The organism is Brevundimonas sp., assembly GCF_030704825.1.
Lineage (GTDB): Bacteria > Pseudomonadota > Alphaproteobacteria > Caulobacterales > Caulobacteraceae > Brevundimonas.
Genome location: NZ_JAUYNX010000015.1, coordinates 1 through 54,598, shown reverse-complemented (window position 1 = coordinate 54,598; position 54,598 = coordinate 1). Strand labels below are relative to the sequence as shown.

56 protein-coding genes (1 of these 56 cut by a window edge) are annotated in these 54,598 nt (G+C 69.4%); 33 read left to right on the top strand and 23 right to left on the bottom strand.

What is annotated here, in order from left to right:
* From Q8Q71_RS08100 to Q8Q71_RS08090, 3 genes are all read left to right on the top strand, one after another.
* A protein-coding gene (locus Q8Q71_RS08100) for a HAMP domain-containing sensor histidine kinase (protein WP_305759075.1) crosses the window boundary here: on the top strand, positions 1-811 show its 3' portion. It extends 638 nt beyond the left edge of the window; only the last 811 of its 1,449 coding nucleotides appear in the window; the start codon falls outside the window, past its left edge; the stop codon is at positions 809-811.
* Positions 812-837: 26 nt separating this feature from the next.
* The gene (locus Q8Q71_RS08095; RefSeq protein WP_305759074.1) at positions 838-2,169 is read left to right on the top strand and encodes a trypsin-like peptidase domain-containing protein; all 1,332 of its coding nucleotides are present in this window, start codon (positions 838-840) and stop codon (positions 2,167-2,169) included.
* Positions 2,170-2,520: 351 nt separating this feature from the next.
* A complete protein-coding gene (locus tag Q8Q71_RS08090; RefSeq protein ID WP_305759073.1) occupies positions 2,521-2,853 on the top strand; it encodes a DUF2794 domain-containing protein in 333 nt (110 codons plus the stop codon).
* Between the two features lie 102 nt (positions 2,854-2,955).
* Here the strand turns inward: Q8Q71_RS08090 and Q8Q71_RS08085 are convergent, their stop codons facing one another.
* Complete coding sequence (locus tag Q8Q71_RS08085) at positions 2,956-3,711, bottom strand: Bax inhibitor-1/YccA family protein (protein ID WP_305759072.1); 756 nt, start codon at positions 3,709-3,711, stop codon at positions 2,956-2,958.
* Positions 3,712-3,835: 124 nt separating this feature from the next.
* Here Q8Q71_RS08085 and thpR point away from each other — a divergent pair, with 124 nt between their 5' ends.
* The 5 genes from thpR (at position 3,836) to Q8Q71_RS08060 (ending at position 7,692) form a co-directional block, all read left to right on the top strand.
* Complete coding sequence (gene thpR, locus Q8Q71_RS08080; RefSeq protein ID WP_305759071.1) at positions 3,836-4,375, top strand: RNA 2',3'-cyclic phosphodiesterase; 540 nt, start codon at positions 3,836-3,838, stop codon at positions 4,373-4,375.
* On the top strand, positions 4,372-4,911 hold the full coding sequence (locus Q8Q71_RS08075) for a GNAT family N-acetyltransferase (protein ID WP_305759070.1): 540 nt from the start codon (positions 4,372-4,374) through the stop codon (positions 4,909-4,911). The genes thpR and Q8Q71_RS08075 overlap by 4 nt, the downstream gene beginning before the upstream one ends.
* A gap of 94 nt (positions 4,912-5,005) precedes the next feature.
* Complete coding sequence (locus Q8Q71_RS08070; protein ID WP_305759069.1) at positions 5,006-6,241, top strand: NAD-dependent epimerase/dehydratase family protein; 1,236 nt, start codon at positions 5,006-5,008, stop codon at positions 6,239-6,241.
* A 9-nt stretch (positions 6,242-6,250) separates the two neighbouring features.
* Positions 6,251-7,129, top strand: coding sequence for an NAD-dependent epimerase/dehydratase family protein (locus Q8Q71_RS08065; protein ID WP_305759068.1), 879 nt, complete (start codon positions 6,251-6,253; stop codon positions 7,127-7,129).
* Positions 7,130-7,323: 194 nt separating this feature from the next.
* Complete coding sequence (locus Q8Q71_RS08060; RefSeq protein WP_305759067.1) at positions 7,324-7,692, top strand: bleomycin resistance protein; 369 nt, start codon at positions 7,324-7,326, stop codon at positions 7,690-7,692.
* 152 nt (positions 7,693-7,844) lie between these two features.
* On the opposite strand, the gene Q8Q71_RS08055 is transcribed toward Q8Q71_RS08060, so the two are convergent.
* Positions 7,845-8,459, bottom strand: coding sequence for an EipA family protein (locus Q8Q71_RS08055; RefSeq protein ID WP_305759066.1), 615 nt, complete (start codon positions 8,457-8,459; stop codon positions 7,845-7,847).
* A 170-nt stretch (positions 8,460-8,629) separates the two neighbouring features.
* Here Q8Q71_RS08055 and Q8Q71_RS08050 point away from each other — a divergent pair, with 170 nt between their 5' ends.
* Positions 8,630-8,926 (top strand): autorepressor SdpR family transcription factor, encoded by a 297-nt coding sequence (locus Q8Q71_RS08050; RefSeq protein WP_305759065.1) that lies wholly within the window; start codon positions 8,630-8,632, stop codon positions 8,924-8,926.
* A complete protein-coding gene (locus tag Q8Q71_RS08045; RefSeq protein ID WP_305759064.1) occupies positions 8,923-9,297 on the top strand; it encodes an ammonium transporter in 375 nt (124 codons plus the stop codon). The genes Q8Q71_RS08050 and Q8Q71_RS08045 overlap by 4 nt, the downstream gene beginning before the upstream one ends.
* A gap of 40 nt (positions 9,298-9,337) precedes the next feature.
* Here Q8Q71_RS08045 and Q8Q71_RS08040 read toward each other — a convergent pair whose 3' ends face one another.
* The 4 genes from Q8Q71_RS08040 to pheS all read right to left on the bottom strand — a co-directional run bounded on the left by Q8Q71_RS08040 (position 9,338) and on the right by pheS (position 13,596).
* A complete protein-coding gene (locus Q8Q71_RS08040) occupies positions 9,338-9,604 on the bottom strand; it encodes a hypothetical protein (protein WP_305759063.1) in 267 nt (88 codons plus the stop codon).
* A gap of 83 nt (positions 9,605-9,687) precedes the next feature.
* Positions 9,688-12,111: a phenylalanine--tRNA ligase subunit beta gene (pheT, locus tag Q8Q71_RS08035; RefSeq protein ID WP_305759062.1), complete on the bottom strand. Its 2,424-nt coding sequence runs from the start codon at positions 12,109-12,111 to the stop codon at positions 9,688-9,690.
* The gene (locus Q8Q71_RS08030) at positions 12,108-12,500 is read right to left on the bottom strand and encodes a hypothetical protein (protein ID WP_305759061.1); all 393 of its coding nucleotides are present in this window, start codon (positions 12,498-12,500) and stop codon (positions 12,108-12,110) included. The genes pheT and Q8Q71_RS08030 overlap by 4 nt, the downstream gene beginning before the upstream one ends.
* A gap of 7 nt (positions 12,501-12,507) precedes the next feature.
* Positions 12,508-13,596 (bottom strand): phenylalanine--tRNA ligase subunit alpha, encoded by a 1,089-nt coding sequence (gene pheS / locus Q8Q71_RS08025; RefSeq protein WP_305759060.1) that lies wholly within the window; start codon positions 13,594-13,596, stop codon positions 12,508-12,510.
* Between the two features lie 117 nt (positions 13,597-13,713).
* On the opposite strand from pheS, the gene Q8Q71_RS08020 reads away from it, so the two are divergent.
* Positions 13,714-14,115 carry a DUF805 domain-containing protein gene (locus Q8Q71_RS08020; RefSeq protein WP_305759059.1) on the top strand — a complete coding sequence of 134 codons (402 nt, stop codon included), beginning with the start codon at positions 13,714-13,716 and terminating at the stop codon, positions 14,113-14,115.
* 3 nt (positions 14,116-14,118) lie between these two features.
* On the opposite strand, the gene Q8Q71_RS08015 is transcribed toward Q8Q71_RS08020, so the two are convergent.
* The 7 genes from Q8Q71_RS08015 to Q8Q71_RS07985 form a co-directional block, all read right to left on the bottom strand.
* Positions 14,119-15,063 carry a polysaccharide deacetylase family protein gene (locus Q8Q71_RS08015; protein WP_305759058.1) on the bottom strand — a complete coding sequence of 315 codons (945 nt, stop codon included), beginning with the start codon at positions 15,061-15,063 and terminating at the stop codon, positions 14,119-14,121.
* 99 nt (positions 15,064-15,162) lie between these two features.
* Positions 15,163-15,522, bottom strand: a complete 360-nt coding sequence (gene rplT / locus Q8Q71_RS08010; protein ID WP_305759057.1) for a 50S ribosomal protein L20 — start codon at positions 15,520-15,522, stop codon at positions 15,163-15,165.
* Positions 15,523-15,576: 54 nt separating this feature from the next.
* A complete protein-coding gene (gene rpmI / locus Q8Q71_RS08005) occupies positions 15,577-15,774 on the bottom strand; it encodes a 50S ribosomal protein L35 (protein WP_003166435.1) in 198 nt (65 codons plus the stop codon).
* Positions 15,775-15,934: 160 nt separating this feature from the next.
* Positions 15,935-17,185, bottom strand: a complete 1,251-nt coding sequence (locus tag Q8Q71_RS08000; protein ID WP_305759056.1) for an MFS transporter — start codon at positions 17,183-17,185, stop codon at positions 15,935-15,937.
* An 85-nt stretch (positions 17,186-17,270) separates the two neighbouring features.
* A complete protein-coding gene (locus tag Q8Q71_RS07995; protein WP_305759055.1) occupies positions 17,271-19,277 on the bottom strand; it encodes a S9 family peptidase in 2,007 nt (668 codons plus the stop codon).
* Positions 19,278-19,406: 129 nt separating this feature from the next.
* Entirely contained in the window at positions 19,407-19,928 is a 522-nt protein-coding gene (gene infC, locus Q8Q71_RS07990; protein ID WP_305759054.1) for a translation initiation factor IF-3, read from the bottom strand.
* Positions 19,929-20,053: 125 nt separating this feature from the next.
* The gene (locus Q8Q71_RS07985; RefSeq protein WP_305759053.1) at positions 20,054-21,019 is read right to left on the bottom strand and encodes a glycosyltransferase family 9 protein; all 966 of its coding nucleotides are present in this window, start codon (positions 21,017-21,019) and stop codon (positions 20,054-20,056) included.
* Between the two features lie 71 nt (positions 21,020-21,090).
* Here Q8Q71_RS07985 and Q8Q71_RS07980 point away from each other — a divergent pair, with 71 nt between their 5' ends.
* Positions 21,091-21,846, top strand: coding sequence for an alpha/beta fold hydrolase (locus Q8Q71_RS07980; RefSeq protein ID WP_305759052.1), 756 nt, complete (start codon positions 21,091-21,093; stop codon positions 21,844-21,846).
* A gap of 24 nt (positions 21,847-21,870) precedes the next feature.
* Positions 21,871-22,098, top strand: a complete 228-nt coding sequence (locus Q8Q71_RS07975; RefSeq protein ID WP_305759051.1) for a hypothetical protein — start codon at positions 21,871-21,873, stop codon at positions 22,096-22,098.
* Positions 22,099-22,132: 34 nt separating this feature from the next.
* On the opposite strand, the gene galU is transcribed toward Q8Q71_RS07975, so the two are convergent.
* Together galU and glmS are read right to left on the bottom strand one after the other, a co-directional pair.
* The gene (gene galU / locus Q8Q71_RS07970) at positions 22,133-23,011 is read right to left on the bottom strand and encodes a UTP--glucose-1-phosphate uridylyltransferase GalU (RefSeq protein ID WP_305759050.1); all 879 of its coding nucleotides are present in this window, start codon (positions 23,009-23,011) and stop codon (positions 22,133-22,135) included.
* Positions 23,012-23,065: 54 nt separating this feature from the next.
* The gene (gene glmS, locus Q8Q71_RS07965; protein ID WP_305759049.1) at positions 23,066-24,880 is read right to left on the bottom strand and encodes a glutamine--fructose-6-phosphate transaminase (isomerizing); all 1,815 of its coding nucleotides are present in this window, start codon (positions 24,878-24,880) and stop codon (positions 23,066-23,068) included.
* Between the two features lie 164 nt (positions 24,881-25,044).
* Between glmS and glmM the strand changes: the two genes are divergently transcribed.
* Both glmM and Q8Q71_RS07955 read left to right on the top strand, forming a co-directional pair.
* Entirely contained in the window at positions 25,045-26,394 is a 1,350-nt protein-coding gene (gene glmM, locus Q8Q71_RS07960; protein WP_305759048.1) for a phosphoglucosamine mutase, read from the top strand.
* Between the two features lie 189 nt (positions 26,395-26,583).
* Entirely contained in the window at positions 26,584-27,627 is a 1,044-nt protein-coding gene (locus Q8Q71_RS07955; RefSeq protein ID WP_305759047.1) for a YeiH family protein, read from the top strand.
* A 338-nt stretch (positions 27,628-27,965) separates the two neighbouring features.
* Here the strand turns inward: Q8Q71_RS07955 and Q8Q71_RS07950 are convergent, their stop codons facing one another.
* Positions 27,966-29,465, bottom strand: coding sequence for a phosphomannomutase/phosphoglucomutase (locus Q8Q71_RS07950; RefSeq protein ID WP_305759046.1), 1,500 nt, complete (start codon positions 29,463-29,465; stop codon positions 27,966-27,968).
* Between the two features lie 159 nt (positions 29,466-29,624).
* Between Q8Q71_RS07950 and gpmA the strand changes: the two genes are divergently transcribed.
* The 4 genes from gpmA (at position 29,625) to Q8Q71_RS07930 (ending at position 33,625) form a co-directional block, all read left to right on the top strand.
* Complete coding sequence (gene gpmA / locus Q8Q71_RS07945; protein WP_305759045.1) at positions 29,625-30,350, top strand: 2,3-diphosphoglycerate-dependent phosphoglycerate mutase; 726 nt, start codon at positions 29,625-29,627, stop codon at positions 30,348-30,350.
* Entirely contained in the window at positions 30,347-30,985 is a 639-nt protein-coding gene (gene ribD, locus Q8Q71_RS07940; RefSeq protein ID WP_305759044.1) for a bifunctional diaminohydroxyphosphoribosylaminopyrimidine deaminase/5-amino-6-(5-phosphoribosylamino)uracil reductase RibD, read from the top strand. The genes gpmA and ribD overlap by 4 nt, the downstream gene beginning before the upstream one ends.
* A 133-nt stretch (positions 30,986-31,118) precedes the next feature.
* Positions 31,119-32,393 carry a pentapeptide repeat-containing protein gene (locus Q8Q71_RS07935; protein WP_305759043.1) on the top strand — a complete coding sequence of 425 codons (1,275 nt, stop codon included), beginning with the start codon at positions 31,119-31,121 and terminating at the stop codon, positions 32,391-32,393.
* Entirely contained in the window at positions 32,390-33,625 is a 1,236-nt protein-coding gene (locus Q8Q71_RS07930; protein ID WP_305759042.1) for a pentapeptide repeat-containing protein, read from the top strand. The genes Q8Q71_RS07935 and Q8Q71_RS07930 overlap by 4 nt, the downstream gene beginning before the upstream one ends.
* A gap of 62 nt (positions 33,626-33,687) precedes the next feature.
* On the opposite strand, the gene Q8Q71_RS07925 is transcribed toward Q8Q71_RS07930, so the two are convergent.
* Positions 33,688-34,167 carry an Hsp20 family protein gene (locus Q8Q71_RS07925; protein WP_305759041.1) on the bottom strand — a complete coding sequence of 160 codons (480 nt, stop codon included), beginning with the start codon at positions 34,165-34,167 and terminating at the stop codon, positions 33,688-33,690.
* 265 nt (positions 34,168-34,432) lie between these two features.
* On the opposite strand from Q8Q71_RS07925, the gene Q8Q71_RS07920 reads away from it, so the two are divergent.
* From Q8Q71_RS07920 to Q8Q71_RS07910, 3 genes are all read left to right on the top strand, one after another.
* Positions 34,433-35,260: a class I SAM-dependent methyltransferase gene (locus Q8Q71_RS07920; RefSeq protein ID WP_305759040.1), complete on the top strand. Its 828-nt coding sequence runs from the start codon at positions 34,433-34,435 to the stop codon at positions 35,258-35,260.
* 106 nt (positions 35,261-35,366) lie between these two features.
* Complete coding sequence (locus tag Q8Q71_RS07915) at positions 35,367-36,287, top strand: class I SAM-dependent methyltransferase (protein ID WP_305759039.1); 921 nt, start codon at positions 35,367-35,369, stop codon at positions 36,285-36,287.
* The gene (locus Q8Q71_RS07910; RefSeq protein ID WP_305759038.1) at positions 36,284-37,324 is read left to right on the top strand and encodes an alpha/beta hydrolase; all 1,041 of its coding nucleotides are present in this window, start codon (positions 36,284-36,286) and stop codon (positions 37,322-37,324) included. The genes Q8Q71_RS07915 and Q8Q71_RS07910 overlap by 4 nt, the downstream gene beginning before the upstream one ends.
* A 19-nt stretch (positions 37,325-37,343) precedes the next feature.
* Here the strand turns inward: Q8Q71_RS07910 and hisN are convergent, their stop codons facing one another.
* Entirely contained in the window at positions 37,344-38,129 is a 786-nt protein-coding gene (hisN, locus tag Q8Q71_RS07905; RefSeq protein WP_305759037.1) for a histidinol-phosphatase, read from the bottom strand.
* A gap of 126 nt (positions 38,130-38,255) precedes the next feature.
* The gene (locus tag Q8Q71_RS07900) at positions 38,256-38,633 is read right to left on the bottom strand and encodes a helix-turn-helix domain-containing protein (RefSeq protein WP_292063345.1); all 378 of its coding nucleotides are present in this window, start codon (positions 38,631-38,633) and stop codon (positions 38,256-38,258) included.
* A 185-nt stretch (positions 38,634-38,818) separates the two neighbouring features.
* Here Q8Q71_RS07900 and Q8Q71_RS07895 point away from each other — a divergent pair, with 185 nt between their 5' ends.
* Complete coding sequence (locus Q8Q71_RS07895) at positions 38,819-39,073, top strand: GlsB/YeaQ/YmgE family stress response membrane protein (protein ID WP_305759036.1); 255 nt, start codon at positions 38,819-38,821, stop codon at positions 39,071-39,073.
* An 81-nt stretch (positions 39,074-39,154) separates the two neighbouring features.
* On the opposite strand, the gene Q8Q71_RS07890 is transcribed toward Q8Q71_RS07895, so the two are convergent.
* The 4 genes from Q8Q71_RS07890 to Q8Q71_RS07875 form a co-directional block, all read right to left on the bottom strand.
* Positions 39,155-39,709, bottom strand: coding sequence for a superoxide dismutase (locus tag Q8Q71_RS07890; protein ID WP_305759035.1), 555 nt, complete (start codon positions 39,707-39,709; stop codon positions 39,155-39,157).
* A 179-nt stretch (positions 39,710-39,888) separates the two neighbouring features.
* Positions 39,889-41,721, bottom strand: a complete 1,833-nt coding sequence (typA, locus tag Q8Q71_RS07885) for a translational GTPase TypA (RefSeq protein WP_305759034.1) — start codon at positions 41,719-41,721, stop codon at positions 39,889-39,891.
* 154 nt (positions 41,722-41,875) lie between these two features.
* Entirely contained in the window at positions 41,876-43,366 is a 1,491-nt protein-coding gene (locus Q8Q71_RS07880) for a hypothetical protein (protein WP_305759033.1), read from the bottom strand.
* Between the two features lie 30 nt (positions 43,367-43,396).
* The gene (locus Q8Q71_RS07875) at positions 43,397-45,454 is read right to left on the bottom strand and encodes an OPT family oligopeptide transporter (protein WP_305759032.1); all 2,058 of its coding nucleotides are present in this window, start codon (positions 45,452-45,454) and stop codon (positions 43,397-43,399) included.
* Between the two features lie 235 nt (positions 45,455-45,689).
* Between Q8Q71_RS07875 and mutM the strand changes: the two genes are divergently transcribed.
* The 10 genes from mutM (at position 45,690) to recF (ending at position 54,216) form a co-directional block, all read left to right on the top strand.
* The gene (gene mutM, locus Q8Q71_RS07870) at positions 45,690-46,553 is read left to right on the top strand and encodes a bifunctional DNA-formamidopyrimidine glycosylase/DNA-(apurinic or apyrimidinic site) lyase (protein ID WP_305759031.1); all 864 of its coding nucleotides are present in this window, start codon (positions 45,690-45,692) and stop codon (positions 46,551-46,553) included.
* Between the two features lie 2 nt (positions 46,554-46,555).
* A complete protein-coding gene (locus Q8Q71_RS07865) occupies positions 46,556-47,110 on the top strand; it encodes a DUF1697 domain-containing protein (protein WP_305759030.1) in 555 nt (184 codons plus the stop codon).
* Positions 47,107-47,661, top strand: coding sequence for a DUF1697 domain-containing protein (locus Q8Q71_RS07860; protein ID WP_305759029.1), 555 nt, complete (start codon positions 47,107-47,109; stop codon positions 47,659-47,661). The genes Q8Q71_RS07865 and Q8Q71_RS07860 overlap by 4 nt, the downstream gene beginning before the upstream one ends.
* Entirely contained in the window at positions 47,658-48,107 is a 450-nt protein-coding gene (locus tag Q8Q71_RS07855; protein WP_305759028.1) for a hypothetical protein, read from the top strand. The genes Q8Q71_RS07860 and Q8Q71_RS07855 overlap by 4 nt, the downstream gene beginning before the upstream one ends.
* 55 nt (positions 48,108-48,162) lie before the next feature.
* Positions 48,163-48,951, top strand: a complete 789-nt coding sequence (locus Q8Q71_RS07850) for an enoyl-CoA hydratase-related protein (protein WP_305759027.1) — start codon at positions 48,163-48,165, stop codon at positions 48,949-48,951.
* A 106-nt stretch (positions 48,952-49,057) separates the two neighbouring features.
* A complete protein-coding gene (gene rpsT / locus Q8Q71_RS07845; RefSeq protein ID WP_305759026.1) occupies positions 49,058-49,327 on the top strand; it encodes a 30S ribosomal protein S20 in 270 nt (89 codons plus the stop codon).
* A gap of 418 nt (positions 49,328-49,745) precedes the next feature.
* Entirely contained in the window at positions 49,746-51,215 is a 1,470-nt protein-coding gene (gene dnaA, locus Q8Q71_RS07840) for a chromosomal replication initiator protein DnaA (RefSeq protein WP_371315942.1), read from the top strand.
* 197 nt (positions 51,216-51,412) lie between these two features.
* The gene (gene dnaN / locus Q8Q71_RS07835; RefSeq protein WP_305759207.1) at positions 51,413-52,531 is read left to right on the top strand and encodes a DNA polymerase III subunit beta; all 1,119 of its coding nucleotides are present in this window, start codon (positions 51,413-51,415) and stop codon (positions 52,529-52,531) included.
* Between the two features lie 3 nt (positions 52,532-52,534).
* Positions 52,535-53,032, top strand: coding sequence for an STM3941 family protein (locus Q8Q71_RS07830; RefSeq protein ID WP_305759024.1), 498 nt, complete (start codon positions 52,535-52,537; stop codon positions 53,030-53,032).
* A 53-nt stretch (positions 53,033-53,085) separates the two neighbouring features.
* Entirely contained in the window at positions 53,086-54,216 is a 1,131-nt protein-coding gene (gene recF / locus Q8Q71_RS07825; protein WP_305759023.1) for a DNA replication/repair protein RecF, read from the top strand.
* The last annotated feature ends 382 nt before the right edge of the window (positions 54,217-54,598 follow it).

Here is a 54,598-nt window from a genome sequence, read left to right as displayed (position 1 = left end):
CTTCGCCCGCCGCCGCCTGACCAGCGCCGTCGCCCAGGTCAGCCGGGCGCTGGACCGGGCCTCGGTGGGCGATTTCTCGGTGCGGGCCCCCGAGACCGCGGTCGCTCCGGAGCTCACCGAACTGACCGGCCAGGTGAACCTGACCCTCGACCGGCTGGAGGAACTGCTCAGCTGGCTGCGGGATTCCGCCGACCAGCTGGCCCACGATTTCCGCACTCCGCTGGCGCGGGCTTCGGCCCGCCTGGACCGGCTCAAGGAGGCCAGCGTCACGCCCGAGGCCCGCGCCCTGGCGGCCGAGGCCCGCGCCGACCTGACCGGCCTGACCCGCGCCATGAACGAGGCCATGGCGCTGCGCGACGGCGAGGCCTGGGTGTTCGAGACGGTCCGGCTGGATCGGCTGGCGGCGGCGGCGGCCGACCTCTACCAGCCGTTGGCCGAGGAGCGCGGGGTCGTTCTCCGGGTCGAAACCTCGCCGGTGCCGGTGCTGGGCGTTCGCTCCCTGCTGCAGAGGGCCGTGACCAATCTGGTGGACAATGCGGTCAAATTCTCGCCGGACGGCGGGACGGTCACGCTCGGCGTGCGGCTCGAGGACGGTCTGCCGGTCCTGGCCGTCGCCGACCAGGGCCCCGGCATGGACCCGGCCGTGCTGGACGACCTGGCGCGCGCCGTTTCCAGCGCCGCCGACAACGGCCGCGAGAGTCACGGGATGGGGCTGGCGTTCGTGCGCGCCATCCTCAAGCGGCACGGGGCGTCCATGACGATTGATGACGCCGGGCCGGGGGCTGTCGTCACGGCGCGTTTCTCGCGCTAGGGTCTGCGAACAACAGGGGATTGGCGATGCGTTCCACCAACCGGACCGGCGGTCTTGCCTTGCTGGCGCTTGTCGTCGCGGTCCCGCTGCTGGCGACGACCACGCCGGCGGCCGCGCAGCAGTCGCCCGTGCCGTTCGACGCCCGGCGCGGCGTCTTCACCTTCGCCACCGGACTGGAGCAGGCCCTGCCCGCCGTGGTGCAGGTCACCACCCTGGGCCAGTCCGAGGGACCCAGTTCGGGCGACAATGAGCCGCGTCCGATGTCCAGCGGCTCGGGCGCCATCATCGACGCCCGGGAGGGGATCGTCGTCACCAACAATCACGTGGTCGAGGGGGGGCGGAAATTCACCGTCGACCTGACGGACGGCCGCATCTTCGACGCCGTTCTGATCGGGACCGACAAGGCCACCGATCTGGCCGTGCTCAGGATCGAGGCGCCATCGGTGGCCAGCCTCGGCCTGTCCCAGATCGAGGTGGTCAATTCCGATTCGCTGCGGACCGGCGATCTCGCCTTCGCCGTCGGCTATCCGCTGGGCCTGGACCAGACCCTGACCATGGGGGTGATCTCCGGCCTCGGCCGTTCGGGCATGGGCGACCGGATCGAGGACTATATCCAGACCGACGCCGCGGTGAACTCGGGCAACTCCGGCGGACCGCTGCTGGACAGCCGCGGCCGTCTGATCGGCATCAACACCTCCATCCTGTCGGGCGGCGGCGGCGGCAACGACGGCATCGCCTTCGCCGTGCCCAGCCGCATCCTCATGTATGTCGCGGCCCAGCTGCGCGAGACCGGCGAGGTCAAACGCGGAACCACGGGCGCCATCTTCGGGTCGCTGAACGCGGCGCGCTCGCGCGATTTCGGCCTCGGCATCGTGCGTGGCGCCGTGGTCGAGGACGTCGCGCCCGGCTCGTCGGCCGAGGCCGCCGGCCTGAGCCGCGGGGACGTGGTGACGCGGATCCAGAATCGCCCCGTCTCCAATGCCGGCACGGTGGCCGCGACCGTCGGCATCGCCGAGCCGGGAACCCGGGTCGAGGTGGTCTATCTGCGCGACGGCCGCGAGGGCCGCGCGACGGTGGTGGTGGAGACGCCGCGCGAGCGTTCGGTCATTTCCGGTCCGGATGCGGTCATGGCGCGTGGGGCCGCGGTCCGGGCCGCGTCGGACGGCCTGCAGGTCTTCTCGGTCGAGGGCGGTTCGCCGGCCGCCGGGGCGGGATTGCAGGCCGGCGACCTGATCACCCTGGTCGACGATTCCGCCGTGGCCGGGCTGGACGCCCTGGCCACCGCGCTGGAGGGAGCCGGTCAGAAAATCCTGTCGGTGACCCGGGCCGGGGAACCGGTGGAGATCATCCTGCCCTGACCCGGAGGCCCGCCGGGCCCCGGACAGCAAAACGCCCGCTCTGCCGGAGGGGGGAGGGTGGCGGAGCGGGCGTCTCGCTTTGGAGGAAGCATCGGCCCGCTGAAGCCCATGTGGAGTGATCCAGGGGGGCTGGGGGGGCTGTTCAGGATCCGGAACCGCTCCGGGCTCCAACGAGCCGATGGATCGGGTGTCGCCCCCCAAGGGGGCGGGCGATGGGCCGAACGGAGGCTATTTCGTGTTCGGTACGATTTGTTCGCATCGCGGCGTTCCCGACACAGTGTTCGGCAGGCCGGCTGCTTGCCGGCCCCGGCAAGACTGGTGTTTCCAGACCGGCGGCGTAACCTGATGCTGATGAGCGACGCCGCCGATTTGCAGTCCCAGCCCGGCCCGGTCTTCTTCGACCGGCGCGAACTGGATCTGATCCTTCGCGTCTACGGCCGGATGGTCGCCGCGGCGGAATGGCGCGACTACGCCATGGTCGGGCACAGGGACGTGGCCGAGTTCGCGGTGTTTCGCCGCTCGGGGGACGCGCCGTTGTACCGCATCGAAAAACGCCCGGCCCTTCGCCTGAAGCAGGGGCAGTGGGCGGTGATCGGCGAGGGCGGCCTGGTGCTGCGCCGGGGCCGCGATCTGGCCCAGGTCCTGCGCGTCTTCGACAGCCGGAAATTCACCATCGTGGAATGAAGAAGGGCCCCGGTTCGCACCGGGGCCCTTCCTGCATTGTCGCGCTTGTGGAGGTTTCTCGCCGAGAACACGGGCGGCGAAACACCCGCGACACCCGTTACATCAGCGCCGGCCGCCGAACAGCATCAGCAGGAACTGGAACATGTTGATGAAGTTGATGTACAGGCTCAGCGCGCCGTAGCTGGTGGCCACGCCCATGGCGTTCCGGTCGCCGCCCAGGGCGTAGTAGGTCATCTTCAGCCGCTGGGTGTCGTAGGCCGTCAGGCCCGCGAAGATCAGCACGCCCAGAACGCTGATGATCAGCTGCATCATCGAGTTCTGAAGGAAGATGTTGACCACCGAGGCGATGATCAGGCCGATCACGCCCATGATCAGGAAGCTGCCGAAGCCGGTCAGGTCCTTTTTGGTCGTGTAGCCGAACAGGCTCAGGGCGCCGAAGGCGGCGGCGGTGATCAGGAAGGTCTGGATCACCGAGGCGCCCGTATAGACCAGCACCACCGTGCCCATCGAGGCGCCGATCAGGGCCACGATCAGCCAGTAGAGGCCGCCGGCCGTCCCGGCGGTCGGGTTCTTCATCACGAAGTTGGAGCCCAGCAGCACCACCAGCGGCGAGAAGGCCACGATCATGCCCAGCAGGGTCATGCCGGTCAGCCGGGTCACGCCGTCGGGGAAGACGGCGGTCGAGAACAGCAGATCCCGCACCGGGGGATAGGATCCGGTCACCCAGGCCAGGGCCGCCGAGACCAGCAGACCCAGGGCGACCTTGTTGTAGACGCCCAGCATGAAGCTGCGCAGGCCCGCGTCCACCGACATGTCGGCGGTGGCGGGGATGGAATGGCTGTTTCTGAAATCGCTCATGGCGAGATCGGTCCTCCGTTGGGCCGGGCGATCCCGGCCTTTGCGCAAATATCGGGGGCGTCCGCCCGTTCCGCAAGGAAAACCGGACTTGGGCGTCGGGTTTCCAACCGCTACCAAGGGTCGCATGATCCGGCTGTTCACCGCCCTGTCCGTTCCCGACGATGTGGCCGAGACGCTCGCCCGCCGTCAAACCGGCCTGCCCGGCGCGAAATGGCGCGGCGCCGAGCAGTTGCACATCACCTTGGCCTTCTACGGCGAGGTCGAGGCGCGTCGCGCCGACGATCTGGCGGTCGAACTGGAGCGGGCCGCGACGGGCGGGCCGTTCGAGATCGCCCTTGCCGGCGTCGGGGCCTTCGGCGAGGGCCATCGCACCCAGGCGCTCTGGGCGGGAGTTGAGCCGAACGAACGCCTGTCGGTACTGGCCGGACGATGCCGCTCGGCGGCCGAGCGCGCCGCCGTCGTCCTCGAACGCCGCGACTATCGGCCCCATCTGACGCTGGCCTATCTGAAGCCTCACGCCAATCCGGACCGGATCGGAGCCTGGATCGCCGGCCACAACCTGCTGCGTTCGCCGCCGATCCGCGTCGACCGCTTCGGCCTGTACTCCAGCGTCCTGACCCACGACGGCAGCCACTACGAACTCGAACGGGAGTACATCCTTTGACCGGACCGGTGCTGGAGACCGAACGCCTGATCCTGCGGCCCATCGCCCTGGAGGATTTCCCGCGCTGGGCCGGGATGATGGCCGACCCCGAGGCGGCGAAATTCCTCGGCGGCGCCCAGCCGGCCGCCGTGGCCTGGCGGGGCTTCATGACCATGGCCGGGGCCTGGAGCCTGACCGGAATCTCCATGTTCTCGCTGGTCGAGCGCGACACCGGCCTGTGGCTGGGCCGGATCGGGCCGTGGCGGCCCGAGGGCTGGCCGGGGACGGAGGTGGGCTGGGGTCTTCATCCCGACGCCCAGGGCAAGGGTTATGGCGTCGAGGCGGCGACGGCGGCGATCGACTACGCCTTCGACGTACTGGGCTGGACCGAGGTCATCCACTGCATCGATCCGGACAACGTCCCGTCGCAACGGCTGGCCGGGCGGGTCGGCTCGCGCAACCTGGGCCCGACGCGGCTGCCGCCGCCGTTCCACGAGCTGACCATCGACCGCTGGGGCCAGAGCCGCGAGGACTGGCGGGCGCGCACGCGCGGCTGAGCCCGACGGGCCCATTGGCGCGTTACAAGGTCAGGCTTTGACCCCGCGTCGCCATCCGCTACGCAAGGTCGGGGAAATCACGAGGGATGGTCGAATGCGGGTTCTTGTTCTGGGCGGCGATGGCTTCTGCGGCTGGCCCACGGCCTTGCACCTGTCCGCGCGTGGCTGGGACGTCTGCGTCGTCGACAACCTGAGCCGCCGCAACATCGACAACGAGCTGGAAGTCCAGTCCCTGACCCCGATCCGCACCATGGGCGAGCGTATCGCCGCGTGGAAGGAGATCAGCGGCCAGACCCTGGACTTCGTCAATATGACCGTGGGCAAGGAGTTCGATCGTCTCGTCGCCCTGATCCGCGACTGGAAGCCCGACAGCGTCGTTCATTTCGCCGAACAGCGCGCCGCCCCCTATTCGATGAAGTCGGCGCGGCACAAATTGTACACGGTCGACAACAACCTGAACGCCACCAACCACCTGCTGGCGGCCATCGTCGAGAGCGGGCTGGACGTGCACCTGACCCACCTGGGGACCATGGGCGTCTATGGCTACACCACCGCCGGGCTGCGCATCCCCGAGGGTTATCTGAAGGTCACGGTCGACACCGACTTCGGCCCGGCCGAGCAGGAGATCCTGTTCCCGCCGAACCCCGGCTCGATCTATCACATGACCAAGACCCAGGACGCCCTGCTGTTCCAGTTCTACGCCCGGAACGACGGGCTGCGGATCACCGACCTGCACCAGGGCATCGTCTGGGGCACCCAGACCGAGGAGACGCGCCGGGACGAGCGGCTGATCAACCGGTTCGACTACGACGGCGACTACGGCACGGTGCTGAACCGCTTCCTGATGCAGGCGGCGGTCGGCTATCCGCTGACCGTTCACGGCACCGGCGGCCAGACGCGGGCCTTCATCCATCTGCAGGATACGGTGCGCTGCGTCGAGCTGGCCCTGGCCCATCCCCCCAAGTCGGGCGAGCGGGTCAAGATCCTGAACCAGATGACCGAGAGCCGGCGGGTCCGCGACCTGGCCGCGATGATCTCCGACATGACGGGCGCCGAGGTGCACAACGTCCCGAATCCGCGCCAGGAAGCCGACGAGAATGAACTGGTCGTGGCCAACGACCAGTTCCGCGACCTCGGCCTGAAGCCGATCACCCTGGCCCAGGGGCTTCTGGACGAGGTCACCGACATCGCCCGCCGCCACGCCGGCCGCGCCGATCTGTCCAAGGTGCCCTGCGTCTCGACGTGGAACAGCAAGCGGGCGCAGGCGGTGCAGACCGAGCCGACCCTGACCGCTCCGCCCAAGGCCCCGGTTCACGCCCGGTCGGCCTGAGTCCCGGCCATGCCGGACGCGTCCGCATCCCTGCTGGTCTTCGGCGGCGGCTGGCTGGGCCGGGCGGCGGCCCGCGAGGCCGTTCGCCGGGGCGGACGCGCCGTCCTGACTAGCCGCGACCCCGGACGCCGCGCGGCCCTGGACGCGGAGGGATTCACGACCGTCGATCCGGCCGACGCGGCGGCGCTGGCCGCGGCGGTCGCCGACGCCTCCGCCATCCTGGTCACCGCGCCGCCGGAAGCGACCGGCTGTCCGGGAGTCAGGGCGTTGCTGCCCGCGATCACGGCGTCCGGGTCCTGGCCCGACTGGATCGGCTACGTCTCGTCCACGGCCGTCTATGGCGACCGCGCCGGCGGCTGGGCCTTTGAGGACAGCGAGCTGAACGCCGCCAGTCTGGAAGGCGCGCGGCGGGTCCGGGCCGAGCGCGACTGGCTCGACGCCGGACAGGGCATGGGGCTGACCGTGCAGATCTTCCGCCTGCCTGGCCTCTATGGACCCGGCCGCTCGCCCCTGGACCGGCTGCGCGACGGCACGGCGCGGCTGGTGCGCAAGCCGGGCCAGGTGTTCAACCGCGTTCACGTCGATGACGCCGTCTCCGGCCTGTTCGCCTCCATGGCCCGCCCCCGGCCCGGCGCGGCCTACATCCTGTGCGACGACGAGCCGGCCCCGGCGGACGTGGTCATGGAATCGGCCGCGCGCCGCCTCGGCCTCCCGCTCCCGCCCGAGGTCGACCTCGACGATCCCTCGGTGTCCGACGCGATGCGGCGCTTCTATCTCGACTCCAAGCGGCTCTCGAACGCCCGCGCCAAGGCCGAGCTGGGCTGGCGGCCGCTCTATCCGACCTGGCGCGAGGGGCTGGAGGCGATGATCGGCGACGCCAGTACATAGGCGACCTCGGCTCGATACATTTCGGCCAGGACGTCGTCGACATCGGCCCCGCGACAAGGCCGACATGCGGGACAAGGTCCGTTTGGCCGCCGCAGATGCCGGACAGACGCCCGCCGATGTCCGGAAACGCCCCGCCTCCGACCCCTCTCGCCGACGGTCCGGCGTGCTAGATTCGCAGCGGAAGGAGCCAGCCGATGACCGACCACGCCACCCCGAACCTGCCCTCGCGGGACTTCGAACAGACCGCGCGCTTCTACGGCAAGCTCGGCTTCGAACAGGGCTGGCGCGACGGCGGCTGGATGATCCTGATGCGCGGCGGGGTGAAGCTGGAATTCTTCCCGTATCCGGACCTCGATCCGGCGACGAGCTCCTTCAGCGCCTGCCTCCGGCTGGACGACGTCGACGCCTTCCATGCCGTCTGCAAGGCGGCTGGCGTGCCCGAGCGGTCCGGCGGCTCTCCCCGGCTCCAAGCCCCGGCGCTGGAGCATTCGGGCCTGCGGATCGGCTACCTGTTAGACCCGGACGGGACGCTGCTGCGGCTGGTGCAGAACCCGTCGGGTTGACTCCTCCCCGCCGTCATCCTCGGGCTTGACCCGAGGATCAGACGTGGGAGCGGGCTGTGCGTGTGAGACGGCCCGGCGAGCGCGGTCGTGCCCTGTCACCGAGCACCGGACGGTCTGATCCTCCGGGGTCAAGCCCGAGGATGACGAAGAGGCTAGAACGGCAGCAGGTTGCGCTGGCGGCTGTAGGCCATGGTGCCGACGTTGGCGCCGAGGCGCAGGCCGACGCCGGTGCGGATCGGGGCCAGGACGATGCCGTCGGCGCGCTGGTAGTTCACGCCCAGGCCGCCGACCAGATAGGCCGAGCCTTCCACGCCGGGATAGCGGCGGTAGAGCATGTCCGGGTGGAACAGGCCGTACACCAGGGTGAAGACCCGGCTGGCGTTGCCGCCGACGTCCCAGCCGATGGAAATGCCCTGCCAGAACACCTCCTGCGAGGCCGACAGGTCCTTCATGTGCAGGGCGCCGCGGCCATAGCGCAGGCCCACGGCGGCGGCTCCGGAGGCCTCCTCGCCGGCGATGTAGGCGGTCGGGCGGTCGCCCTGTTCGGCGAAGATGCGCTCGATGGCCGCGCCGATGGCCTCGGCGGCGATGCCCAGCTCGCGCGAGCCGGCGGCGATCAGTTCGTCGGCGGTATAGGCCTGGGCCTGCTGGTCGGAAGCGATCGGATAGGCGGGATCGGTCGCCTGGCCGCCGGTGGCGCAGGCAGACAGGCCCGAGACGCCGGCGGTGGCGGCGAGGCCGGAGAGGATCAGTTGGCGGCGGTGCATGACGATGGCTCCGATAGGCGGGACGGGCCGCCCGACTCGCGCGGGCGCTGGGTTTCACCGTCGCCGGTCTTTGAGTCAGCCTTGCGGCGGCGAGGTTAACGAGGGGTTGCCGGGCGTGATCGGGGATGGAGGCTCTTGACTCATTTCGACGATTAGCTAAACGTCACATCATGAGTCAGGTTTTCAAGGCCCTTTCCGATCCGACCCGCCGCCGGGTGCTGCAGCTGCTGCAGAACGGGCCGATGAGCGCGGGGGAACTCAGCGACCGGTTCGACGTCTCCAGGCCGACGATGTCGGCGCATTTCGCGGTGCTGAAGGAAGCCGACCTGGTGCACGCCGAAAAGGCCGGCAAGTCCGTCATCTATCACCTGAAGCTTTCAGTGCTCGAGGAAGCGCTGCTCGGCTTCGTCGATTCGTTCACGCCCGCCGCGGAGACGCCGGGGCCAAAAAAGGAGACTGCGCAATGAACAAGGATCTGATCGGAAGCCTCGCCTGGGCCGGCGGCCTCGTCGCCTTGGGGCTCGGCGCCAGTTTCGCACGGCAGCAGGGCTATATAGACTCCGAGACGACCACCCGGATCGTCCTGGGCGCGACCGGCCTCATGGTCGCCTGGTACGGCAACCGGATGCCCAAGGCCTTCGCCCCCAACGCCTACGCCCGTCAGGCCGCGCGGGTCGGAGGCTGGTCCATGGCCCTGAGCGGGCTTGTCTATGCCGGGCTGTGGGCGTTCGCCCCGACCTCGGTCGCGCTGATCGGAGGATGCGGCGCGGTGCTGGCGGGAATGGCGGTGACGCTTGGCTACTGCCTGTCCCTGCGCGCCAAGGCAAAAGCCGCCTGATAGCCGCCGGGGGTTCGCCCTCCCGGGCGATCGACGGCCGTCAGGGGTTTTCGGGAACCCGCACCGGCGGCTCCGGCAGCTCGACGCCCGCTTGCGGGTCGGGGGCGACCCGTTCCAGCCTGGCCCCGGGTCGCCCGGGCCGGGACTCTTCCGGCGCTGGAACATCTGACCCGGTCGAAGCATCTCCGGCCACGTCGACCGTCGCGCCGGGCGTGTCGGGCGACGGGACCCGCGAGGGCTTTTCCGGGGAACAGGCCACGAGCGCAAGGCCCGCGGCGAGCAGCCCGGCGATCCGGTCCGGTTTCATCGGCGGCGTCCTTCCCGTCCGCAAATGCGACCGCGCGAAGCCGGTTCCCTCGCCGGGTCGACCGCCCGTCGCCGCCCCCGGCCTCAGCCGCGCAGAACGGCCCCGGTCTTGCCAGCCGCCGCGACGACCTTCGCCGACAGGGCCTCGATCTCCGCCTCGGTCAGGGTCGCTTCGCGCGGCTGGATGACCACCTCCAGCGCCACCGACTTCATCCCTTCGGGTATGCCCGCGCCGCGATAGACGTCGAACACCGACACCCCGGCGATCAGCGCCTTGTCGGCGCCGGCGACGGCGCGGACCAGGTCGCCCGCGGCCTTGCTGTCCTCGACCACGAAGGCGAAGTCGCGGGTCAGGGGCATGAGGTTGGCCAGATGAGCCGGCCCCCGCGTTTTGGACTTCGCGCCGCGCGGCTCGGGGACCGCGTCGAGCACGATCTCGAAACCCAGCATCGGGCCGTCGGCGTCCAGCGCCTTGAGCACGCGCGGGTGCAGGGCGCCGAACTCGACCATGACGTTCTTCGGGCCCAGTTGCAGGCGCGCGGACCGTCCGGGATGCCACCAGTCGCGGTTCTGGCCCTGCGCCAGTTGCAGCGAGGCGACGGGCGCGCCCAGCGCCTCCAGCAGGGCCATCAGGTCGCCCTTGAGACCAAACAGGGCGTCCTCTGGGGCGGCGCCCCAGTGGCGGGCGGCGCTCGGCGCGACCAGGCCGGAGATCACGGTGCGCTGGCCGGTCGGGGTGTCGTCCAGATAGATCGGGCCGATCTCGAACAGGGCGGCGTCGGCGTGGCCGCGGGCGGCGTTGCGCGCCGCCGCCTCGATCAGATTGGGCAGGGCCGAGGGCCGCATGCAGTCCAGATCGGCCGCGATCGGGTTTTCGACCAGCAACCGGTCGTCGCCGCCGCCGAACAGGGCCGCCGTCGACTGTTTGGTGAAGGACCAGGTGACCGCCTCGGCGTAGCCCATGGCCGCCAGCGCCCGCCGGCCCAGCCGCACCCGCGCCTGACGCGGGTTGAGCACGCCCCGCGACGGCGCGCCGAGATGAGGCAGGGGGGTGGAGGGCAGGGCGCCGTAGCCCTCGATCCGCGCCACCTCCTCGACCAGGTCGGCGGGTCCTTCGACGTCGCCGCGCCACGACGGCGGGGTCACGGTCCACGGTGTTCCACGCGCGACCTCGAAGCCGAGCCGGGTGAGGATCTCGGCGATCCGGTCGTCGTCCAGCGACAGGCCGGTGAGCGAGGCCACGCGGGCCGGGTCGAAGGCGAAGGGCGCGGGACTGGCGGGCGCCTGCCCGGCTGCCACGACCTCGGACGGTTCGCCGCCGCACAGGTCGAGGATCAGCCGGGTCGCCAGCTCGAGGCCGGGCACGACGAAGGCCGGATCGACGCCGCGCGCGAACCGGTACTGGGCGTCGGAATTCAGCGACAGGGTCCGGCCCGTCTGGGCCGTGACCAGCGGATCAAACCAGGCGCATTCGAGGAAGACGTCCGTGGTCTCGTCCGAGCAGCCGGTGCTCTCGCCGCCCATGACGCCGCCCAGGCCGATCGGTCGCTCGCCGCTCGCATCGGCGATGACGCAGATGGCCGGATCGATGGTGTAGGTCTTGCCGTCGAGGGCGATCAGATGCTCGTGCTCGCCTCCCTCGTGGTTCGGGGTGTCCCGGGCGACCTGCCCGCCGCGCACCACGATCTCGCTCCCGACCAGCTTGGCCGCGTCGTAGACGTGGGCAGGCCGGCAGCGGTCGTAGGCGATCAGATTGGTCACATCGACCAGCCGGCTGATCGAGCGCAGGCCGATGGCCGTCAGCCGCCGCTGCAGCCACTCCGGAGAGGGGCCGTTCCTGACGCCCCGGATCAGCCGGCCGGCGAACACGGGACACATCTCCGGCGCCTCGATCCGGACCGAGATCGGGCAGGGGTACGCTCCCGGGACCGGCAGGACCGACGGCGTCTTCAGCTGGCCCAGGCTCGCCGCCGCCAGGTCGCGGGCGATGCCCGCCACGCCCAGCCAGTCGGGCCGGTTCGGCGTGACCTCGAAATCGATCACCGGCTCGGCGCCGAAGACGCCGGCGGCAGGCGTCCCGACCGTCAGGTCGTCGGCCAGTTCGAGGATGCCGTCGCTGTCGCCGGCCAGCTCCAGTTCCGAGGCCGAGCACAGCATGCCGTGCGAGACCACGCCGCGCACCGGCTTCTCGACCAGGGTCACGCCGAGCCCGGGCACGAAGGCGCCGATGGGAGCATAGATGGTGGTCAGGCCCGCGCGGGCGTTGGGCGCGCCGCAGACGATCTCCTTCGGCCCGTCCACCGTGTCGACCTGGCAGACCCGCAGCCGGTCGGCGTTGGGATGCTGCTCGGCCGAGACGATCCGGGCCACGGTGAAGGGCGCCAGGCTGGCGATGGGGTCGTGGACCTCCTCGACCTCCAGCCCGGCCATGGTCATGGCTCCGGCCACGTCCGCGATTTCCGCCGAGGTGTCGAGATGCTCCTTCAGCCAGGACAGGGTGAATTTCACGAGGTCCTGCCTCCGGGAATGGTCAGAAAACTATCGAGGAAGGCCGGGCTTCCCGTGAAGCCGACCGAGAAGAAGGCGCAGCGGCGAAACACGCAGTTGCGAAAGGCGATGGCGCCGACGACCTTCTGGGGCCCCATCGGACGCAGCAGAAGATTGCGCACGTCGCCGCCGGTGACTCCCATGTCGCAACCGTCGAATTCGCAGCCGTCGACGGCCAGCAGGACGGCCGGTCCCTCGATCCGGCAGGCGATGAAGGTCTTGCCCTCGATCATCGGGCTTCCGGCGCTCATGGTCTGCGCGATCAGCTGGGGCAGCCAGATCTGTTCCTGCTCATAGGTCGGGCCGTCGCCGAGCGGGCGCCAGGGCATGTATTGGCCGGGGTCGGTCATCGGCGGCTCAACTCAGACCGCTGGCGGGATTGGGGGCGGCGAAGGCGGAGAAGCCGTAGTGGGCCAGCCAGCGGGTGTCGGCCTCGAACATCGGGCGCAGGTCCGGGATGCCGTATTTCAGCATGGCCAGGCGGTCGACGCCCATGCCGAAGGCGAAGCCCTGGAATTCGTCCGGATCGATGCCGCAGTTCCGGAGCACGTTCGGATGGACCATGCCGCAGCCCAGGATCTCCATCCAGCTGTCGCCCTGGTTCAGCTTCAGCTCGCCGCCCGAGCGGTCGCAGCGGATGTCCATCTCGGCCGAGGGTTCGGTGAACGGGAAATGGTGCGGACGGAAGCGGGCGTCGACGTCGTCGACCTCGAAGAAACGGGCGACGAAGGTCTCCAGCGTCCACTTCAGATGGCCCATGTGGATGTCGCGATCGATGACCAGCCCTTCGACCTGGTGGAACATCGGGGTGTGGGTGGCGTCGGAATCCTTCCGGAAGGTCCGGCCCGGGGCGATGATCCGGATCGGCGGCTTCTGCGTCATCATGGTCCGCACCTGCACCGGGCTGGTGTGGGTGCGCAGCACCTTGCGCTCGCCGGTCTCCGGGTCGGGCTTGAGGAAGAAGGTGTCGTGCATCTCCCGCGCCGGATGTTTGGGCGGGAAGTTCAGGGCGGTGAAATTGTGGAAGTCGTCCTCGATGTCCGGCCCTTCGGCGACGGCGAAACCCATCTCGGCGAACAGGGCGATCATCTCGTCCATCACCTGCATGGTCGGGTGCACCGAGCCGGCGCGGCGCGGGCGGGACGGCAGGGTCAGGTCGACGTGCTCGGCCTTGAGGCGGGCGTCCAGCTCGGCGCCTTCCAGTTCCGCCTTGCGGGCCGCCAGCGCCGCCGACACCCGGTCGCGCAGGCCGTTGATCATCGGCCCCTGCTCGCGGCGCTCGTCCGGCGACAGGGCGCCCATGCCCTTGAGCAGGCCGGAGATGGAGCCGGACTTGCCGAGGGCGGCGACGCGCAGCTCCTCGACCGCCGCGGCGGTCTCCGACGAGCCGATGGCGTTGATCAGGTCGAGTTCGAGCTGGGCGAGGCCCGGGTCAGGATTTGGCATGGTCGCAGTCGTCTAGCGGCCCGCGCGCGGTTCGTCATCCCGTGCCGTGCTTAAGGATGTTCGACAGGGAATTCTGAACCCGGTCCGCCGACCATGGCACCGCACAGGAGTCCCCGCATGCTGGGGTACAGGGGTCGGAGCAACCGCCGGGAATTCATCGGCGCGGCCGCCCTGCTCAGCATCGGTCCGATGGCCTTCTCCATGGCCCTGATTCCGGCCATTCCCGTACTGATGGGCGGCCCGTCGCGCGAGGGCGCGCTCCTGGTGGGCCTGCTTCTCACCCTGTTGGTGCTTCTCGTCGTGGTCGCCTGGTTCTGGGGCTGGACCGCCCTTGTAACGCGCCGGGCGCGCGACATCGGTTGGCCGGCCTGGCTGGGCGTGGCGGTTACCGGCGGGCTGATGGCGCTGGCCGCCGTCACCTCGCCGGCCGTGCTCTACGGCTGGATCGGCGTTCTGGCCGTGCTGCGCGGCGACCTCGCGCGAACCGGGAGACGGAATGAGGCCGAGACGTTTGCCTGAGGGCTAGAGGGCGGCGTAGGCCTCGGCGATCCAGGCCGGCGGCTCCGGCTCCCAGCGGACCGGCCGCCCCTCGCTCAAGGTCCAGCGATGCAGCCATGAGACGCCGTTGGCCCGCACCCAGTCGTCGGCATGGCCGTAGATCGGGTCGGCCAGCGCCTCGTCCAGCGTCACGAAGCGATAGCCGCGATCGAGGTAGAGGGCGTGGATGCGCGGATACCAGTCGCGGTTCAGCGAATTGGCGTGAAGTAAAAGCACCTGGGCCGGCTCGCGACCGCCGGTCAGTTCGGCGCTGTACGGCTCCCAGTGGTCCAGCATCGCCGCCATATAGGCCACGTAGGCATCGCCGATGCGGGCCGACAGCGCTTCGTCGCCCGCCGCCTCGGCCTGGCGATAGACGGCCGCGAACATCCAGTCGCTGTTGTCGATCGTCACCGGCGCGACGGTATAGCCCCGTTCCGCCAGACCGGCGGCGATGGCGGCCTTCTTCTCCGGCGTCTCGCCCGTGAACAGATAGGGGTGGCGGAAGAATCGCAGCGGCCGGCCCCGCGCCGCGAGCGCCGCCCGGCTGACGGGCGCGCCGGCGTCCACATCCGCCAGATACGCCTCGACCGTGGTCCGATGGATGTTGATGTGGCTGAAGGTGTGGTTGCCCATGTCCAGCCCGGCGTCGAGCCAGACGTTGAGCAGGGCGGGCAGCAGGTCGGCGCGGCGTTCGTCGCAGACCTTGCCTTCATTGACGAAGACGGTCGCCCGGGTGTCGAGCGGCCTCAGCATGGCCACGAAATCCTCGGTCAGGGCCATGGCCTGTTCCGGATCGCACAGCACGGCGTCCGGGGCCTGGTAGGGCAGGTCGTCGAAGGTGACGGCGACGGCGCGCGGCCCGGCCGTGGCCGGAGAGGCGAACAGGGCGGCGGCCAGGGCCAGGCCGGCGAGGCGAAGAGCGATCATGGGCGCAGCCTGGCAGCCTCTCCCCCCGGGCCGCAAACGAAAACGCCCGCTCCGGCGACCGGAACGGGCGTTTCGACAGTCTGTGTCCCGCGATCGCCGTCAGGCGGTCTTCAGGGCGTCCCGGACCTTGTCGGCCACGGCCTTGAAGGCGGCCTCGTCGGCGGCCATCGCGGCCAGGACCTTGCGGTCCAGCTCGATGCCGGCCTCGCCGAGCCCGTGCATGAACTGCGAATAGGTGAAGCCTTCCAGACGCGCGGCGGCGTTGATGCGCTGGATCCACAGGGCGCGGAACGAGCGCTTCTTGTTGCGGCGGTCGCGGTAGGCGTACTGCCCGGCGCGGTCGACCGCGGCCTTGGCCGTGCGGATGGTGTTCTTGCGGCGGCCGTAGAAACCCTTGGCCTGCTTGAGAACCTTCTTGTGTCTGGCGTGGGAAACTACGCCGCGTTTGACGCGAGCCATGTCGCTATCCTTTCAAATTCTGGGTGGAGATCAGGTCGAAATGCTGCGCGCCGATCAGGCGTACGGCATGTAGGACTTGATCTTCTTGGCGTCGGCGTCGGCCATGACCGAGGTGCCGCGGTTCTGGCGGATGTATTTGCTGTTGTGGCTGATCAAGCGGTGCCGCTTGCCCGCCACGCCGGCTTTCACCTTGCCAGTCGCCGTGAATTTGAAGCGCTTCTTGGCGCCCGACTTCGTCTTGAGTTTCGGCATTTTCACTCTCTGTTTGAGTGGGTTGCCGCTTCTTCCGGCCTTTGGAGCCGTCGGATTGGAAACCCTGATGAGAACCGCCCAGGCATGCCTGTTAGCCCGGCGGTTCGGTACGCGAAGGCGCGGCTTCTAGGCCAGCCGGCGCGGGAAAGCAAGGGCGGCGCTACTCGGCGACGGCGGGGACCGGCGCGGCCTGTCGCCGTTTGAAGGCCCGGCCGGCGTTGATCGCCATCACCGCCGCGGGAATCGTCAGGGCCGCGCCGATCAGGAAGGGCCAGTCGTGGCCGACCTGCGAGAAGATGGCTCCGGCGATCATGGGGCCGAAGATCCGTGCGATCGAGCTGGAGGCCATGTTCAGCCCCAGCATGGCGCCCTGGCGGTCGGGGTCGACGGAGCGCGAGATCAGGGCCGAGATGTTGGGCATGGTCACAGCCATGCCGAAGGCGCCGGCCGCCATGATCACCGGCACCAGCCAGTCGGCGTCGGGCAGCAGGCGGCTGGCGACCACCTGGCCCGCCAGGCCGGCGCCGAAGACCAGGCAGCCGACGGCGAGAACCCGCGCCTCGCCGAAGCGCCGGGCCAGCCGTCCGGCCAGAAAGCCCTGACAGATGACCGAGACAATCCCCACGGCCATGAAGCACAGGCCGACCTCGCGCGCGGTCCAGCCGTAGCGCGCCTCGGTCCAGAAGCCGAAGGTCGACTCCATGCCGGAGAAGCCCGCCATATAGATCAGGGTTACCAGCAGCACGCGCGACACCACCGGGTTGGATACGGCGTCATGCACCCCGCCGAGGAAGGGCGGGCGGGCCACGGCGGGGTCCGCCTTGACCCGGCTCTCCTTCAGCAGGACGGCGACGCCGACGGCGGCCAGGACGCAGAGGCCGGAGGCGGTGAAGATCGGCAGCTGGTAGCCCAGCGTCCCCAGATCCGGCCGGGTCAGCAGTCCGCCGATCGCCGGGCCGAAGATGAAGCCGAGGCCGAAGGCGGCGCCGATCAATCCCATCCGGCCGGCGCGCAGTTCCGGCGGGGTCACGTCCGCCACATAGCCTTGGGCGGTCGAGATATTGCCCGCGCCCATGCCCGTGAACAGCCGCACCACGATGGCCAGCCAGATGTTGGGCACGAAGGCGAGGGCCAGATAGCCGGCCGCGTTGCACAGGATGGTGATCATCAGCACCGGCTTGCGACCGATGCGATCCGACAGCCGTCCCCAGAAGGGCTCGGCGACGAACTGGCCCAGCGAATAGGCCGAGAACATCAGCGCCACCTGCCACGGCGGGGCGTCCAGCGTCTGGCCGTAGAAGGGCAGCAACGGAATGACAATGCCGAAGCCGACGAGGTTGATGAAGACCACCCCGAACAGGACGAACAGCGCCGATCGCGACGGGGGCTGGGGGGAGGAGGCTGACGTCACGGGGCGTTACTCTGGCGGGAGGCGGCCCCTGTGTCAGTCAGATCGCGCGGGGGCGCAAGGCGCGGTCTTCTCCCATCGTCGCCTGTCAGTCCGCCCGGCCCGCCGGATTGTTCGCCTCGAGGAAACGAACCGTCTCGACCAGCATCTGCCGGCGCGTCGCGGACCGCGACAGCCAATGATCCTCGCCCGGCAACTCCACGAACTCGACAGGCTTGCCGGCCCGACGCAGGGCCTCGGCCATGACCCGGCTCTGTTCGATGGGCACCACCGTATCGTCCCTGCCGTGGATCAACAGCAGGGGGCTGTCGACCGAGGCAGCGAGCCAGGCCGGGGACAGGGCGTCCAGGGACCGGTCATTGAGGCGCGCCGCCCCCATGAACCGGTTCCAGTACCGGACGGTCTGATTGTTCTTGTGGCGCGATTGCTCCGCCTCCCAGTTGACCATGCGGCGCAGGTCCGACACGCCGCCGACTGATACGCCGCAACGATAGACGTCGCTGTCGAGGGTCAGACCCGCCATCGCCGCATAGCCGCCGTAGCTGGCGCCGACGATGCAGACACGGGCGGGGTCGATGACGCCTTCAGCGGCCAGCCAGCGGACGCCGTCGGACAGGTCAGTCTGCATCTTGCGGCCCCATTCGCCATACCCCGCCTCGAGGAAGGCGCGGCCGTAGCCGGTCGAACCCCGGAAATTGGCCTGCAGCACCGCATAGCCCCGCGAGGCCAGCGCCTGGGCCCACCAGTCGAACCCCGCTACGTCCCGGGCCGCCGGCCCTCCGTGCGCCAGGACCACCAGCGGCAGACCTGAAGGTTCGGACACCCCCGGCGGCAGGGTCAGGTGGCCGGAAATGTCCAAACCGTCCCCGGCGGCGTAGTGGATGGACCGCACCGCGCCCACCTGTTCGGGCGCGATGGCCGGATAGGCGTCCGCCACTATGTCGGCGGCGCCGCGACCGAAATCGACCAACTGATACTGGCCCGCGTCGCCCGTGTCGGTGAAGACGACGACCTGGCTCAACGCATCGTTCCACGACACCAGTTGCGGGGCCTTGCCCCTGAAGGCCCGCTCGACGGACTGCCACCGCCGCGCGGCCTGTGGATCCAGAAACTCGTACCGGACGCCGGCCTCGTCATTGCGGCCGCCGCCGATCAGCAGGCGGGTCTGCGGGTGATGCACCAGGAAGTCCGGGTCGCGCCCGAACGGCAGGCGGCTCCACTCGCCGGTGTCCACATTGACCTCGAACACGCCGTCGGCGTCCCCTGCATCGGCGTCCCCTGCATCGGCGTCCCCGGACGCGAGGTCCGGCCGGTCGGCGCTGATGACGATGGTGCGGGGCGCGCGGCCCATGCCGTGGAACGACGGCGTGTCCACGGGCGCATCGACCGTCCAGGCCTCCCGGTGTCCCTGACCCGCGGGCAGGCGCAGCGACCAGCGGCCGGTGCGTTCGTCGTAGCGCGACAGGGCGATGACCTTGCCTTCGCCGTCCAGCACATAGTCGTCGGTCGTGCTGTCCATATAGGCCACCGAGCGACCGCGCCCGGTTGCCGGGTCGACGCGGTGCAGATTGGCCTGGTCATTCGAGACGCTGACGCCGCGCACGAACAGGGCGTCGCCGTCGCTGGTGTTCCGGACCGAGGCCGGCCCGTAGAGCACCGGCAGCACGTCCTGCGTGCGGTCCAGCACCTGGACCACCCTCTGTCTCTCAAGGTCCAGCACCTGGCCGAAGAACAGCTCTGACCGCGGCACCCCGAGCGAGGCGATGTTGCGCGTTTGCGAGGTGACCACCAGGACCCGGCCTTCGCCGATCCAGCGCAGGTCCCGGACCTTGATGACGCTGATATCGCCGACGAAGAGGTCCTCGCGGGTCGCGATCCGGGTGACGATGAGGGAGCGTGTCTCGCCCGTGACCGTGATGCGGGCGATCAGCTCGCCGCTGGGCGACAGCTGGATAAGCTCTATGGCCGGGGTCGCGCCATAGGCCTCAAGCGGCGGGGGCGGGGGTGCCGGGCTCTGGGCCCAGGCCTCCCCATTCGCCAAAGAACAAAGCACGGCGACCGCGAGGGCGCACGCCCTCACCCCTGACTTGAACACGACGCATACTCCCCTTTGCCGGGTATCCTTTTCCATCGCCCTGCGCCCCGGCTGCAAGGGGTCGCGGCCAAAAGAAAAAGCCCCGGCCGTTTCCGGTCGGGGCTTTTCGAAGTCGATGGCGCGCGACCGTTATTTCGGCGCGAGGATCATGATCATCTGGCGGCCTTCCATGCGCGGCGCGTACTCGACCTTGGCGATTTCCTCGAAATCGGCCTGGACCTTGTTGAGCAGCTTCATGCCCAGTTCGGGGTGAGCCATTTCGCGGCCGCGGAAGCGCAGCGTCACCTTGACCTTGTCGCCCTCGTCGAAGAAGCGGTGCATGGCCTTGGCCTTCACCTCATAGTCGTGGACGTCGATGTTCGGGCGGAGCTTGATCTCTTTCAGCTCGACGACCTTCTGGCGCTTGCGCGCCTCGGCCTTCTTCTTCTGCTCCTGGAAGCGGAATTTGCCGTAGTCGAGGATCTTGCAGACCGGCGGTTCGGACGTCGAGACGATCTGAACCAGATCCATGCCGGCCTCTTCGGCCGCTTCCAGCGCGGCGGACGTCGGCATGACGCCTTGTTTCTCGCCGTTCTGATCGATCAGCAGAACGCGCGGCGCGCGGATTTCGTGGTTCATGGGCGGCCCGTCCTTGACGGGCGGCTGGTTCATCGGACGGCGAATGGGCGTCGGTTCCTTGCGTGGTCGAAAAGGCGGGTGTCTGACGAGGTGAAGCGCGCGGCGGCTCGCCGCCGCTCCCCTCAAGCGGCCCTATATGACCGCGAACGCCCGTCTCTTCAAGGTTCGCCCGGAGCGGGCGCGTCGATGAAGGCCTCGTGCAGCTCGATAACGGCCTGAAAGACACGCTGGGTCGTCAGCGCCTCGATCGGCGCGAACTCTCCGCGCGTCTCGTTGGAAGCCGCGGTGCGGGTCCGGGGGCCCCACGGTCCGTACAGCCACCATTCGGTCGGTCCGAACAGACCCAGGGTGGGCCGGCCCGCCGCCGCCGCCACATGCATCAGTCCGGAATCGTTGCCGACGAACAGGGCCGCGCGATCGATCGCCGCCGCCGAGGCGAGGATGTCGCCCTTGCCGACGAAATCGACGCCGCGTTCGCCGGCGGCGGCCAGGGCGGGCGCGGCGGGCGGATGGTCCCCGGGGCCGCCGACCAGCATGAACCTCCAGCCCTCGAAGCGCGGCTCCGCCTTCAGCTTCTCCACCAGTTCCCCCCAGCGGTCGGCGGGCCAGCTCTTGCCCGGCTGGTGCGCGATCGGGGCCAGGGCGAGGATCGGGCCCGCGCCCGGCCCCGCCGCCAGTTGCGGGTCGATCACCGCGGCGGCCTCGGCCCGGGCCTGATCATCGAGGAATATCTCGGGATCCAGCGGGGCCGCCGCGCCCATCAGCCGCGAAACCATCTCGACCTTGCGCACCCCGGTTTCCCACGAGCGATTGTAGATCACGCGCCGCTTCGCCGGAATCAGATAGCCGAGGGCCGAGCCGCGGATGTCGATGACGAGATCCCAGCGGGCTCCAACCACCTGCTTCCACAGGTCCAGCCAGTGACCGGCGAACTTCTTCTTGTCGAGGACGATGACCCGTTCGACGCCCGGCGCGGCGCGGAACAGGGGCGCCGGCGGCCGGCCGCAGGCGACGGTGATCCTCGCCCCCGGGACCTGCCGGCCGATCTCCCGGATCACGCCCGAGGATATGACGCAGTCGCCGATGCGGTTGGAGGTGACGAACAGGACCTTCTTGTCGGACACGCGGTTTCGCCTTCGCTACCCTTGCCGGGGTTCGCTATCAGTCCGCGACCGATTTCGCGAGAGGAAGGGCCATGGCCGACACCATTCAGCGCCTGCGCCGTCCGGATGGCGAGACCCTGGCCTTCCGGCGCGTGGAGGGGACGGGTCCGACCGTGATCTGGATCGGCGGCTTCCGCTCGGACATGGAGGGGACCAAGGCGCTGGCCCTGGACGCCGCCGCGCGCGAGCGCGGCTGGAACTACGTCCGCTACGACCATTTCGCCCATGGCCGGTCGTCCGGCGACTGGCGCAAGGCCGCCATCGGCCGCTGGCGCGAGGACGCCATCGCCCTGGTTGACAGCCTGGAGGGCCCGGTCATTCCGGTCGGTTCGTCCATGGGCGGCTGGATCGCCCTTCTGCTGGCCCTGGCCCGGCCGGACCGCATGGCCGGACTGGTGCTGGTCAATCCGGCCCACGACTTCACGGAACGGCTCATGTGGCCGGGGCTGGCCGACCACGAGCGCCAGGCCATCCTGCGCGACGGAGAGACGCTGATCGTCGAGAAAGGGTCGGGCGAATATGTGCTGACCCGCGCCATGTTCGAGGAGGCGCGCGACTGGCTGCTTCTGGACGGTGCGCTGGATATCCGGACGCCGATCCACATCCTGCAGGGGCGGGCCGACGACGTGGTGCCCTGGCGGCACGCGGCGGCCCTGGTCGAGCGCCTGACGGGCGGCGACGTCCGGCTGGATCTGATCGAGGGCGGCGACCATCGCCTGTCCGGCCCCGCCGATATCGATCGGCTGATCGAAGCCGTTGAACGGACCCGCCGTCAGGCGCTTATATAGCAGACGCATCGCAAGGAGATTCCCATGCGCGCCTTCGCCACCGCGGCTCCGGCCGCCCTGATCCTCGTCCTCGCCGGCTGCGCCTCAACCGGGGCGACCGGCTCCGACAACGACACGGTTCAGCGCCTCGCCGCCGACTGCCGCGCCCGCGGCGGCGTCCTGGTCCCCTCGGGCGAGGCCACCGGCCGGCCCCAGGTCGACAATGCCTGCAGGATCACCGGCGGAGCCTCGCGGCTGACCGACGGCGGCTGAGCCGGACCGGAGTCGGACTAGAGCCGGAGTCGGACTAGAGAAGGGCGGTGATCGCCGCCCGCGCCGCCTCGCCGAGGTCCGGTCGCTTCAGCGCCAGCGCCACATTGGCGCGCAACAGGCCGATCTTGTCGCCGCAGTCGTGGGTCACGCCCTCGTATTCGACTGCCGTGAAGGTCTGGTCCTTCATCAGCCGCGCCATGCCGTCGGTCAGCTGGATCTCGCCGCCCGCGCCGCGCGGCTGGTTTTCCAGAATGCCGAAGATTTCCGGCTGCAGGATGTAGCGTCCCGCGATCGACAGATTGGACGGCGCCTCGCCGCGCGGCGGCTTCTCCACCATCCCCTTCATGCGGATGCGGCGGCCGTCGCGGTTCTCGGGATCGACGATGCCGTATTTGTGCGTCTCGCTCTCCGGCACGGCCTCGACGCCGATGACATTGCCCCCGACCTCGGCGTAGACGTCGGCCAGCTGTTTCAGGGCCCCCGGCTGGGAGTCCACGATCACGTCCGGCAGCAGGACGGCGAACGGCTCGTCGCCGATGATGTCGCGCGCGCACCAGACGGCGTGCCCCAGCCCAAGCGGCTGCATCTGGCGCGTGAAGCTCATCTCGCCCGCCGTGGCCAGTTCGGCGATCATGGCGTCGAGAATCTCGGTCTTGCCCTTGGCCAGCAGCTGGGCTTCCAGCTCGATCTGGTGGTCGAAATAGTCCTCGATGGCGCCCTTGGAGCGGCCGGTGACGAAGACGATGTGCTCGATCCCGGCCTCGCGCGCCTCTTCCACGATATAGCTCAGGATCGGCCGGTCGACGACGTTCAGCAGCTCCTTGGGCGTGGTCTTGGTGCCCGGCAGGACGCGGGTGCCGAGACCGGCGACGGGGAGGACGGCCTTGCGGAGGCGGCGGGCGTGAACGGTCATGGGTTTCCTGGGCGGCGGGGACGGACAGCCTAATGCATTCGCGGATGGATGCGATCATTCAACCGTGACGGATTTCGCCAGATTTCGCGGTTGGTCCACGTCCGTGCCCTTCTGGACCGCCACATGGTAGGCCAGCAGCTGCACCGGCACGGCGTAGACGAGCGGCGCGATCAGCGTATGACACTCGGGCGCGTCGACCCGGCGGATGCCGGCGCCGTGCGGATCGGGGGCCGACTTCGGCGCGATCATGATCACCGGTCCACCGCGCGCCGCGACTTCCTGCAGGTTGGAGGCGGTCTTCTCGAACACCTCGTCCAGCGGGGCCAGGGCGATGATCGGCGTCAGTTCGTCGACCAGGGCGATCGGCCCGTGCTTGAGCTCGCCGGCGGCGTAGCCTTCGGCGTGGATGTAGCTGATCTCCTTCAGCTTCAGCGCCCCCTCCATGGCCAGCGGGAACATCGCCCCGCGGCCGAGGAACAGGACGTCCGCGGCCTTGGCGATGTCGACGGCCACGGCCCTCAGGTCGTCCTCCATTCGCATGGCCTCCGCGATCAGACGCGGCGCCTCGAACAGGGCCTTGACCAGCTCGGCCTCGCGCGCGGCGTCGATCACCCCGCGCTGCACGCCGGCGCCCACGGCCAGGGCCAGCAGGGCCGCGACCTGGGCGGTAAAGGCCTTGGTCGAGGCGACGCCGATCTCGGGTCCGGCGTGTGTCGGCCACAGGGTTTCGGCTTCGCGCGCCATGGACGAGGAATGGACATTGACCAGGGCCGCGGTGCGCAGGCCCCGGGCCTTGCACCACGACAGGCTGGCCAGGGTGTCGGCGGTCTCGCCCGACTGGCTGACCGCCACGGCCAGGGTCCCCGGCGTCAGCGCCGGCTGGCGATAGCGGAACTCCGAGGCGATCTCGACGTCGCAGGGCAGGCCGGCCAGCTTCTCGAACGCATAGCGGCCGATCTGGCCGGCGTAGAAGGCCGTGCCGCAGGCCACGATCTGGATGCGATCGACGGCGGCGAAGTCGGTCCCGCCGTCCTTGGCCTTGCCGTTCACGAAGTCGAGGTAGTGCGACAGGGTGTGCTGGACGCTGTCGGGCTGTTCATGGATCTCCTTCTCCATGAAATGCCGGTACTCGCCCTTCTCGACCAGGGCCGAGGAGGCCGAGACCTGCACCACCGGACGTTTGACCTCGTGGCCGTCGACGTCGAACATGCGCGCGCCGCTGCGGTCGATGCCGACGTAGTCGCCCTCTTCCAGATAGGAGATTTGCGTCGTGAAGGGCCCGACCGCCAGGGCGTCCGAGCCCAGGTACATCTCGCCCTCGCCCCAGCCGACCACCAGCGGGCTGCCGCGTCGGGCGCCCAGGATCAGGCCGTCCTCGCCCTCGATCAGCACGGCCAGGGCGTAGGCGCCGGTCAGCCGGTCCAGCACGGACTTGAACGCGACCAGGGGGTCGTTGGCGGTTTCCAGCGCGCGGTCCAGCAAATGCGCCACCACCTCGGTGTCGGTCTGGCTCTCGAAGGTGCGGCCACCGGCGGCCAGTTCGGCCTTCAGCTCCGCGAAATTCTCGATGATGCCGTTGTGAACCAGCACCACCCGTCCCGCCTTGTGCGGATGGGCGTTGGCCGTGGTCGGTGCGCCATGGGTGGCCCAGCGGGTGTGGCCGATGCCGACGGTCGCCGCCAGCGGCTCGGCCAGAAGCACCGCCTCCAGCTCGCGAATCTTGCCCTTGGCGCGGCGACGTTCGATGCGGCCGTCGACCAGGGCGGCCACGCCGGCTGAGTCATAGCCCCGGTATTCCAGTCGCTTGAGGCTGTCGATCAGACGGGGAACCGCCGGGCCCACGCCTGTCACGCCAATGATGCCGCACATGGATGTATCCTCGAAAACCGGGGGTCAGGTGCTTTGCGCACGGGCGGTTGACGGTCTAAGCCACCGTCATCGTCAGATGTCGTGTAGGCGACAGGCGGCTGGATTTGCATCTAAAAAGCGGTTTCGCAAGGTTTCTGCGCCGCCGTACTCAAGGAACGTGACAGTTGGGCGAACGACGATATTTCGGCACCGACGGCATCCGCGGCCGCGCCAATACCCACCCCATGACTCCCGAGGTGGCGTTGCGCGTCGGCCTCGCGGCCGGCCGCCTGTTCATGTCCTCGGACGACCGCCGGCATCTGGTGGTGATCGGCAAGGACACCCGCCTGTCCGGCTATATGATCGAGCCTGCGCTGGTGGCCGGGTTCTCCTCGGCCGGTATGGACGTGCGCACCTTCGGGCCGCTGCCGACGCCGGGCGTGGCCATGATGACCCGGTCGATGCGGGCCGACATCGGCGTGATGATCTCGGCTTCGCACAACTCCTACCTCGACAATGGCATCAAGCTGTTCGGGCCGGACGGCTACAAGCTGTCCGACGCGGTCGAGCTGAAGATCGAATCGATGATGGACCAGGCCCTCGACGCCGACCTGGCCGCGCCGGACGCCCTGGGCCGGGTCAAGCGCATCGACGACGCCCAGGCCCGCTATGTCGAGATCGCCAAGGCCAGCTTCCCCAAGGGGTTGAGCCTGCAGGGCCTGCGCGTCGCCGTCGATTGCGCCAACGGGGCCGGCTACCGGGTCGCCCCGACCACCCTCTATGAGCTGGGGGCCGAGGTCTGCGCCGTCGGCGTCGAGCCCAATGGCCTGAACATCAACGCCGAATGCGGCTCGACCCATCCCGAGACCCTGGCCGAGGCGGTGAAGCTGTATCGCGCCGACATCGGCATCGCCCTGGACGGCGACGCCGACCGGGTCATCATCTGCGACGAGAAGGGCCAGGTCGTCGACGGCGACCAGATCATGGCCATGGTCGCCCTGGACTGGGCCCGCCGCGGCCTGCTGGTGGGTGGCGGCGTCGTCGCCACCGTCATGTCCAACCTCGGGCTCGAGCGGGCCCTGAACGCCGCCGGCCTGACCCTGGAGCGAACCCAGGTCGGCGACCGCTACGTCATGGAGCGGATGCGCGAGGGCGGCTTCAACCTGGGCGGCGAACAGTCGGGCCACATCATCCTGCACGACCACGCCACCACCGGCGATGGCCTGATGTCGGCGCTGCAGGTCCTGGCCGTGCTGGTCGAGAGCGGCCGGCCGATGAGCGAGCTGGCGAAACAGTTCGAGACCGTGCCGCAGAGGCTGGAGAACGTCCGCTACACGACCGGCAAGCCGCTGGAGAACGCCGGGGTCAAGGCCGCCATCGCCGAGGCCGAGGCGCGGCTGAAGGGTGTGGGGCGGTTGCTGGTGCGGCCCTCGGGCACCGAGAAACTGATCCGGGTCATGGCCGAGGGCGACGACGCGAAACTGGTGAAGTCGGTGGTCGCCGACGTGGTCGCGGCGGTGAAGGCGGCGGGCTAGGTTCACCCTTCCCACCGTCATCCTCGGGCTTGACCCGAGGATCGGACTATCCGGCGTCCGGTGACAGCGCGCGCGGGCGCGGTCGCGGGGCCGTCTCCGCCGCACAGCCTGCCTCTCGCCTCTGATCCCCGGGTCAAGCCCCAGGATGACGGGGTGGAACCCGCCGCCCGTCCGGCGCAGTCTCCCGCCATGATTCTAGCACGCCTTCGGGGCGCCCTCTCCCTGATCCCCGGCCTGATCGCCTGCGCGATGGTCGCGCTGGCGGCGGTGGCTGTCCAGGCGCTGGAGTTGCGGCTGTTCGGGCGAGGGTGGATCGACGCCATCGTCCTGGCCATCCTGATCGGCGCGGCGATCCGCAGCGTCTGGACTCCGCCGGCGTCGATCCGCCCCGGTGTCGAGTTCAGCGCCCGCACCCTGCTGGAGATCGCCGTGGTCCTGCTCGGCGCCTCGGTCAGCGCCGCCACCGTCATGGCCATCGGCCCCGGCCTGCTGGCGGGCACGGCGGTGGTCGTGGCGCTCGCCCTGGCCGTCAGCTACGGGATCGGGCGGCTGATGCGCCTGCCGCACCGGATGGCTGTGCTGATCGCCTGCGGCAACGCCATTTGCGGCAACTCCGCCATCGCCGCCGTGGCCCCGGTGATCGAGGCCGAGGCCGAGGACGTCTCCGCGGCCATCGCCTTCACCGCCGTGCTGGGGGTGGCGGTGGTCCTTCTGTTGCCGCTGCTCGGCGCGGCGCTGCGGATGACCGACGTCCGCTACGGCACCCTCGCCGGCCTGACGGTCTACGCCGTGCCCCAGGTGCTGGCCGCCACCCTGCCCGTGGGCGCCGTGGCCAACCAGGCCGGAACCTTGATCAAACTGGTCCGTGTGCTGATGTTGGGGCCTGTCTGTCTGGGCCTTTCGATCCTCACCGCCGTCCGCGGCCGCGAGGGCGGGGCGGTCGCGGCGCCCGCGCGGGCCGTGTCCCTGCACCACCTCGTCCCCTGGTTCATCGTCGGCTTCCTGCTGATGATGGCCGCGCGTTCGATGGCGCTGATCCCCGCCGCCGTCCTGCCGGCGCTGGCCCAGACCGCCACCGTCCTGACGGGGGTGTCCATGGCCGCCCTCGGGCTCAGCACCGACGCGCGGGCGGTGGCCCGGTCCGGGGTCCGCATCGCCTCCGTCGTGATCCTGTCGCTGCTGGCGCTGCTGGGCCTGGCGCTGGCCCTGATCTATCTGCTGGCGTTGGTCTGAGGCGTCCGGCGAGCGGCCCGCCTACGCCCGAAGGCCGGGACTCTCGCCCCGTCCGATCCGCCCTTTCCGACCCCTGAACCCGCCCTTTCCACCCCACGAGAGGGACGATCCGGCGCCCTGCGTCCGGAAATGGCGTACCCGCGTGCTCTTCTAGGCTGCAGTTCGCGCCAGGTCCGCCGCTGCTGGTCTTTGACATCCCGATACGCCGCCTCCGCCCAGGATCCGGCGCGCAGAAACGCCCGCTCGCTCCGGCCTCAACCCGGCCGGCTGGGGCCGAATGTCTCCAGAGTAGCGGTTTTCGCATTTTCCCGATGTCCCGGGCCGGTCGCCGGGACGGCTCAGATTTCCTGGTTGTAGGCCCCGATCTCGCCGTACTTCGCCAGTCGCGGCTTCACCTCCTCGCGGAACAGGGCGCGCATGTCGTCGGCCGAGCGCATGCTCTCGACCACCACCACCAGCTCCGGCTTGTTGGACGAGGCCCGCACCAGCACCCACGATCCGTCCTCCAGATGCACCCGCACCCCGTTGACGGTGATCGCCTCGACGATCCTGCGGCCCAGGATCGAGCCGCCGGCGTCGGCCAGGGCCTGGTATTCGGCCACGATCCGCTCGAGCACCTCGTATTTCAGTTCGTCGTCGCAATGCGGCGACATGGTCATCGAGGTCCAGGCGTCGGGCAGGGCGGCCTTCAGCTGCGACAGCTTTTTCCCGGGGTTGCGGTCCAGCATGGCCAGCACCGCCCCGGCGGCCACGATGCCGTCGTCATAGCCCCGGCCGATCGGCGCATTGAAGAAGAAATGCCCCGACTTTTCGAACCCGGCCAGGGCTCCCAGTTCGGCGGTCTTGCGCTTGATGTAGCTGTGGCCGGTCTTCCAGTAGACGGTCTCGGCCCCGTTGGCCTTCAGCACCGCGTCGGTCTTGTACAAGCCGGTCGATTTCACATCGACGACGAAGGTGGCGTTCGGATGCAGGGCCGACAGGTCGCGGCCCAGCATCAGGCCGATCTTGTCGGCGAAGATTTCCTCGCCCGTATCGTCGACCACGCCGCAGCGGTCGCCGTCGCCGTCGAAGCCGAGGGCCAGGTCGGCCCCGGTCTCGCGCACCCGGGCGGCCATCTGCATCAGCATGGCGTGGTCTTCCGGGTTCGGATTGTATTTGGGGAAGGTGTAGTCGAGGTCCGTATCCATCTCGATGACCTCGGCGCCCATGCGGCGCAGGGCCTCGGGGGCGAAGGCGCCGGCGGTGCCGTTGCCGCAGGCGGCCACGACCTTGATCGGCCGGCTCAGCCTCACGCCGGCGGTGACCTCTTCCAGATAGCGTTCGCGGAAGCCCTCCACCCGGGTCAGGGACCCGCCCGGGCGGGCGACGCCCTCGCCGTTCAGCACGATGTCCTTCAGGCGGCCGATCTCGTCGGGGCCGAAGGTGAGGGGCGGCTGGGCTCCCATCTTGACCCCGGTCCAGCCGTTCTCGTTGTGACTGGCGGTGACCATGGCCACGCAGGGCGCGTCGAGGGCGAACTGGGCGAAATAGGCGGTCGGAGACAGGGCCAGGCCGATGTCCAGCACCTCCATCCCGCCTTCCAGCAGACCCAGGGTCAGGGCCTGTTTCACGCTCAGGGAATAGGATCGATAGTCATGGCCGACCACGATGCGCGGCCTCTGGCCGATCTCGTGGACATAGGTCGCCAGCCCCAGCCCCAAGGCCTGGAGGCCCAGCAGGTTGATCTCCTTGTCCAGGATCCAGCGCGCATCGTATTCGCGGAAACCGGTCGGCTTCACCAGCGGCGTGGTCTCGTACCCGGCCGTATTGGGGCGAAGGTCCTGGCGCGGCTTGATCATGATCGGGTCCTGTGGGGAAGCGGCGGCCGGTATAGCAGCCAGGCCCGGGCCGACAACAACGCGGGAACGCCGTTTTCGAAGCCACGTTGGGCGAGGCGGGGCGAACCTTGACCGGTTCCGACCCCGGGCCTACCCAAGCCCAGACGCCCGGAGACCCGTATGCCCCGCCTGATCCTGCTGCGCCACGGCCAGAGCCAGTGGAACCTGGAAAACCGCTTCACCGGCTGGGTCGACGTGGATCTGACCGATCAGGGCGAGGCCGAGGCCCGGCGCGGCGGCGAACTGATCGCCCAGGCGGGGTTCAGGCCCGACGTCCTGTTCACCTCGGTTCTGAAGCGGGCGACGCGCACCGGCGCCCTGGCCCTGGACTCGGCGGGTCTCAGGGACGTGCCGGTGATCCAGGACTGGCGGCTGAACGAACGCCACTACGGCGGCCTCACCGGGCTGGACAAGGCCGAGACGGCTGCGAAGCACGGCGAGGACCAGGTGAAGATCTGGCGGCGCAGCTACGACGTGCCGCCCCCTCCGCTGGCTCCCGGCGGCGAATGGGATTTCGCCAGCGACCCCCGCTACGCCGGCCAGGCGATCCCCGATGCCGAGAGCCTGAAGACCACCCTGGACCGCGTCCTTCCCTACTGGAACGAAACCATCGCACCGCGCCTGAGAGCCGGCGAGGACGTGCTGGTCGCCGCCCACGGCAATTCGCTGCGGGCCATCGTCAAACACCTGTTCGACGTGCCCGACGACCGGATCGTCGGCGTCGAGATCCCGACCGGCAATCCGCTCGAGATCGACCTCGACGCGGACCTGCGGCCCGTCGCGGCGCGGTATCTGGACGAGGGCAGGGCGACGGAGCTTCCGCCCCTGCCGGGAGCCGCTTCATGAGTGACGCCCGTCAGGCCTCCGACGACATCCGCTTCATGGGCCGGGCCATCGCCCTGGCCAAGGGCCGCATGGGTCAGACCTGGCCCAATCCGGCGGTCGGCTGCGTCATCGTCAGGGACGGCGAGGTCGTCTCCGAGGCCGCCACCGCGTCGGGCGGCCGCCCCCACGCCGAGGAACAGGCCGTGCCCGCCGCCGGCGAAAAGGCGCGGGGAGCCACCGCCTATGTGACCATGGAGCCCTGCGGCGCACGGTCGTCGGGACGCACCTCCTGCTCCCATTTCCTGATGGACGCGGGGGTCGGCCGGGTCGTGGTGGCCGCCGTCGATCCCTCGCCCTTCGCCTCCGGACGCGGCGTCGAACGGCTGCGCAAGGCGGGACTGGAGGTCGAGACCGGCCTGCTCGCGTCCGAGGCGGCGGTCCTCTACGAGGGCTATCTGCACCGGGTCGAGACCGGCCGGCCGATGGTTCGGGTCAGCGACGACGGCGCCGGCTTCGACGCCCGTTTCGCGGCCTCGGCCAAGGCCGACCTGACCACCGAGCTGAAACGGCTGGGCGAGGCCGGCTATACCCGCGTCTGGGTCAGCCCCGGCGAACTGGCCGACGCCCTCGAAGCCCAGGGGCTTCTCACGTCTTAAGGAGCCTACCGCGCTTCGCGCTACTTGAGGCCGGAGCGGCTGCGCTCAAGCAGGCCGCGACCGCGTCGCGGCCGTTAGCGCGACAAGATGCCCGCACACCCTTCCTTAAGCGGAGGCGTGCCATATCGGGACCATGTCGGGAAACGCCGCCCCAACCGTCGCCAGAAGGCGCATCGATCAATCCGAGCTGGACGCCATCTGCGCCCGGCACGACCGCCTGTGGCAGGCCAAGCCGGGCGGCGCCCGCGCGGTCTTCGCCTGGCTCGATCTGTCCGGCCTTTCGCTCAAGGGCCGCAACCTCGCCGACGCCGATTTCGCCGCCTGCCGCCTGATCGGGACGGACCTGTCGGGCGCCCGGCTGGACAACGCCACCTTCTTCGGCGCGGACATGCAGGACTGCCTGCTGGTCGAGGCCAGCCTGCGCCGCGCCGACCTGCGCGGGGCCTGTCTGCGCGGCGCGGACCTGACCGGCGCGGACCTGTTCGAGGCCGACCTGAGAGAAGGCACGATCGCGGCCGCCGACGCCAAGCTGGGCTTCAAGGTGGTGGAGGCCAAGTCGCGCAACGCGACCGAGGCGCAGGGCGCCTGTCTGGCGGGCGCCAATCTGGAACGGTCCAGGCTGACCGGCGTGGTCGCCGTGGCCGCCGACTTCTCCGACGCCATCATGAAGGACTGCAAACTGGTCCGCGCGAACCTCAAACAGGCCAGCTTCCGCGGCGCGGACCTGGCCGGCGCCGATCTGTCGGGCGCGGACCTGTCGGGCGCGGACCTGCGCGACTGCATCCTCGTCGGCGTCAAGAGCGCCATGTGGCGGACCGACGGAGCCAACATGGCCGGCGCGCTGACCGACGACCGCTCCACGGGCGCTCCGGTCGGCAAGATGCCCGCCGCCGAAATGCTCGCCGAACACGCCCAATGGTGCGAGAGCGGCGGCGCCACGGGGCGTCCCTCGGTCTTCGACGGCGTCGATCTCAGGGCGCTGCGGTCGATCCACGGCTACAATCTCACCGCCCTGTCGGCCAAGGGGGCGGTCTTCTACGGCCTCGACATGGAAGGGGTGCAGCTCCAGGGCGCGCATCTCGAGGACGCCGACCTGCGCTCGGTCAATCTGAAGGGCGCCGACCTGCGCGGGGCCCGGCTGGCCCGGGCGCGGCTGAACGGCGCCGACCTGCGGGGGGCGCAGCTGGGCCCGCTGCTGATCGCGGCCGACCGCCTGTTGCCGGCCGACCTGACGGGAACCTGCCTGCGCGGGGCCGACCTGTCCGGCGCGGACCTGAAGCGCGCCGTTCTCGCCGGGGCCGACCTCAGCCGCGCCATGCTGTTCGGCGCCTGCCTGCGCCAGGCCGAACTGACGGACGCGGTCATGGCCGGCGTCCGGGGCTTCGAGCCGATGGACGCCGTGGCATGAGCTTCGTCCGCCGGCCCCTTTCCCAGGGTGACCTGGATCTGTTCCTCGCGGCGCACGAGCGGCTGGTCGAGGGTCGCCCCGGCGGCCGGCGTCTGGCGCTGAAATTCGTCGACCTGAACGGTCTGGACCTGTCCGGCCGCAACCTGACCGACGCCGACTTCACCGGCTGCGCGCTGGAGAACGCCAGGCTGACCGGCGCCTGTCTCAACGGCGCCGTGCTGTTCTGCTGCGACCTGCGCGGGGCGGACTTCACCGGCGCCCGGCTGGTGCGCGCCGACCTGCGCGGCGCCTGCCTGCGCGGGGCCAGCCTGACGGACGCCGACCTGACGCGGGCCGACTTCCGCGAAGGCGTCATCGCCGTGCCCCACGCCACACGGGGCCTGGCCGCCGTCAAGCACGAGAAGCGGCAGGGCATAGCCGATGGCGCGACCTTCGCCGGCGCCACCCTGGACGGCATTCATTTCGAAGGCGTCACGGCGTTCAAGGCGGACTTCTCCGACTGTTCGATGCGCGGCGCGACCCTCAAGGGCGCCAATCTCAAGGACGCCAACCTGTCCGGCGCCATGCTGGAGGATGCGACCGTGGAAGGCGCCAATCTGGACGGCGCCCGGCTGACCGGGGCGATCCTCACCGGCGTGGCGGTCGAGCGCGCCACGACCAACCGCGCGGACATGACCGGCGCGCTGCGGGCCCCCACGCCCGACGCCCGGTCCCGCGCCGACGCCCTGACCGAACAGGCGCTGGACGCCAACGCCTGGGCCGAGAGCGGCGGCGTGTTCGGCGCCCCGGCCGCGTTCGACGGCGAGGATCTGCGTCCGCTGGGCGGGCGGCTGGCCGGGCTGAAACTGCCGGGCCTCTCGGGCAAGCATGCGTGTCTGGCGGGCATGGACCTGCGCGGCGTCGGCCTCCAGGGCGCCAGCCTCGAGGGCGCCGACCTGCGCGGCGCCGACCTCAGGGGCGCCGACCTTCGGGGTTCGCGCCTGAACGGGGCCCTGCTGAACAAGGCGGATCTCCGCGGCGCCAACCTCGGGGCCCTGGCGATCGGACGCGACCGGTCGATGCCGGTCGTCCTGGTCGAGGCCAGCCTGCGCTACGCCCGGCTGGAGGGCGCGGTGCTGGACGGGGCGCGGCTGGACGGCGCCGACGTTTCGGGCGCCCGCATCGACGCGACCGGCCTGAGCGAGGATCAGCAGCGCGCCATCGGCCGGGCGGCGCGCGCCGAGGCGGCCTGATCCGGGCATGAAAAAGGGCGGCGCGAACGCCGCCCTTTCCCGGATATCAGCGGAGGCCGCGCTTACGCCGCCTTCGCCTTCTTGCCCTCGATCAGGGGCTTGGCCGAAGCCTCGCCGGCGCCGATCTCGATGCGGCGGGGCTTGAGGGCTTCCGGCAGCTCCCGGACCAGATCGATGGACAGCAGGCCGTTCACCAGATCGGCGCTCCGGACCACCACATAGTCGGCCAGCTGGAACCGGCGCTCGAAGTCGCGCTCGGCCAGGCCGCGATGCAGATAGGTGCGCCCGGCGCCAGCATCGTCGTTGGCGGTCTTGCGGCCGGTCACCGTCAGCAGGTTCTCCTTGACCTCGAGGGTCAGTTCGTCGGGCTTGAAGCCGGCGACCGCGATCTCGATGCGATAGGCGTTCTCGCCGGTCGTCTCGATATTGTAGGGCGGCCAGCCGTTTTCCTGGCTGGTGCGCGCGGCGTTTTCCAGCAGGCCGGCCAGACGGTCGAAACCGACGGCGGAACGGTACAGCGGGGTGAAATCATAGGTACGCATGGGTCATCCTCCTGAGGATCAGCAAGGTTGAACCGTCCCAGCGATTTGCCCGGGACGGCGGTGGGAGTTCAGCCCGGTCGGCCCGATGCTCGGCCCCGTCCGGTCTGGAGGCCCCGGGATCGGCGGCCTCGGATGCCGATGTGGGAAGTGTCCGGCCGGCGTCAAGGCCGCGCCCGTCTGTCGCCCTCCCCTCGGGAGGCTTGCCCCCGTCCACAGACTCCTTAGGGTTCGCCCGCATTCCCGCGATCCCTTGTGGAGTCCCCCCATGCGTCTGCTCGCCCTCGCCGTGACCGCCGCCCTCGCCCTGCCCGCGATCGCCGCGGCCCAGACCCTGCCGACGTTGCCGGCCCTGAACGAGACGGCCGCCCAGCGCACCGTCCGTCGCGCCGCCATGACGCCGCCGGTGCTGCAGGAGGACGCGGCGTTGCAGGCGGCGGTCGGTTCCGACGCCCGCCCCGCCGCCGACGTGGCCCGCGACGTCCACCGCCACCCATTCGAGACCCTGACCTTCTGGGGCCTGACGCCGGGGTCTACCGTCGTCGAGATCGAGCCGGGCCGCGGCGGGTGGTGGAGCGCCATCCTGCGGCCCTACGCCGAGGCCACCGGCGGGACCTATGTCGCCGTCAATCGCCCGCTGGAGGGCATGGGCGTCGAGGACGGGACCGCCGACATGGTCGTGGTCGCCCGCGCCTTCCACAACTGGCACCGCAACGGCCGCACCGCCCCCTACATGGCCGCCTTCTTCAAGGCGCTGAGGCCGGGCGGGGTCCTCGCCGTCGAACAGCATCGCGGCGCCGAGGGCCTGAACGCCGACGCCACGGCCCCCTACGGCTATGTCTCGGAAAGCTACGTCATCCACGCCGCCCAGGCCGCGGGCTTCGTGCTTGAGGCCCGCAGCGAACTGAACGCCAATCCGAAGGACGATCACGACCATCCGTACGGCGTCTGGACCCTGCCGCCCGTGCGCACCAGCGCCCCGCGCGAGGGCAACACATATGACCGGCCCACGCCGCTGACCGAGGCCGAACGGGCCGAGTATGACGCGATCGGCGAGAGCGACCGCATGACCCTGCGTTTCCGCAAGCCGGACTGACGTCCGCCGATGCCGGGAACCGTTTTGACCGGGCCGGGGAACAGGGTTAAGCCCTGCCGGCCGGGGCTGGCCCAAAGCGTGCAGGGCCGTCCTCGAGGGGATCTGAATGGCTGAATCGAGACAGGGCTGGCGGCCGTCGCTGTCGCGCCGGGACCTGGTGTCCGGCATCGCCGGCCTGACGCTGACCGGCGCGCTGGGCGGCCTCGGAGCCTGCGGTCGCGAACAGACCGCCGAACCCCCGCCCGAGCCAGACGGGCCGCCCAAGGGATCGCTGGAATGGGCGGTGGCCGGACCCTGGCGGGCCCAGCACAAGGCGAGGGACGCCGCCCGCCATCCGATGGAGACCCTGCGCTTCTTCGGCCTGCAGCCGCGAATGACGGTGGTGGAGTTCTGGCCCGGCAGCGGCTGGTGGACCGAGATTCTCGCCCCCTATCTGGCCGAGGGCGCCGGCAAATACGTCGCGGCGGGCTTTCAGACCGGGCCCGGGGCTGACCCTTCGCAGGTCCAGCTGATGGCGGCTTTCCAGCAGCGGTTCACCAACGATCGCCGCCTGTACGGCGAGATCGAACTCAGCGCCTTCGGGCCGACGTCAGGCCCGGTGACCGCCGCCGGCACGGCCGACATGGTCCTGTTCATGCGCAACATCCATGCGTGGATGGCGGCGGGCATCGCCGAAAAGGCCTTCGCCGACGCCTGGGCGGCTCTCCGCCCCGGCGGCGTGCTGGGAATCGAGCAGCACCGGCTCGGACCCGAGGAGGACCAGGACCCGGCGGCGGCGAACGGATACGTCCAGGAAGCGTTCGTGAAGCAGCTGGCGGCCGAAGCGGGGTTCGCTTTCGTCGCCGCTTCGGAAATCAACGCGAATGAAAGGGATACCAAGGATCATCCGTTCGGCGTGGAAACCTTGCCGCCGATGAGTCTGACCGCGCCCCGCGGTTCGCCGCCCAACCCGACCTTCGATCGCTCGAAGTATGACGCGATCGGGGAGAGTGATCGCATGACCCTGAGATTCAGGAAGCCAGAGTGAACCGAGCCGTCGCCTATGCCGCCAACGCGCCCCTGATGGGGGTCCCGGGCGCGTCCGCGCCTCCGGGAGGCGTGGGCGAATGGTTCCGCGGCGCGGGCGGCCTGCGCCTGCGCGCCGCCTTCTGGACGCCCTCGGCCCTGGTGGCGCGGAAGCCGCGCGGCACCGTGGTGGTCAGTCCCGGCCGGACCGAGCCGATCGAGAAATACTATGAGGTCATCGGCAATTTCCTCGCCCGCGGCTGGTGCGTCCTGGCCCACGACTGGCGCGGCCAGGGCCTGTCCGCCCGTCTGCTGCCGGACCGGCTGAAGGGCCACGCCCGGGCGGTCGAGGAATTCCTCGACGACTACGGCCGTCTGCTCGAAGCCTTTGAAGGTCGCGCGCCCAAGCCCTGGGTCATGGTCGGTCATTCCATGGGCGCCACGCTGAACCTGATGACCCTGCAGGGGGGCGAGAGCCGCTTCTCCGGCGCCCTTCTGACCAGTCCCATGCTGCGCATAAAGACCGGCAAGCGGTCGATGTGGTCGGTCAAGCTCGCGGTGCGCTGGAACCTGCGCCACGGCAAGGCCGGCGACTATGTTCTGGACGATCCGGACGATCCGTTCGACCACACCTTCGAAAAGGACGCCCTGACGTCCGACGAAAGCCGCTACGAGCAATGGCGGCAACAGCTGTACGCCTGCCCTCATCTGGCCGTCGGCGGACCGACCTGGGGCTGGCTGGCCTTCGGTCTCGACGCCGGCGAGCGGTCGCTGAAGCCCCGGGCGCTCAAGGCCGTGCGGATCCCCGTCGCCATCGTTCAGGCGGGCGACGACGACCGGGTCTGGAAACAGACCAACAAATGGGCCGCCAAACGCCTCGGCCGGGGCCGCTACGTCGAGATCCCGGACGCGAAGCACGAGATCATCATGGAGACCGACGACAAGCGCGCGGTCTTCCTCGAGGAGTTCGACGCCATGGGGGCCTATGTCTCGCCGGTCGAGGACCTGTCGCCGATCCCGGCTCCGGAGCCCGCCGGCGAACCGACCGAGGCGGCCTGAACCATAGAATGAGCGGATTTTAGATCGCCGCTCTTCTCAGGGTGACCAGGGCCTGGTCCCGGATGCCGACATCCCCCACGGCCAGGATCTGTCCGCTTCCGTCCGGCGCCTCGCCGCGCCAGTTGCTGACCGCGCCGCCCGCCGCCTCGATGACGGGAACCAGGGCCGACCAGTCCCAGACCTTCAGCCCGCTCTCGGCCACCAGATCGACGCGGCCCGCCGCCAGCATGGCGTAGGCGTAGGCGTCGCAGCCCAGTCGGGCCAGCCGGGCGGCGGCGCGAACCTGGGTCCATGCTCCCAGCTCCGCGCCCGTGAACAGGTCCGGGTCGGTGGTGGCGATCAGGGCCTCGGTCAGGCGCGGACAGGGGCGGACGGCCAACGGCGTCGTCGCCCCGCCCTTCAACAGGCGCGCGCCCGACGGACCGCCGAGGAAGACTTCGTCGAGATACGGCTGGCCGATGATCCCGACGGTCGGGCGGCCTTCGCTTCGCAAGGCGATCAGATTGGTCCACAGGGGCAGGCCGGCGATGAAGGCCCGCGTGCCGTCGATGGGGTCGAGAATCCAGACCCGGTCGGCGTCCGGGCGATCCTCGCCATACTCCTCGCCGATCACCCCGTGGTCGGGATAGCGGGACGCGATCAGCCGGCGGATCGCCGCCTCGGCCTCGCGATCGGCCTGGGTGACCGGATCGAAGGCGCCCGGACCGCCCTTGTCCGTCTCCTCGCAAGCGCCGCGGAAATACGGCAGGGAGACGCGCGCGGCCTCGCGGGCCAGTTCAACGGCGAACAGTTCGTACTCGGTCATGGAGTGGCGAGTGGCGAGTGGCGGGTGGCGAGTCAACCGTCGCATCACAAATCAGCCGCGTCCGCCGCGAGATGGCGGGTGCAGTCGCGATCACTCGCCACTCGCCACCCGCCAATCTCACCGCCTTCAGGCGGCGTCGCCCTCGGCGTGCAGCGACTTGGCCAGGTCCAGCAGGCGCCGGCGCGGCTTCTCGTCGAGCTGGTAGTAGGCCTGGATCAGGTCGAGGGTTTCTTTGCGGGAAAACATCTCGCCGCCCTGGTTGGCCGCCTCCTTGCGTTCGATGGCTTCTTCCAGGCCGTCGTAGAAATAGCTGACCGGCGATTCCAGGGCCTCGGACAACTGCCACAGGCGCGCGGCCGAGATGCGGTTGGCGCCGCATTCGTACTTCTGGATCTGCTGGAAGCGGATGCCGACCTGGGTGGCCAGTTGCTGCTGCGTCAGGCCGAGCAGTCGCCGGCGGCGACGCAGGCGGCGTCCCAGGTGAAGGTCGATATCGGTGGCCATGGCCCATTTTCCCCGTTTGGCAGGCTGTCCCGAAGCGGGACGGCTCGCCCTCCACGCGGCAAGCACCATGCCGGGCTCGCGTGACGGGGGAGAGTCGGCGAGCGCCGTTCTTCCGCAAGCTTAGCAACCGTTCCCGCGGCCGCGCATTTACCGCGACAGAGCATTGGGCTTGGAAGGAGAACCAAATGGGCTTGGGAATTATTGGCTGGATCGTCATCGGCATCGTGGCCGGCTGGCTGGCCGAACAGATCATGGGCCGCAACCACGGCCTGCTGACCAACCTGATCGTCGGCGTGGTCGGCGCCCTGCTCGGCGGCTTCATCGCCTCGAACCTGCTGGGCGTGCCGGTCGGCGGCTTCAACCTGATCACCCTCCTGGTGGCCGTGGGCGGCGCCGTGCTTCTGCTGTTCCTGGTGGGGCTGGTGAAGCGACGCGGCTGATCGCCGCCTCGATCCCGAAAAGCGAAGGGCGGCTCCGCGATGGAGCCGCCCTTTTCTTGTGGTCTTGCGGCCTCAGGTCGGTCAGGCCTCGGGCTCCGTCGGCGGCGGGGCCTCTTCGCCCTCGCCCGGAGCCGGGCTGGCGGGTTGAGCCGGCTTGGCCGGGTCCGCCGGTTCGGCGGGCTTGGCCGGGAATTCACCCGGTTCCGCCGGGACGGCGGGGGTGGCGGGCGTCGCCGGAGTCGCGGGCGTCGCCGCGTCCGGCGGGGTCGACTCCTCGGGCATCGGCGGCGCGGCCGGCTCGGCGACGTCTTCAGCCGTATCGCTGATCGAGGGGGCCGAGGCGAACTGGGCGCTGGTCCAGCCCACCGCGACGCCGGTTCCCTCCTGGCGCACGCCTTCGGCGACGGGGACGCCGCGCAGCTGGCCGTCGGCGCCGCGCACGGTCAGTTCCTGGCCGGTCGGCGTATTGCGGGCGCCTTCCAGCTGCCCGAGCACCGTGCCGTCCGAGCCCTTGACGTCGGAACCGGGCTGGAGGGTCAGACTCCGGGGTTGTTCAGCGGCCGGCGGAGCCGCTTCGGCCGGGGCCGGCGGGGTTTGCGGGGCCGTGCCGTCCTGGGCGAACGCGGGAGCGGTCATGAGGAGCAGGCCGGCGACGCCAGTGAGGAGCGCGGTCTTTCGCATGATGTCTGCCTTGTCTAAGCGAGCGGGGAGGGCTCGCACCGACTGGCTAACACGACAGGTGACGGTTTGTTTCAGGCGCCCCGAAATGACCTTGGCCTTGCCGCGATTGGCCGATTTCCGCTCGCCGAGCGCCCCTATGCGTCCTCGCGCACCCGCTTCTTGCGGAACGAGGGGTTCAGGGTCTGCTTGCGCAGCCGGATCGACTTCGGCGTCACCTCGACCAGTTCGTCCTCCTCGATATAGGCGATGGCCTGTTCCAGCGACGGCCGGCGGGGCGGCGTCAGGCGCACGGCCTCGTCCTTGCCCGAGGCGCGGATGTTGTTCAGCGCCTTGGCCTTCATCGGGTTGACGTCCAGATCGTCCCAGCGCGCGTTCTCGCCGATGATCATGCCCTGGTAGGTCTTCTCGCCGGCGCCGACGAACATGACGCCGCGCTCCTCGAGGTTCCACAGGGCGAAGGCGGCGGTCTCGCCGTCGCCGTTCGAGACCAGCACGCCCTTCAGACGGCCCTCGATGGCGCCCTTGTGCGGCTCATAGTGGCTGAACACCCGGTTCAGCACGCCGGAGCCGCGCGTGTCGGTCAGGAACTCGCCCTGGTAGCCGATCAGCGAGCGCGACGGCGACTTCAGCGTCAGGCGCGTCTTGCCGGCGCCCGACGGGCCCATGTCCTTCAGCTCGGCCTTGCGGGCCGACAGCTTCTCGATGACCACGCCGGTGTATTCGTCGTCCACGTCGATGACGACGTCCTCGATCGGCTCCAGCCGCTCGCCGTTCTCGCCGATCTGATAGACCACGCGCGGACGCGAGATGGACAGCTCGAAGCCTTCGCGGCGCATGTTCTCGATCAGCACGCCCAGCTGCAGTTCGCCGCGGCCGGCGACCTCGAAGGCGTCCTTGCCGCCGGTCTCGGTGACGCGGATGGCGACGTTGGCCTCGGCCTCCTTCAGCAGGCGGTCGCGGATCACGCGCGACTGGACCTTGTCGCCCTCGCGGCCGGCCAGCGGGCTGTCGTTGACCGAGACGGTCATGGAGATGGTCGGCGGATCGATCGGTTGCGCCGGAAGCGCCTCGGTGACCTCAAGCGCGCACAGGGTGTCGGCCACCGTGGCCTTGGACATGCCGGCGATGGCGACGATGTCGCCCGCCTCGGCCTCGTCCACCGGCTGGCGCTTCAGGCCGCGGAAGGCCAGCACCTTGGTGATCCGGCCCTGTTCGATGGTCTTGCCGTCGCGCGACAGGGCCTTGATGGCCATGCCCGGGGCGGCCTTGCCGCTCTCGATCCGGCCGGTCAGCAGACGGCCCAGGAAGGGGTCGCTCTCGATCAGCACGTTCAGGATCTGGAACGGCTTGTCCTTGGCCTCGACCTGTTTCGGCGCCGGCACATGGTCGACGATCAGGTCGAACAGCGGGCCCAGGTTGTCGCTCGGCTGGTTCAGGTCCAGCGTCGCCCAGCCGGCCCGGCCCGAGGCGTAGATGTGCGGGAAGTCCAGCTGTTCGTCGGTCGCGCCGATGGCGGCGAACAGGTCGAAGGCGGCGTTGTGGACCTTGTCCGGATCGGCATGGGCGCGGTCGACCTTGTTGATGCACAGGATCGGACGCAGGCCCATCTTCAGCGCCTTGGTCAGCACGAATTTCGTTTGCGGCATGACGCCTTCCTCGGCGTCGACCAGCAGGACGCAGCCGTCCACCATGCCCAGGATGCGCTCGACCTCGCCGCCGAAGTCGGCGTGGCCGGGGGTGTCGATGATGTTGATCCGGGTCTCGCCCGCCTTGCCGTTCCACAGCACGGAGGTGCATTTGGCCAGGATGGTGATGCCGCGCTCGCGCTCCTGGTCGTTGGAGTCCATGGCCCGTTCGGCGTGGGCCTCATTGGCCCGGAACACGCCCGACTGGGCCAGAAGCTGGTCCACCAGCGTGGTCTTGCCGTGGTCGACGTGGGCGATGATGGCGACGTTGCGCAGATTCATTTGACTATCAGACGTGCAAGGCGGCCGGCCCGGGCGAAACGTTGGGGCGGCCGCTGGGTTCAGGCGACGGTGCGGGGAGCGCGCGCCTCTTACAGCCCTAAGCCACGAAAGGCCAGAGAGACTGTAGTAATCTGGAGGCCGCGAAAAGTGCCGCTTAGCGACCGCGCGAATACAGAACGCTGGTGCAGATTGTGACCCGGTCTCTGCGTTCAATCAGTCCCTGAAGCTCGGCATGCCAAGCTGCCGCGCAGATGAGGGCGCTGTCAAAACGTGAAGTGAAAGGAAGAAACCCGCTATGTATCAAGTCGACACCGGCCTCCGGTACGGGCTGTAGCCTCGGCGGGGCGTCACGCTCAATAATACGTTCCATCAGAGCGTCTACTCGCTCGTCTCCACTCGAAGGGACTGTCGGTCGTTCGATCTGTAAAACTTGCCATGGCGCAGAAGGATTCTCCGCCAACCGTTGGAGCGCTTGGTCGTACTCGTCCGAAGTAAGGCGTTGTGAAAACGACCCCCAACTCTCGTGAAAATTGTTTATCATCTCAACAGTACGGGAAGAGAACGGGGGCCGATCAGTAGTTAAAGAGTCGGTCCTATCATAAAATCCAACTAGAAGTTGAGTCTCAAGCTCCCCCCAGAATGAGCGTATCTGTATATCCGAATAAGGCAAGCCATCTAAGCTGTATGGTAACACACCGATCGAGTATGAAGATCCATGATTCATCCACACGTACGGCCTAGATACCGGTACTCCCATCTGATTCAGTGCCCAGACATCCAACGTCATGCCAAATGTTGGTTTGGATAGTCCTTGGCAAAGTGCCTGCATAAACGGATCTTCTCGAACGTCCTGGAGGCCTGCCAAGGTTCTTGCTACAACGGTGCCTCCTCCCGGGAGCTGGCAGAAACGCGGGTCAACTATTTCTTGGTTGAAGATCTCGTATCTGCGAGAATCAATAGGTGCCTGACTGGAAGTAAGGTTCCCTTGGAGAAGCGAATAAGACGAGTCATAGCCATCGACCTCCAGCCTTTGGCTTTCTAAAATCCGTACGACAGCCATCGATAGCTGTGCCGTCTCGATTTCTTGCTCCGCCAGTTGCCTCGCTTGACGAGTTTCGTCCAGTTGACGCTCCGCAACAGCTCCCGCTAGTTCCAGGCGGTGGCTCTCCTGCTGGGCCTCGGCGAGATCACTTCGCGCCAATGAAAGGTCATGCAGCCGAGTAGATAAATCGGCCTGCACCATTGCAAGGTGGCTTTCCGCCATGTCGCGCTCTCGGTCGAGCGCCGCCATTTCGCGGTTGGCCGCATGGGCTTCTGCACGCGCCATGGCGGCATTTTGCCTGTCCTCAAGTGCTTCATGTCTTGCGGACTCGGCTTCGTCATTGGCCCTCGTGACATTCAGGGTTGCGGAAATCGCAAATAAGGCAACGGCAACCGAGACCAGCGAAGTGACAGCCTGTGCAAAAAGGAAGATGCGTTCCCAAGGCCAATGGCGAAGCCAGGAGGTTTGAGGCGCGTGTGGGGGAGCCGTCGCCGGAGTCTCCTTGGCCATCTCCTCGCCGAGTTTGGTCACTGAAAAATGCGAAGGACGCATACCCTTGCGACCTACCGCCAAACGCCGGGCCCTACCCACGTGGCGGCTCACTCGTTCGCTCCCTTCATGGCCTTGTCGCGCTCAGACCCTCGCCGAACGGCCCCGCACCCAGGCGTAGAGGAGGAAGGTTAGCGCCGCGAACACCCCGAGCCCCGCCAGCATCGCCGGCCAGGTCGAGCCCTCCGGCAGCATGGCGAACGGCGCGTCGTCGCCGGTCCAGACGATCACCCCGGCGGTCATGACCAGGAACAGGCTCTCGCCGACGATCAGGCCGGACGCCAGCAGCACGCCCATCCGGCGGCCGACGTCGGCGAACCGGGTCCCCTTGATCGCCTTGTCGTAGACCCAGCCGCACACCGCACCGACCACCAGCATGGTGGTCACGGCGGCGGGCAGGTAGAAGCCGATGCCCACGGCCAGGGGGGGCAGTTTCATCTTCCCCTTGGTGGCGCGGTTCAGCGCCACGTCCAGCAGGATGATGATCACGCCGATGACCGCGCCCAGGCCGATCAGGTCCCAGCGCAGGTCGCCGCCGATGACGCCGCGCGCCAGGGCCGAGATCAGCGTCGCCTGGGGCGCCGCCAGCGGCGCGTCGGCGATGCCGACGGGTCCGCCCTCGAAGCCGAAGGCCTTGTTCAGGAGATTGAGGATCAGCGGGATGACGATGGCGCCGGCGATGACGCCGACGATCAGGGCCGTCTGCTGCCGCCACGGCGTGGCCTGGACCAGCTGGCCGGTCTTGAGATCCTGCAGGTTGTCGTTGGCGATCACGGCCACGGCGAAGACGACGGCGGTCACGATCAGGGCGAAGGCCACCACCGACGGATCGGCGGGCAGCCCGGCCAGGGCCAGCACGCCCAGCATCAGCACCGAGGCGATGACGACGGCCAGGATGCCCACGCCCGACACCGGGCTGTTCGACGAACCGATCAGCCCGGCCATGTAGCCGCAGATGGCGGCCACCGCGAAACCGATGAAGACGACATAGATCAGGCCGCCGCCGACCAGCAGGGCGGTCGAGCCCGCGAGGGTCGGATTGCCCTGGGCGAACCAGGCCAGGATGAAGCCGATGCCGATCAGGCAGGCGACCGAGAGGCCGGCGACGATGTTGATCGGAATGTCCTGCTCGGTCCGCTCCAGCACCTCGCCGCTCCGGCGGCGGCGGTTGGCGGCCAGGGCCGAGGTCAGGCCGCCGACCAGCGGCCCCGCCAGTTTGATCAGGGTCCAGATGGCGGCCACGCCGATGACGCCGGCCCCCATGAACCGGACCTCGCGGCTCCAGACGGTTCCGGCCAACTCCTCGGCGCCGGCGCCCGGCTCCAAAGTCGTGGCGATCGACGGAATGCCGTTCGCGGTCAGCCAGGCGATGGTGTCGGGCGAGGTCAGGATCGGCACGGCGACGCACCAGGCCAGGATCAGGCCGAACAGCTGGGCCAGGCCCACGCTCAGGCCGATCAGATGGCCCGCGCCGAGCAGGGCGAACTGCATGCCGAAGCCGATGCCGGTCGCGCCGCCGCCCAGCGCGGCCGGCAGCTTGATAAACCGCGCCGTCTCGCCCGCGAACACCCGCCCGGCGACCAGCAGGGCGTAGCCGGCGGACACGATCGCGCCGGTGATGACGACCCACAGGCCGGAGGCGTTCTCGCGCACCGCGCTCTCGGTCTGTTCGGCCCCGCGCGATCCGACGGTCAGCACCTCGGCCGCCGCCACGCCCTCGGGATAGGGCAGGCCGGCCTCGACCACGAGGGCCCGGCGCAGCGGGATGGAGAAGGTCACCCCCAGCACGCCGCCGAAGACGCAGATCAGCACCGACTCCCAGAACGGAAACTCCAGCCACCAGCCGACCATGACCAGGCCCGGCAGGACGAAGATGATCGAGCTCATGGCCCCGCCGACCGAAGCCACCGTCTGGACCGTCATGTTCTCCCAGATGGTCGAGTCCCTGAACATCCGCAGGATGGCCATGGAGATGACCGCCGCAGGAATGGCCGAGGCGAAGGTCAGCCCGACCTTCAGCCCCAGATAGGTGTTCGCGGCGGTGAAGATCACCGCCAGGATGCAGCCCAGAAACAGCGCGCGCAGCGTCAGTTCGATGCGCTTGACCACGCCCGTCGGCGCCTTTGCAGCAGTGTCCGTCATTGCGACCCTCTCCCTCGTTGCGCGGAGGTAAGCCGGAAACGGAAGCCCGGTCCAGTTTCCTTCTCCCCTTGCGGGAGAAGGTGGCCCGCGAAGCGGGTCGGATGAGGGGTCGCACCAGCGGCGGGACATCAGCGCCGGCCGGGAATCGCCAGTCACCCCGGCCTGCGAAACCCCTCATCCGTCAGCCTTCGGCTGCCACCTTCTCCCGCAAGGGGAGAAGGGTTATCCAGACTTCATGCCCGAACTCCCCGAGGTCGAAACCGTCCGTCGCGGACTGGAGCCCGTCCTCTCCGGCGCCCGCCTCACCCGCGTACGCCAGAACCGGCCCGACCTGCGCTTCCCGTTTCCGGATCGCTTCCCGGCGCGGCTGGAGGGCGCCGTGGTCGAGCGCATCGACCGTCGCGCCAAATATCTGCTGATGCCGCTCTCGACCGGCGAGACCTGGGTCAGCCATCTGGGCATGACCGGCCGCTTCACCCTCGACGGCGAACCGCTGGGCGAGTTCGAGGAGCCCGCGCCCGTCGCCGGCAAGCACGAACACCTCAGCCTCTGCGCCACGAAGGGCGACGCCACCCGCCGCATCGGTTTCGCCGATGCCCGCCGCTTCGGCTTCATGGGGCTGATCCCGACGGGGGCGGTCGAGGCGCACCCCTGGTTCGCCGACCTCGGCCCCGAGCCGCTCGGCAACGGCTTTTCGGGCGCCCATCTGGCCGAGGCCTTGGGCGGCAAGAGGCAGAACATCAAGGTCAGCCTGCTGGACCAGCGCATCGTCGCCGGCCTCGGCAACATCTATGTCTGCGAGGCCCTGTATCGAGCCTGCATCTCGCCGCTGGTCGCCGCGGGCAAGGTCTCCAGGCCGCGCCTCGAAACCCTCGCCGCCGTGGTCCGCGACGTGCTGAACGAGGCCATCCTCGCCGGCGGCTCGACCCTGAAGGACTTCGCCAACGCCGACGGCGGCCAGGGCTATTTCCAGCACCGCTTCGACGTCTACGGCCGCGAGGGCAAGCCGTGCCTCGGCGCCGGCTGCTCCGGCGTGGTCAAGCGCCTCGTCCAGGCGGGCCGCTCGACCTTCTGGTGCCCGTCCTGCCAGAAACGCTGACCATGCCGATCCGCATCGCCCTCATGCGCAGCATCGTGATCGACGGCCGCCGGGTGAAGGGCGAGGAGGCGCGGGGGCTGGCCGGGGCGGCCGGGGCGACCGACGTCCGCTCGGTCGGCGCCACCGGCAATCTCCTGTTCCGCTCGCGCAAGGCCCCGGCCACGCTGGAGCGGGACCTCGAGGCCGCCTGCGCTCGCCTCTACGGCAGGCCGACCGAGATCGTCGTCAAGACCGCCGCCGAATGGCGCGCCCTGCTGAAGGCCAATCCCTTTCCGGACCGCACCACGACCTCGCCCGCTCGCGTCCTCGTCTGGGCCATGCGCGACCCGCTGCCCGACCAAGGCCTCGATCAGCTGCGCCGCCGCGCATCGGCCGAGGAAGAGGTGGTGCGCACCCGGACCGGCGACATCTATATGTGGTTCGGCGGCGCCGATCCGAACGCTTCGAAACTGCCCTCCGGCTTCGGCCTGAAGGCGCTGGGCGCCGTCGGAACCAACCGCAACTGGAATACGGTGACGAAGATCACCGCCGTGCTCGACGGGATGGAAGCTCCATGACCTACCGCATCATCCTGTTTCGCGGCATGAACACCGGCGGCGTCCGGGCGCCGGTCGCCGAGCTGCGCGCCATGGCCGAAGCGATGGGCCTGAAGAACCCGCGCACCCTCGCGGCCAGCGGCAATCTGGTCGTCGAAAGCGGCAAGGCGACGGAGACCCTCGAACACGAGATCGAGGCCGCCATGGAGAAGACCTTCGGCCTCAGGGTCGCGGCCATGGTCCGCACGCCCGATCAGTGGGCGAAAATGGTCGCCGCCAATCCCTTCCCGCGGGAGGCCGCCGCCCATCCCGCCAGGGTCCTGGCCATGGTCATGAAGGACGGGATCAAGGACGGCGCGCTGGAGGCCGTCCGGGCCCTCGCCGAGGGCGGCGAGCGCGTCGAGGCCGCCGACGGCGTCCTCTGGTTCTGGTTCCCCGACGGACAGGGCGAGTCCGCCATCTTCAAAAAGGCTGCGCCGCGCATGCTGGGCATGGGCACCGGCCGCAACTGGAACACCGTCCTCAAGCTGGCGGAGATGGTCGGGCTGAAAGAGACGAGGAGCGGCGCATGACCCATCGCAAGACCCACCTCTGGGTCAGCCTGATCGTCGGCGTCGTCGTCTGGGGCGCCTATTTCGTCCATGTCGTCCAGGCCCTCCGGCGCGGCGACACGGGCGGACTGGCGTTCTGGTTCCTGGGCGCGCTGGGGCTGGTCATGGCGCTGGAGGCGACGGCCACCGGTCTGATCGCCTGGCTGTTCCGCCGCCGCGCCCGCGCGCTCGACGACGGCCCGACGCTGGACGCCGCCTTGCGGGCCAGCCACGTCGCCCTGATGCTGCTGATCGCCATGATCCTGGTGCTGGCGGGACTGCTGGCCGCGCCCGCCCTGTTCGGCTGGAGCCTCATCGGCACGACCCCTGACGCGCCCGTCATCGCCGCCAACGTCCTTCTGGCCATGGTGGTGATCGCCGAACTGGTCCGCGCCGCCTTCACCCTGGCCCTGATCCCGCGGCGCTGATCTTCCGCCGCGCGGCCGGGACGGATAGACAGTCCCCCGAACGCGGAGCGCCCCCATGACCGACAGCTATTCCACCCTGCTCATCGAACGCCACGCCGACGGCTATGCGGTGGTCACCCTGAACCGGCCCGAGGCGCTGAACGCCCTGAACTCGCAGCTGTTCAGGGACCTGGCCGCCTTCCTCGACGCGGTCGAGCATGACGACGGCGTGCGCTGCCTGATCCTGACGGGCTCGGGCGACAAGGCCTTCGCCGCCGGCGCGGACATCAAGGAGATGTCGGACCAGTCCTACGCCGACATGTACAAGGCCAATTTCTTCGCCCTCGGCCACGACCGCATCGTCCGCTTCCGCAAGCCGGTCATCGCCGCGGTCAACGGCTTCGCCCTGGGCGGCGGCTGCGAACTGGCCATGCTGTGCGACTTCATCGTCGCCAGCGAGAAAGCCAAATTCGGCCAGCCCGAGATCAACCTCGGCGTCGCCCCCGGCATCGGCGGCTCCCAGCGCCTGACGCGTCTGGTCGGCAAGTCCAAGGCCATGGACATGGTCCTGACCGCCCGGATGATGGACGCGGCCGAGGCCGAGCGCGCGGGTCTGGCCTCGCGCGTCGTCCCGCACGAGACCCTGCTGGACGAGGTCCGCAAGATCGCCGCGAGGATCGCCTCGCAAAGCCCGCTGGCCGTCATGGCCAACAAGGAGATGGTCAACGCCGCGCTCGAGACCACCCTGACCCAGGGCGTCCAGTTCGAACGCCGCCTGTTCCACAGCCTCTTCGCCTTCGAGGACCAGAAGGAGGGGATGGCGGCCTTCGTCGGGAAGCGGAAGCCCGTGTTCACGGGGCGATGAGACTCGCCTTGAACCGCCCGGCCCTTTCCGCTATAGCCGCGCGCTCTTCGAGATTTCCCCGCCGTGGACCCTGCTCCGCGGCGTTTCCGTTCGTAAGGTTTGACTGATGGCCAACAATCCCGGCGCCAAGAAAGCGATCCGCAAGATCGCCGCCCGCACCGAAGTGAACAAGGCGCGCCGCACGCGCGTCCGCACCTTCCTGCGCAAGTTCCAGGAAGCCGTCACGGGCGGCGACGCCGGCGCGGCCAGGACCGCCTTCGTCGAGGCCCAGTCCGAGCTGATGCGCGCCGTCTCCAAGGGCGTGGTTCACAAGAACACCGGTTCGCGAAAAGTGGGCCGCCTGGCCGCCCAATTGAAGAAGATGTCGGCCGCCTGATTTTTCGGGTCCCGGACGGCCTTTCACAGGGCTGTCATGGTAAATCCAAGCGATTCCAACGGCGAGGGCGCGCAGGCTCCCTCGCCGTTTGCACGTGCGCCGGTAACCGCTGTCACGGCGATCTGCGCTCGCTTCTGTGGCGAAATGCGGTTTTTCATTGACTGTGTTTGGCTTTAGCGGAGTCAACAATTTTAACTGCAAATCGAGTCGCGAATCAGCGTTGACGCCCCCCTCGCCGGGCGTAAGTTTGGGGCGCTGACGCACTTCCATCCCCACACGGATGAAGACGGCGCGGAACCTGTTTTCGTGTCGGCGTGAGACGCCTGTTCAAGAGTACGACCCCGCCCGCGCGGCTCTCCAGCCACGCGGGACAGGAGAAGTCGTCCCGGTTCCAGGCATCTCCGAAGCGCGTCACGTGATGGGTTTTCAAGGGTGGCTTGTGATGACGGGGAGCGCGCGTATGGCGGGGATGACGGATCCGGATCGCATCTGGACCGAGGCGGCCGGCCGCCTGCGCAGCGAGATCGGCGAGGGACCGTTCAGTTCCTACATCGCCCCTTCCGCGGTGCGCGCCGACGGCGCCGGCCAACTGATCCTCGTCACCCCGACCGCCTATGCCCGTGACTGGGTGCGCAAGAACGCCCTGCGGCGCATGAACGAGCTGTGGCTGGGCCTCGACGGCCTGTCGCGCCGCCTCGACGTGCGTTGCCGCGCCGAGATGGGCTCCGTCGCCCCCGCCTCCCAGGTCGCCGCCGGCCGGGCCGAGGGCGCGACGGTCACGCCGCTCGTCCAGCCCATTCCGATGGCCACCGTCGGCCCGGTCGCCGACGGCGCCCGCGCCGTGCGCGCCGCCGGCCTGCAGGAGCGGCTGACCTTCGACAGCTTCGTGGAAGGCCAGGGCAACGCCTTCGCCCTGGCCATCGCCCGCCAGGCCGCCGCCTGGGCCGACGGCCATTTCAACCCGATCTTCTTCTGCGGCCCCTACGGCTACGGCAAGACCCACCTGCTCAACGCCATCGCCTGGGAGGCCCAGCGGCTCCGACCGGACGCGAGGGTGGTCTATCTGACCGCCGAACGCTTCCTGTCGACCTTCGTCCGCGCCATGCAGGACCGCTCGACCGCCGCCTTCAAGGACAGCCTGCGCTCGGCCGACATGTTGCTGATCGACGACGTCCAGTTCGTCGGCGGCAAGACCTCGACCCAGGAGGAGCTGCTCTCGACGCTGACGGCCCTGATCGAGGACGGCAAGAAGATCGTCCTCTCGGCCGACCGCCCGCCCATGGCCCTGAGCGAGGTCGAGCCGCGGCTGCGCAGCCACCTGGCCTCGGGCCTGACCTGCCCGGTCGAGCCCGCCGACCGCGCCCTGAAGCTGGCCGTGGCCCGCAACCGCATCGAGACCCTGGCCCGCCTCGGCGTCGTCTCCGGCGAGGCCATGCCCGAGGTGCTGGAGCATCTGGTCGACCGCACGCCGGGCTCGATGCGCGAACTGGAAGGCGCCGTGAACACCCTGGCCGCCGTCGCCGGCGCCCGCCTGTCGTCGCTCAGCGTCGACGAGACCCAGGCCCTGCTCGGCTCGGCCCTGCGCGGCGGGCCCGAGCGCCGCATCACCGTCGACGAGATCCAGAAGACCGTCGCCGACCACTTCAGCCTCAAACAGGCCGACCTGCTCTCCGAGCGCCGCACCCGCGCCGTCGCCCGTCCGCGCCAGATCGCCATGTGGCTGTGCAAGCAGCACACGACCCGCTCCTACCCCGACATCGGCCGCCGCTTCGGCGGGCGCGACCACACCACCGTCCTGCACGGCGTGCGCAAGATCGAGGAGCTGATGGCGCTGGACGACCAGATCGCCCGCGATGTCGAGACGCTGACGCGGAAGCTCCGGGGTTAGTGAGTAGGGCTTAGGGCTTGGGGCGGCGGGGGATTGGACCTGATCCACACGATTATCCCCATGCGCCTGCCGCTCTTCCTGAGACCCAAGCCCTAAGCCCTACCCCCTTCCTTGCCCCCGCCCGCCAATCCGCTAGTGTCCAAGGCCCTCTATTCGCTGTGGCGCTTGTGAGTCGCCGCACCCTGGGCCGAGACGACATGCAGCTGACCATCGAACGATCCGCCCTCCTCAAGGCCCTCGGCCACGTGCAGAGCGTCGTCGAGCGCCGCAACACCATTCCGATCCTGTCCAACGTCCTGCTCAGCGCCGGACGCGACAAGCTCAGCTTCGCCGCCACCGACCTCGACATGGAGATGGTCGACGAGGCCGAGGCCCAGGTGAACGTCGAGGGCCAGATCACCGCCCCCGCCCACACCCTCTACGAAATCGTGCGCAAACTGCCCGACGGCGCCGAGGTCTCGCTCAGCTACAATGGCGACGACCCCCGTCTGGTGGTCCAGGCCGGCCGCTCCAAATTCAACCTGCCGGTCCTGCCGGCCGGCGACTTCCCGGTCATGTCGACCGACACCTCGGGCGCCCGCTTCACCCTGCCCAAGGAAGACCTGGCCCGGCTGATCGACAAGACCCGCTTCGCCGTCTCGACCGAGGAGACCCGCTACTATCTGAACGGCCTGTATCTCCACACCGTGGCCGAGGCCGGCATTCCCCTGCTGCGCGCCGTGGCCACCGACGGCCACCGCCTGGCCCTGGCCGAGACCCCGGCCCCCGAGGGGGCCGCCGGCGGTCCCGGCGTCATCGTCCCGCGCAAGACCATCGACCAGGTCCGCCGCCTGCTCGACGACGGCTCCGGCCCGGTCGAGGTCATGGTCTCGCCGCAGAAGATCCGCTTCGAATTCGGCCAGGCCAGCCTGACCTCCAAGGTCATCGACGGCGCCTTCCCCGACTACATGCGCGTCATCCCCAAGGGGAACGACAAACAGGCCGACATCGACAACGCCCTGTTCGCCCAGGCCGTCGACCGCGTCGCCACCATCTCGGCCGAGAAGAGCCGCTCGGTGAAGCTGGCCTTCGACCTCGACCGCGTCACCCTGACGGTGCGCAACATGGAGGCCGGGCAGGGGGTCGAGGAGGTCGAGATCGGCTATTCCGAAGAGCCCTTCGAGATCGGCTTCAACGCCCGCTACCTGCTCGACGTCGCCGGCCAGATCACCGGCGAGACCGCCCACTTCAAATTCGCCGACCCGGCCAGCCCGACGCTGGTCCTCGATCCGGGCGATCCGGGCGTGCAGTACGTGCTGATGCCGCTGCGGGTGTAGCGCTTGGCTGAGACGCTAATCCTGCGTCAGGACGCATCGAAGACGAAGTGGGTGCTGCCCGGATCAGTCGCGTTCGTGGCCATTGGTGCTTGGCTGGTCATCAATCCGGAATCCTCCCGGTATTCGCCAGAGTTTGTTCGTTTTGCAGGCTTGGCCGCTATCGCATTTTTCGGGTGGGTCGGCATTAACAGCTTCCGGTCGCGCTCCCGTCCGGTTGAGCTGATCCTGAAGCCGGAAGGCTTTGAGGTTGGGGGACCCAGATCAAAGCCCGTCGTGCCATGGAAAGACATTGAACGGTTCTTCATCGTCACCGTCAAAGGTATCGACCTGGTCTCCTACGACATGAAACCGGGGGCTTCAGGGGTCCGGCGCGGTATGGCGGCGCTCAATACGTCTTTGACAGGCGCTGACGGACAAGTTCCGGCCTATCTGGATCGCGCGCCGGAAGAGGTGTGCGAACTGCTTGAAGCTTGGCGACGTCGGCATACCGAGAGTGGCTGACCGAACGGTCACGGCGATAGCCTCCGAAGACCGTGATCGCTAAGACCGCTCTCTTGATCACCGCACTCACCCTCACCGACTTCCGCTCCTATGCGAGCGCCACCCTGCCCATCGCGGCGGGGGCCGTCGTGCTCCACGGACCCAACGGCGCGGGCAAGACCAATCTGCTCGAGGCCCTCAGCCTCTTCACCCCCGGGCGCGGCCTGCGCGGCGCGACCGCGCCCGAGATGGGCCGGCGCGAACCGGGCGAGGCGACCGGCCGGGCCTGGGCCGTGGCCGCCGTGCTCACCGACGGGGATGAGGAAACGAAGCTCGGCACCGGCGTCCAGTCCCCGGGCGCCGCCCGGCGTATTGTTCGCATCGACGGCGAGACGGCCCAGCCCGGCCGGCTGCTCGACCACCTGCGCCCGGTCTGGGCCACGCCCGAACAGGACCGGCTGTTCTCCGACGCCCGCGCCGCGCGGCTGAAATTCCTCGACCGGCTGGTCTTCGCCTCCGACCCCGCCCACGCCGCCGCCGTTTCGGCCTATGAAAAGGCCCTGCGCGAGCGGTTGCGCCTTCTGACCGAAGGGGCCGAGGGGCGCGCCGCCGACCCCCTCTGGCTCGACGCCCTGGAGATCCGGCTGGGCGAGACCGGAGCCGAGGCCGCCATGGCCCGCGCCGCCGCCCTGACCACGCTCCAGGCCGCCATCGACGCCCGCAACGACCGCCCTTTCCCCCAGGCCGACCTCGGCCTGACCGGCGAGGCCGAAGCCATGGCCACAGCCGGCGCCGGCCCCGAGGCCATCGCCGCCGCCCTCCGCGAGGGTCTGGCCCGCTCCCGCGCCCGCGACGCCGCCGCCGGCCGCTCGCTGTTCGGCCCCCACCGCTCCGACCTGACCGCCCTGCACCGCGCCAAGAACCGCCCCGCCGCCGAGGGCTCCTCGGGCGAACAGAAGGCGTTGGTGCTCAATCTGATCCTCGCCCAGGTCGCCCGCCTCGCGGACCAGCCCGCGCCGCCGGTCCTCCTGCTCGACGAAGCCCCCGCCCATCTCGACACGGCCCGCCGCGCCGCCCTGTTCGACGAGATAGAGGCCCTCGGCCTCCAGGCCTTCCTGACCGGCACCGAGGCGGACCTGTTCGCGCCCCTGCACGGCCGCGCCCAGTTCGTGCGGGTGGAGGGTGGTGGGCTGACGGTGGAGTAGGGCAGGGGCGAGGGGAAACCCCTGTTACAATTTCATTTTCAGACACAGCAATTTCTGCGATCCGCCCATTGTTTTTCCACGGAAATAAAGAATTGCAGCGTCATTTGCGCGCCGCATGTGGGGCCCGTGCGAGACTCTGCGGGTCCCGTCGCAAGGGAGGCTCGCTCGGCCGGCGAACCGAAGCGGCGGCGGGAGCGGAGGGAGCGGGGTGGGGGCTGTCAAAGCCTTCAGCCAGGGTCGAGGGGATACTCGGACCGTTCCAGGACTGTTCCGCCGGGACAGCCTGCCCGCCGGAGGCGCTGCGGTAAGGCGATAAGACCGCCACCGGACGCAAGCTTCCGGAAAACCCGCCGCGCGGAGCGTTCGTCTTTCGCCGAAACGG

Excerpts from the sequence above, each read along its gene's own strand:
- Q8Q71_RS08040 (WP_305759063.1), bottom strand. The coding sequence starts at position 9,604 with ATGAAACCGGACCGGATCGCCGGGCTGCTCGCCGCGGGCCTTGCGCTC.
- Q8Q71_RS08055 (WP_305759066.1), bottom strand. The coding sequence starts at position 8,459 with ATGCACCGCCGCCAACTGATCCTCTCCGGCCTCGCCGCCACCGCCGGC.
- Q8Q71_RS07980 (WP_305759052.1), top strand. The coding sequence starts at position 21,091 with ATGGCCGACACCATTCAGCGCCTGCGCCGTCCGGATGGCGAGACCCTG.
- dnaN (WP_305759207.1), top strand. The coding sequence starts at position 51,413 with ATGCAGCTGACCATCGAACGATCCGCCCTCCTCAAGGCCCTCGGCCAC.
- Q8Q71_RS07860 (WP_305759029.1), top strand. The coding sequence starts at position 47,107 with ATGACCTACCGCATCATCCTGTTTCGCGGCATGAACACCGGCGGCGTC.
- hisN (WP_305759037.1), bottom strand. The coding sequence starts at position 38,129 with ATGACCGAGTACGAACTGTTCGCCGTTGAACTGGCCCGCGAGGCCGCG.
- Q8Q71_RS08070 (WP_305759069.1), top strand. The coding sequence starts at position 5,006 with ATGCGGGTTCTTGTTCTGGGCGGCGATGGCTTCTGCGGCTGGCCCACG.
- Q8Q71_RS07975 (WP_305759051.1), top strand. The coding sequence starts at position 21,871 with ATGCGCGCCTTCGCCACCGCGGCTCCGGCCGCCCTGATCCTCGTCCTC.
- Q8Q71_RS08045 (WP_305759064.1), top strand. The coding sequence starts at position 8,923 with ATGAACAAGGATCTGATCGGAAGCCTCGCCTGGGCCGGCGGCCTCGTC.
- Q8Q71_RS07915 (WP_305759039.1), top strand. The coding sequence starts at position 35,367 with ATGGCTGAATCGAGACAGGGCTGGCGGCCGTCGCTGTCGCGCCGGGAC.
- Q8Q71_RS08095 (WP_305759074.1), top strand. The coding sequence starts at position 838 with ATGCGTTCCACCAACCGGACCGGCGGTCTTGCCTTGCTGGCGCTTGTC.
- Q8Q71_RS07850 (WP_305759027.1), top strand. The coding sequence starts at position 48,163 with ATGACCGACAGCTATTCCACCCTGCTCATCGAACGCCACGCCGACGGC.
- dnaA (WP_371315942.1), top strand. The coding sequence starts at position 49,746 with ATGGGTTTTCAAGGGTGGCTTGTGATGACGGGGAGCGCGCGTATGGCG.
- Q8Q71_RS07920 (WP_305759040.1), top strand. The coding sequence starts at position 34,433 with ATGCGTCTGCTCGCCCTCGCCGTGACCGCCGCCCTCGCCCTGCCCGCG.
- typA (WP_305759034.1), bottom strand. The coding sequence starts at position 41,721 with ATGAATCTGCGCAACGTCGCCATCATCGCCCACGTCGACCACGGCAAG.
- Q8Q71_RS08030 (WP_305759061.1), bottom strand. The coding sequence starts at position 12,500 with ATGACCGACCCCGGCCAATACATGCCCTGGCGCCCGCTCGGCGACGGC.
- rpmI (WP_003166435.1), bottom strand. The coding sequence starts at position 15,774 with ATGCCGAAACTCAAGACGAAGTCGGGCGCCAAGAAGCGCTTCAAATTC.
- Q8Q71_RS08060 (WP_305759067.1), top strand. The coding sequence starts at position 7,324 with ATGACCGACCACGCCACCCCGAACCTGCCCTCGCGGGACTTCGAACAG.
- infC (WP_305759054.1), bottom strand. The coding sequence starts at position 19,928 with ATGAACCAGCCGCCCGTCAAGGACGGGCCGCCCATGAACCACGAAATC.
- Q8Q71_RS07955 (WP_305759047.1), top strand. The coding sequence starts at position 26,584 with ATGATTCTAGCACGCCTTCGGGGCGCCCTCTCCCTGATCCCCGGCCTG.
- Q8Q71_RS07875 (WP_305759032.1), bottom strand. The coding sequence starts at position 45,454 with ATGACGGACACTGCTGCAAAGGCGCCGACGGGCGTGGTCAAGCGCATC.
- galU (WP_305759050.1), bottom strand. The coding sequence starts at position 23,011 with ATGACCGTTCACGCCCGCCGCCTCCGCAAGGCCGTCCTCCCCGTCGCC.
- Q8Q71_RS08015 (WP_305759058.1), bottom strand. The coding sequence starts at position 15,063 with ATGATCGCTCTTCGCCTCGCCGGCCTGGCCCTGGCCGCCGCCCTGTTC.
- thpR (WP_305759071.1), top strand. The coding sequence starts at position 3,836 with ATGATCCGGCTGTTCACCGCCCTGTCCGTTCCCGACGATGTGGCCGAG.
- Q8Q71_RS07900 (WP_292063345.1), bottom strand. The coding sequence starts at position 38,633 with ATGGCCACCGATATCGACCTTCACCTGGGACGCCGCCTGCGTCGCCGC.
- Q8Q71_RS08090 (WP_305759073.1), top strand. The coding sequence starts at position 2,521 with ATGAGCGACGCCGCCGATTTGCAGTCCCAGCCCGGCCCGGTCTTCTTC.
- glmS (WP_305759049.1), bottom strand. The coding sequence starts at position 24,880 with ATGTGCGGCATCATTGGCGTGACAGGCGTGGGCCCGGCGGTTCCCCGT.
- Q8Q71_RS07925 (WP_305759041.1), bottom strand. The coding sequence starts at position 34,167 with ATGCGTACCTATGATTTCACCCCGCTGTACCGTTCCGCCGTCGGTTTC.
- rpsT (WP_305759026.1), top strand. The coding sequence starts at position 49,058 with ATGGCCAACAATCCCGGCGCCAAGAAAGCGATCCGCAAGATCGCCGCC.
- Q8Q71_RS08050 (WP_305759065.1), top strand. The coding sequence starts at position 8,630 with ATGAGTCAGGTTTTCAAGGCCCTTTCCGATCCGACCCGCCGCCGGGTG.
- mutM (WP_305759031.1), top strand. The coding sequence starts at position 45,690 with ATGCCCGAACTCCCCGAGGTCGAAACCGTCCGTCGCGGACTGGAGCCC.
- pheS (WP_305759060.1), bottom strand. The coding sequence starts at position 13,596 with ATGCCAAATCCTGACCCGGGCCTCGCCCAGCTCGAACTCGACCTGATC.
- Q8Q71_RS07865 (WP_305759030.1), top strand. The coding sequence starts at position 46,556 with ATGCCGATCCGCATCGCCCTCATGCGCAGCATCGTGATCGACGGCCGC.
- Q8Q71_RS08085 (WP_305759072.1), bottom strand. The coding sequence starts at position 3,711 with ATGAGCGATTTCAGAAACAGCCATTCCATCCCCGCCACCGCCGACATG.
- Q8Q71_RS07950 (WP_305759046.1), bottom strand. The coding sequence starts at position 29,465 with ATGATCAAGCCGCGCCAGGACCTTCGCCCCAATACGGCCGGGTACGAG.
- Q8Q71_RS07890 (WP_305759035.1), bottom strand. The coding sequence starts at position 39,709 with ATGACCGCTCCCGCGTTCGCCCAGGACGGCACGGCCCCGCAAACCCCG.
- Q8Q71_RS07930 (WP_305759042.1), top strand. The coding sequence starts at position 32,390 with ATGAGCTTCGTCCGCCGGCCCCTTTCCCAGGGTGACCTGGATCTGTTC.
- rplT (WP_305759057.1), bottom strand. The coding sequence starts at position 15,522 with ATGGCTCGCGTCAAACGCGGCGTAGTTTCCCACGCCAGACACAAGAAG.
- Q8Q71_RS07895 (WP_305759036.1), top strand. The coding sequence starts at position 38,819 with ATGGGCTTGGGAATTATTGGCTGGATCGTCATCGGCATCGTGGCCGGC.
- ribD (WP_305759044.1), top strand. The coding sequence starts at position 30,347 with ATGAGTGACGCCCGTCAGGCCTCCGACGACATCCGCTTCATGGGCCGG.
- Q8Q71_RS07935 (WP_305759043.1), top strand. The coding sequence starts at position 31,119 with ATGTCGGGAAACGCCGCCCCAACCGTCGCCAGAAGGCGCATCGATCAA.
- Q8Q71_RS08020 (WP_305759059.1), top strand. The coding sequence starts at position 13,714 with ATGCTGGGGTACAGGGGTCGGAGCAACCGCCGGGAATTCATCGGCGCG.
- Q8Q71_RS07855 (WP_305759028.1), top strand. The coding sequence starts at position 47,658 with ATGACCCATCGCAAGACCCACCTCTGGGTCAGCCTGATCGTCGGCGTC.
- Q8Q71_RS08065 (WP_305759068.1), top strand. The coding sequence starts at position 6,251 with ATGCCGGACGCGTCCGCATCCCTGCTGGTCTTCGGCGGCGGCTGGCTG.
- gpmA (WP_305759045.1), top strand. The coding sequence starts at position 29,625 with ATGCCCCGCCTGATCCTGCTGCGCCACGGCCAGAGCCAGTGGAACCTG.